The sequence below is a fragment of the Paenibacillus solisilvae genome, assembly GCF_042656405.1.
GTDB lineage: Bacteria > Bacillota > Bacilli > Paenibacillales > Paenibacillaceae > Paenibacillus_Z > Paenibacillus_Z solisilvae.
This window is the reverse complement of record NZ_JBHSOW010000018.1, coordinates 1-57,671: the sequence shown is the minus strand read 5'-3', so window position 1 is coordinate 57,671 and position 57,671 is coordinate 1. Positions and strand designations below refer to the sequence as shown.

Below are 57,671 nucleotides of genomic sequence, written 5' to 3'. Positions count from 1 at the left end.
AACAAAAAACATTTCTCATTACAAAGAAATGCTCTTATTTTAAAATGTTAAATTTAATAATATCCTTCATCGATCCCTAACATCTCACACGAGCGTTTAACAGGAGTTCTGTTTAAAAGTTGAGCAGCTAAATCAGGCAAGATATCATTTCGTTTTTGATGATATGTTGTGGTTTCTCTTCGGCTAGGCACTAAGTCTAGACTTCATTATTCACACCCAACGCTGTGATCATCTGTATTTTATCGTTGAGCTCATTACGTAAGAAAGCTTTTGCTTCGGCATTTCCCGTTAGCTGCAATAAAAATCGGTTCGTTGTCATGACTTGTACAAACCGTGAACGTTAAAAACGGACAACATCTCCGTTCAAAGCTAATCCAATCATACAATAGACGCAGCGAATCTGAATCACCAGGAAATTGATACTCAATCCCTGACTCAATTTCCACAACTCCGAGCCTTCTTTTTTCTAATTCGCCCCAAGCGTCCTTGTAATCTATACGCTCTATTTTGTTAGTAACGATCTGTTGCAGGACTTGCCGAAATTGGTGGAGGTTATCTCGTTTGGCAATGGCTTCGGGAATCCAAGCCCCTGTGGTACGGTATCGTTGGAAGCCTCATCCTAATCGCCTATGGCATCATTCCTACGCTGCAGAACTTCCCTTCATTTGGTCGCGTCTATGCAGCATACGGCGGAGTATTCATTATTCTTGCTGTGCTGTGGGGATGGCTTGTCGATAAAAAAACACCCGATATGTACGATTGGATCGGAGCCATTGTTTGTGTTGTTGGAGTATCCATTATGCTTTGAGCTCCTAGAAGTTAATACGTTATTCTGCCAGTTCGTCCAACGACGCTATCTCACACACTCGCCCCCCTGTAACGAAACAATGAGGCTGCCCCAAAAGCCATAATGGCTTAGGGGCAGCCCCGTTTTAGCACCAGATCCTTGTTACACCCCAGCCTATACTGGAATTCGTACAGTTAAAAGACTTCCTTCCGATTAAAACGGTCTCTATACTGCATTCCATGCAGCTATATCGCCCCAATGAGCCTTTTGGAGCCCAATTTGACATTTATAACTGGAAAAATCCAGTATAGCGCTTGGTTCGTACATCTACAGCCCGAAATAGCTGTAAAAATCCAGTATAGATAGATGTGCATGCGTCATGCGGGTTGACTGTCGACACATCGGCCTGCCTCGCGCCTGGAGCTGCGCACCATGCAGAATTAAACCGCGAATGCTAAGCACGCTGCAAGTTGTTCGCACAAGTGCAGTAAGGGTTTGCCACAACTAATCCCTTATGATCTTAAGACATCGGGCGTCCTCACTGCCGTCGGCAGCTGTTTGAACTCGCTCGGCGTAAGATCCGTCTCCTTCTTAAAGTTGTTGCTGAAGTAATGGATGCTGGCATATCCCAGCGATTGTGCGATCTGCTCGACAGGCTCGCCCTTGAGCAGCGCGGCCTTCGCCTGCTTGATCCGCTCCGCAATCAGATATTCCTTCGGGTTCTGCCCCACCTCCCGGCAGAACAGCCCCGTGAAATAGCTGGGGTGATAACCGCAAAGCTCCGCCAGCTCGCTGACGGACCATTTTCTGGCCGGCTGCTCGCGCATAGCTGCTAGAGCGGGTTCAATCTTGCTCAGCAGCAGCCCTTTGCTGCGGCAGGCCAGATGACGGACGAGGACGGTCAGCAGCTCCATAAGCAGCGCCCGAAGTGCATAGGGATAGGCTTCAAGCTCGTCCTGATACTCCTTGAACATTCTGGTCATAATGGAATCCAGGCCAACGATGGAGAAGTGATGCGGGATCTCGATATCCCCGCCGTTATGCACACTGATGCGGCAGGACTCCGCCTTCTTTTTCATCGCTTCGCTAGATACGTTTCTTATCCGAAACGCGGGATGAATGGGCTCAGGCGAGACCTCGTGCCAGGAAAAATGAAAGCTGAAATACTGGGTAGGGCGCGTAATGGAGAGAATATGCGGGCTGTCAGGCCCATAAAACACGCATTCGCCGGGACGGATCCGGAATCGTTCCGGGCCAAGCTGCAGCCTCGCTTCACCGGTAATGACTGAGAACAACTGCCAGTCGGGTATCGTGCGCGGACCCCAATATTCCCCGGTTTCCGCCATCGCACGGCTGGCAAAGTTCAACGTTGGCGTTACACTGAGCAGCTTCCCGATATACATAAAAAACCTCCTCGCGCGATTCTGTTAGCCTTGCCCGTGCTGAACAAGAAGAAAAGGTTGTTATCGTCCTCTGACTGCGGTTGCAATTTCCCCCCTATGAGATCTAATCGAAGAATAGGGAATCCTTAACCTTTCTTCTATTTTATATAAATCGGTTCTCTGAAGCCCGTTACGACGCATGGTAACACCCAATTATCGCCAGCCTTCCGCAAGCTCATTATTAATTTCTCAGCTTCACTGCATCTACTTCTCTTGATTGATAGGGTTCGATCTGGCCGGCAGGACCGAATTCCGATAGATCAGCTTGCACGGAAGCGATGCGAAGGCGGCTTCCTCATCCGTAAGCAGCAGACGCACGGCCTGCTGTCCCATCTCCGTGAACGGCTGGACGACACTGCTCAGCGGCACCCGAAGATAAGGCGAAGACGGCACCTCGCCCATGACGAACAGGGACAGATCCTCGGGAATGCTCACTCCGTTGTCAATGGCCCATCCCAGTACCGCCAGCCCCGACGTATAATCCGCCGCATAGATGGCCGTGCATTCAGGATGGCCCTCCAACCAATTTGCCAGCACCCCCGCCACCTCGCCCTGGCTTTCCGGACGATATACGATCCAATCGGGGTCTGGAGGCAGGCCTGCCTCCACCAGTGCATCCACATACCCCTTCACTTTCTGTTCATAGTTCGATAAATTGCGCTGTACGCCGAACATCAGAATGTGCCTGTGACCGCACTCTAACAGGTGGCCGACCGCCCTGCGGGTTCCTTCCCGGGTATCGGAGTTCACCCATCTCGCCTCCGGAAAGGTAAGCTCCGCTCCCAATACGACGAAACGGTCACCCCGATGAAGCGCCTCCTCCAATAAAGGAAAGTCGGACAGGGCGGGTGTAATGACGATCCATTGATCCAAATCCCGAAAGCGGTTGTAATCCTGCAGGTCGATAAACTGAACCGCATATCCCTCCGCTCCGGCCGCCATTCGGATTCCCTCCATCATTGCCTGTACGGAATAGTAGACACTGTCCCTTGCGTTGCACAGCAGTACCGAGATCGTACCAGGGCGAAGATCCTGTCCGGCAGGGACGGTGCTGACGAACGTGCCTTTTCCTTTGGAAGCATACAGCGTGCCTTCCAGGATCAGCTCCTGAATGGCCCGATTGACTGTCGCCCAGCTGCAGCCGAACTTCTCGGTAAGTGCCCAGCGTCCGGGAAGCAGATCGTTCGGAAGCAGCTGCTTGTTACGGATTTGCCGGGCTATCTCGCGCTTAATCGCCACATAATGCGGTACGTCCGCCATAGGTCCTCCCTCCGCTTCCCATCGGTTGTTATCGTGCCAGCTGCCTGGGAGCTGATATGGAACCGGTTTGCTGATGCCGTCCATGCATGGCAGCGCATCAAACGCATCATAATGCCGCTTCGCGGTGTTGAAACCGCCCCGGAATCAAGCAGCCTAAAGTCTGACAAGAGCCCGGAAGCCGCTTCAGGCTGACCGGCGGCTCCTTGTGTACCGGTAGAAATAGAAAAGCGTGGCGCACAGAACGGCTTCGCCCGCGATAGTCAGAACCGTTGACGCGGAGAAAGGCTCCGCCGTCAACACCATGCGCAGCGCCCTGGCGCACAGCAGCAGCAAGACCAGAACCGCATCAATGAACAGGAACCGGCTCCAGAGGGTGCCGCTTACTGCGGCTTTGTACAGCCCGTCTTGGATGAAGAATACGCTTGCCAGCCAGATCAAACCGAAGATGAGAAAGGTGAAGGTCTGAATGGCGTCCCACGACCAGGTGCTGATCCCGCTCAGGGCCAAGAAGATTTTCACCAGCGCATGCAGCGACAGCCAGAGGGCAAGACCGGCCAGCGACGGCACGATGCAGAGCAGCCATGACCAGAGCGACGCGCTGGCCTTACGCCTCTCCTTCTCGATAAAAGAATCCAAAGCGGCTATCCCCCTTTCCCGGATTTCGCCTGCTCCAGCTTGGACAGCAGCAGCTCGCGCGTGGCCTCGCTGTCGACAAGTCTTGTCCTGCGTACGTATATTGCCAATTGATTCAACCGCTTTATCGCCTTCCGGTTGTCCTGTCTGCCGCTGACCCATGCTTCCGGCACGCTGCCCGTATCCATGATATGCTCCAGGACCCGGTGCTTCTCGCCTACCGTACGGCGGATCAATGTCCGGATCAACCAGACGGAGCCCAGCATGAACGCCACCATTGCCAGCAGATACAGCAGAATTGCGGCTGCAAACGGGTTCATGAAAGCTGCGCTCCCTGAAGCGTAAGCTCCTCCGCCCGGTGGCAGGCTACAAAGTGGTCCTCGCTGACTGGCCGCCAAACCGGCTTCTCGCTCCTGCAGATCTCCTGTGCATAAGGGCAGCGGGGGTGAAAATAACAGCCGGACGGGGGATTCGCCGGGTTGGCGACTTCACCGGCAAGCACGATCCTCTCCACCTTCTTCCGTGGATCCGGCACCGGCTTCGCCGACAGCAGCGCTTCCGTATACGGATGGCGGGGCCGCATGAACAGATCCTCCGTTCTGGCGGTCTCAACCATGCGCCCGACATACATGACGCCGACGCGGTCCGAAATATGCTGAATGACGCCCAGATCATGAGAGATAAACAGGTAGCTGAGGCCGAGCTGCTTCTGCAAATCCTGAAGCAGGTTCAGAATCTGGGCCTGCACGGACACGTCCAGCGCGCTTACGGCTTCGTCGCACACGACGAAACGGGGATTGGTGGCGAGCGCCCTGGCTATGCCGATCCGCTGCCGCTGCCCGCCGCTGAATGCATGCGGATAACGGTCCATATGTCTGCTGTTCAGCCCCACCATCTCCACGAGCTGCCGGACGCGGATTCGAAGTTCTTCACCGCTCGCCAGCTTGTTGCAGATCAGCGGCTCGCCTACGATATTCTGTACGGTCATGCGCGGATTCAGGGATGAATACGGATCCTGGAAAATCAGCTGAATGTCGCGGCGAAACTTCCGCAGTTCCTTGGCGTCCAGCTTATTAAGATCTCTCATCTGCCCTTCTCTATCCCTGAACAGGGTGGCGCCTTCCGAGGGCTCGATCGCGCGCAGTACGCAGCGTCCGAGCGTCGTCTTGCCGCAGCCCGATTCACCGACCAGGCCGAACGTCTCGCCCTCGCGAATGTAGAAGTTGACGTCATCGACGGCTTTCACATACCCGTCCATCCGCTGGAAGAAGCCTTTTCTAATCGGAAAATATTTTTTGAGCGACTGCACATTAAGGATAATATCGTTCTTAATCTTGCTGACCCGGACCACGTCGAAGGCGGTCGATTCCCTCACTTGGCTCATCGGCCGTCACCCCCTGTGTATGGTTCCTCGGCAAACAGGCACCTGACATAGTGGTTATCCTTGACCTTCACAAGCGGGATATCCGCCACGTTGCAGACACCGCTCTGCGCTTTCTTACAGCGGGAATAGAAGCCGCAGCCTGCCGGCAGATTCATCGGATACGGAACGGAACCATCGATGGACTCCAACCGCTCGCTTCTCCGGGCGACGGACGGAATGGAGTGGAGCAGCGCAATCGTATACGGATGACGCGGACCGTAGAACAGCGTATCCACATCCGTATATTCCACAACTTTACCCAGATACATAACCGCAACCTCGTCGGACATTTCCGCAATGACTCCCAGGTCATGCGTAATGAAAATAACGGAGGTGTTCAGCTTCTCCTTCAGATCGTTGATCAGCTTCAGCACCTGCGCTTGAACCGTCACGTCGAGCGCCGTCGTCGGTTCGTCGGCAATCAGTATATTCGGGTGGGATGCAAGCGCCATGGCGATCATGGCCCGCTGCCGCATCCCCCCGGAGAGCTGATGCGGATATTCATTGAGCCGCTGCTCCGGATTGGACATGCCGACACTGATCAGCGTCTCCAGCGCGATGTCCCATGCTTCCTTCTTGTCAGAGGTCCGGTGCAGCAGGATGGCCTCCATAATCTGGTTGCCGATGGTATGGATCGGAGAGAACGCCTTCATCGGCTCCTGGAAGATCATGGCGATCTCACCGCCGCGGATGCTGCGGATCTCTTTGCCGACCGGATCCAGCTTAACCAGATCGACAACATCCCCCGTCCCGCTCCCGCCCGCTGCTTCGTTCTGGCGCTTCAGCAGAATCTCGCCTTCCGTCTTCCCGGGATTCGGCACGATGCGAAGCAGCGCCTGGGACGTGACGCTCTTGCCGCATCCGCTCTCCCCTACGATCCCCAGCGTCTTGCCCTTGCGAATGACGAGATCTACGCCGTCAACGGACTTCAACCTGCCTTCATCGAGGTGAAAATGAACCTTCAGGTCCTTTACCTCCAATATCACGTCATCGCCCTTCTGACCCATGGTCATGGACGGGTTCGGCATCTCAACACTCATTGGTCGCCCTCCTTATTTGTAGGGATCGGCTGCATCGCGTAGGCCGTCTCCGAGGAAATTGAACATCAGCACGGTAAGAATGATGAGCGCTGCCGGCCACAGCAGCCACGGATGGTGAGCAAGCGTCTCCAGATTCTGCGCGTCCTGGAGCAGCACGCCCCAGCTGACGACAGGCGGCGCCAGGCCGATGCCGAGAAAGCTGAGCGCCGTTTCACCCAGAATGGTGGCCGGAATCGACAAGGTGATATTGACGATGATGTAGCTGGCAAACGAAGGCAGCAGATGCTTGGTGACGATCCGCATGTCGCTTGCGCCGGCGAGCCGGGCCGCCATCGTGAAGTCTTCTTCGCGGAGCGACAAAATTTTACCCCGCACAACGCGGGCAAGTCCAGTCCATCCGATGATGGAGAAAATGATGATCATTCCGAAATAAATTTCCAAGGCCGACCAGTTTCGCGGCATTGCCGCCGACAGGGCCATCCACAGCGGAATGGTGGGAATACAGATCAGCAGGTCGATCGTACGCTGGACAACCGTATCCGTCACACCGCCCAAGTAGCCCGAAATACCGCCGAGCACGAGGCCCAGAATAAGCGTCAGAACAATGCCCATAATACCGAACGCCAGCGATATTCGTGCGCCGTACAGCATCCTAGAGAACAGGTCGCGCCCAAGATCGTCCGTCCCCGCCAGGAAGAAGGGCGCCTTCGGATCCTTCGTGCCGATGAAATGAATGTCGGCCGGAATGAAGCCCCACATTTTGTAAGGCTCGCCTTTGACGAAGAAATGCACATAAATCCGTTTGCTCTTATCCTGCTCGAACGTGCGCAGGAAGGTCTCCTTGTTCACCGACATCTTCATGTCGTAGACGAACGGCCGGAAGCTGAAGCCCGCCTCCTTGTCGTAGAAGTGGATGGTTTGCGGCGGCGTATTCTTATACGCGGTGAACCGCTCCAGCGGCACCTTCGGCGATAGAAATTCACAGAATGCAGCGGTCAAGTAGAGCAGAATCAGAATAATGGCGGCGGCCATGGCCATCTTGTGCTTCTTGAATTTCCACCACATGAGCTGCCACTGGGACGCGACCTCATAAGAATCGCTCTGCTCCATTTTCCTCGACTTGCCGAGTCTGAACCATCTCCGTTTACCGACTGTTTTCTCCAACATGGTATTCAATCGGCAACCCCCCCAAAGCGAATACGCGGATCAAGCCACGCCAGCAGAATATCGGACAGCAGTGTCCCGAGCACCGTCAAGACGCTGACGATGAGCAGGAAGCTTCCGGCGAGATACATATCCTGGAACATAAGCGCCCGCAGGAGAATCGGTCCGGTCGTCGGCAGGTTCATGACGATCGATACGATCGCCTCACCTGAGATCAGTGCCGGGAGCGTCCACCCGATCGTACTGATCAGCGGGTTGAACGCCATCCGAACCGGATACTTAAACAGCAGCTTCTTGCCTTCCACACCCTTGGCGCGTGCCGTAATTACGTACTGCTTCGACAATTCGTCCAGCAGCATGCCGCGCATGACACGGATCAGCCCCGCTGTTCCCGACATGCCGATTACGACAACGGGCAGGATCAGATGCGGCAGCATATCTATTACCTTGGCCATACTCCACGGCGCATCGACATATTCGGGCGAGAACAGCCCGCTTAGCGACACGCCCGTATTCACGAAGACGAAATACAGTACGACGAGCGCAATCAGGAAGCCGGGAACGGCAAGCCCGATAAACCCGATGAACGTGAACACATAATCAAGCGGCGAGTATTGATGCGTGGCGGAATAAATACCGATCGGAATGGCAATCGCCCAGATGAAGATCAGAGAGATGACGGAGATGACCATTGTCAGCATCAGGCGGTCGCCGAGCACTTCGGCAACCGGCTGGTTCCATTGGAACGAGCGGCCCAAATCTCCCTCGAGCAGAATGTTTTTCATCCAGATGAAGTACTGCATGATGAAAGACTGATCCAGTCCGTATTGGTGCTGCAGGCTCAGAATGGTGCCCTGATCGACCTCCGTGCCGGACATCTCAAGCTGCTGGATATACGTTTCAAGGAAATCGCCGGGCGGCAGCTGGATAATAAAAAATACGATGACGCTGATCGCCAGCAAGAGCGGAACCAGCTGCAGCACACGGTAGCCAATATAATTAAGCATGTTAGCCCTCCTTCTCCAGAATCAAGCGGCAAGGCCCAGGGCGCCGATTACAGTCGTCTGCGCCCTGGTTCCCACCGCCCTTGTTCTCTACTCGGCGTAGAAGAATTGCTCGCCGCTGAAGTTGGTTGCGATCGCGAAAGCCTGATCATTGGCGATATTATGCAGCTTGCTGTTCACGATAAGCGGCTGCTTCACGTTGCCCAGATGAATGAAATAGTAATAGTTGTCGGCCATCGTTTTCTTCATGTCCTCGAACAACGCTTTCGCGTCTTTCGGGTCGCTGGCGACTGCTGCATCGACTTTGTCGTAGAAGGCCTCGACCTCTTCCGGCGGCTTAACGCCTTTCTTGCCGCTGGACGTATGATAGACGTCCCACGACGCGCCCCAGAGACCCTGGCCCCAGTCGCCCATGTACCAAAGCGGCGTATGCGTCCATATGATGGTGGCCTTCAGCTCATTCGCCTCGCGGCGCTTGCCCCACAGCGTCGAATCGATCGTCTTCATCTGGACGTCCAGGCCCAGCTGCTTCCACATCTCGACGATCAGCTCCGTCATCGGCACGATATCGGGTGCCTGCGCGCCGATCTCGAACGGAATCGTGAACTTCTTCCCGTCGGGACCGACACGGAAGCCGTCAGAGCCTTTCTTCATGCCCATCTCATCGAGCAGCTTGTTTCCGGCATCCACGTCATACGTTTGGTCCATGAACTGCCCCGGCTCGGCGAAGCCGTAGTAGATCGAGTCGATGATCTCATCCCGGTCGATCGCCAGACTGAGCGCCTTCCGGAAGCGGACATCCTGCACGACCTTCTGCCAGTTCGGATCCTTGTTGCTCTCATTCAGGAAAATATCCGTCGGCGTCACGTGCATGTTGGCAAGCAGCGCCTTATAGCCCTTGCTCTCGTTCTCCTTGTACAGCGGCATCTTGACAAGCGCTGCGGACTCACGGGAAAAGTCGACTTCCCCAGCGATCGTCTTCAGCGTAACCATCTCGATATCCTGTACGAGCGAGCTCTGGATCTTGTCGATGTAAGGCAGCTGGTTGCCCGCCGGGTCTACCTTGAAGTAGTAGGGATTGCGTTCAAAGGTGGCTGTTGATCCCGTCTTCTTCACGAACTTCCATGGATAGAGAACGGGGAATCCCACCGCCTTGCCGTTCGTCAGCTCCGTATTCGAGATGTCCTTATCGTTGAACAGGTTGACCCACTCGCCCTTCTGGAAGCCGGCTTTCTTGATTTCAGGCTCCAGCTTGGCCAGATCGGTGTATTTCTTATGGTATTTCTTCAGGTAATGCGCCGGGCGCAGCAGTTCAGGATAACCGCGCCATCCCTGAATCGCCATCCGGATCAGCAGACCGCCGTACGGCTTGTCGAAGCTCAGCTTGAACGTATAGTCGTCAACAAGCTCGAATTTCATCGGCGTGCCGGTCGGGTCGCCCGCGGCATTCAGCCAAGCCGGGAATATCGGTGTCAGCTCCTTGTTGAACAGGACGTCCTCCACCGTAAACCGGACGTCTTCGGAGGTTACCGGTTCGCCGTCCGACCATTTCAGTCCTTTGCGCATGGTGAACGTGAACGTCTTCTCATCCGCGCTCATTTCATAGCCTTTCAGCACATTGCCGGTGATCTCATCGCCGAGAATACCGGGCGTGTTGAGCAGCGGTTCGTTCTCCATCACGAACACGTCCGCATCCCAGTCTACCACCGACGTAACCGTGCGCAGAGTGCCGCCGTATTTGCCGATTTCGTACTTGAGCATGGATTCCGGCATCTCGTTCGTGATCTTATAGTCTTCAGGCAGGCGTTCCTTAACAGGGGGGAGTGACATGGATTCCAGCATAGGGGCTTGTTTGAATTCTGTGATAGCCGCTGCCGTCGTCGTGCCGCCGCCTCCTTTGCCCGTTTCATCGGAGGGAGCCGGCTTATTGTCCGCTTTCTCGGCATTGCTGGCTTTGTCATTCGCAGGCGTATTTCCCTTATTCGCGGTATCAGAGGGTGCATTCGTTCCTCCGTCGTTTGTGCAGGCGCTTAACATGACCGTCAAGGCTAGCACCAGGACGAGAAATGCGGACATTCCTTTTATCGTTTTCTTCTTCATAGACATCCTCCAACCGGTTGAGTTTGTGAACACTCATACATGACCTTCGGTTCGTGACATTTGATGCCTGTCATATCTTGGATGCGGGGCAGTTTCGGTCTGGCATTTGAAGACGCCTTAATTCTATGCGCAAGGTATGGTTCCCTGTCGCCGGCGCCGATTGCAGAGAATCGTAAGACTTGCATTCCATTCCGGAGACCACGAACTTATATATATAGGTTCGACCGGAAGAGGGCAAAGTGATTGATCCATCTCGGAAATTCGCTGATCCTCCTCCTTCGATCCGGATATACATGCCCCCGCTTGCTGCAGTGCTGTTCAAGAGGGATATTTAGTGATTGCGCTTTCATCATACCTAAGGAACTCCCCCCTCGTATTTAGAAAAACAGTAGATGAATTTACGAAAAATCAAGATTTCCCCGAAAAGCCGCATAAGCGCGGAAGGCCATTATTTGCAGAAAATATTGAATTTGTGCAAATCTCCCTGCTTTTTTTCTAAATACGCCGCCGTTTAACACAGATATAATGAAAGCGTGAACAAACATTTCGTGAAGAGGTGAATCTATTATGTTGACCAGCGCACAGCTTGAAGAATTTGAACGCACCGGATTTCTTAAAGGCGACGTCGTCCTGAGCGACGAGGAGGTCGAGAAGCTTCGCCGCGAGCTTGACGATGTCATTGAAGGCAAGACGGTCAATAAGCCGATTCTCAATCACAACATGCTGGATGGCGGCATGTACGATAATATGAAAATGACGGTGAGTGAGCGGGTCATTCAGATCGTCAATATATGGATGGCGAGCGACGCGTTCCTGCAGCATGCCGCGAACCCCCGCATCTGTGAAGAGATCGCCCAGCTGTGCAATACCGACGAGGTCCGCATCTGGCATGATCAGATCCAATACAAACCGCCCGTCTCCGGCGGCCCTACGGGCTGGCACCAGGATCATCCGCTGTGGCCGATCATTCAGCCCGCCAATCTGGTCAGCGCCTGGGTGGCTCTCGACGACGCCGTTATCGAGAATGGCTGCATGTGGATGGTCCCCGGCAGCCACAAATGGGGCAACCAGCAGAAATATTTGGCCAGCGACAAAGACTTCATGCCTTACCACAAGCAGCCCGAGCTGCTGCCCGAAGATGCCGTAGTGGAGGCCGTTCCATTCGAAATCAAGAAAGGCCAAGTCGGCTACCATCACTGCCTCACCTGGCATGGAAGCCCGCACAATAAATCGCAGCTGAAGCGAAGAGCGATTGCCGTCCATTACATGCCGGGACATACGCGTTACGAGCCGACGGCCAATCACCCGATGCACGATTACGTGAGGGTTAAGCCTGGGGAGCTTCTGACCGGGGATCATTTTCCGCTGGTGTATACGCGGAGTTCTTCTGCGGAAACGGTGTAATTCCGGTGACTCTGAGGCACGAACGCGCACCGCGCTGCTTGGATGCTGAGTTGTCCGGCGCAGCTTAGCAATTGAATGACTTCGTAATTGAAATTGCCGGTCATACGAAAAAAGAGGAGGACGCATATGCGTCTTCCTCTTGCGCTTAACATGCTTTTGCAGAACTGTCATTTTGACTAGCATTGTTAAGAAATAATAGTCCCTATCGAAGCTGAAGGCAGCGCGATATGCCGGAATCATCCTCTCGTATCGAAAGTAGAATTCGCCAAATCTCCGAGCTTGTAGATGCCCCTAGCATTCAAATTACGCTCCCGTACCACTTTCCCCGTAACCGGAATACCGTTATGGAGCTTTAGCACCTTAAGCACGGGATCAAATAGCCAAGGCTGCTTCATATTGACGATTGTTCCACGATCCACCCGTATGAAACCCACCGTATGCAGTAGTATATGGAATCAGCTGCTATCTTCTTGAGTTACGGGATGTACGAGCAATGTCAGTCTGTTGCGGAGATGGCTATGAAGGCTATGCTCAAAGCGTATTATCTTAAGGAGAACGGTATTCTCCCCAAGTTATCGGAAAGGCCATAAGCCCCTTTGACATTAGTGAGTGGCAGGATGAGCTAAGAGCGTAATCAAGACATGTTACTGAAATTAATACAGATGCAAGACAAAGAGCGTGCCCGATTAGGGTTACCCCTATCGTCACGCTCCTTGTATTCTCTCCATTTGATGTTCTACTTTAACTTTGCATCGATATCATAACGATACTCTTTATCTAACATATCCACAAATTTGATATCCGCTGGTGCAAACTTATATTTATTCAATTCATTCCGATACACCCATCGGTAATCATCATGATCGATAAGAGTGATCTCTCCACTTACATAGGTCGCTTTGTATGCGAATAAGCGAATATACGTAGAACCATAATGATGGTCGTTTACTCCAAATGACTCGTATGGAATGATCTCGATATTCATTTCCTCTAGTAGTTCTCTTCGCAGACATTCCTGTATGTTTTCATCCTTCTCTAGCTTTCCGCCAGGGAATTCCCACATTCCTTCTTGGGCCTTACCTTCTTTACGTCTGGCTATTAAGATCCGACCTAGCTTGTCCTCAATTATGGCTGCCGCTACCTCAATCATTTGCTCTCACACCCTATACGATTACTTTATTTGCTGCCGGTACTAGTGCCGCAGGCATCTCTTCTTTTAACCGCCAAACAAAACTCATTGGTTTATTACCTTCGTGTTTAACATACTCGGCTTCTCCTAAGAAAACAAACGGAGAAGTGTAATTATGATCTTCTTTATATTCCCTTACGAACAATGCAATTCTTTTCCCCAGTAGCTTGTGATAAATATATCTTTTAGCGGTGTTGCTCTCCTCCGATGTACGACTCTGTGTCTGCCAATGAAATAATCGCTCATTTATCGCATAATCCTCATACAGCGTAGAAGGCGAGAAATCCTTATCCGATTTATTAAGAGTAATAAAGAAAATATCTGTCTCCTTATCCTCAAAATACTTCACGCCTTCACGGAAACTCGGAGCTTTATCCTCATTCCAAAACCCGAAAGCTGCAAGCACTTGATCGGTTGAATATTTACAATGTAAATCTAATGGGCATACATAGGGAAAATCATTTTTTTTGTCAACAAAATCAATATGGGTATAGTTGTATTTCAATATCTCTACAATCTCGTCTCGGAAAGGTTGGTAAGCAACAATAGACGCAATCCCTTGCTCGATATCGTTAAATCCTTGCTTTTGGGGCTCAGAACGATAGAAGGTGTAATAAAAGATATTTAACATTAGACGCTCTTCTTCTGTTTGTGCTCGCTTTCCTTCTTCCAGATAAGCAGTTATAAACTTCAGCAAGCGTCGCGAGTTTAAATTTAACAAGGAAGGGATGCGTTTGATTAAATATTCTTTATTCTCGAACTCAAAAGGCTCAATAAGATCTGCTTCAGCCATCAAACCTTTAAATGTCCGATTTCCACTTCTCCCACCATACAACTCATATAGAGTCAATCCGTGGTATTGGACAAAATTTTCAAGGGATAAATGTAACCCAGTATCTCCTTCGAAATATTTTATCTTATTGATTAAACTCTTGCGACTGTTCGTCGCTTGTTTCAAGCTTTTCAGAATATACTCTTTAGACTGTTTCTCTAACTGAATAAAACTCCCCCTTGGTAGGCTGGAGAAGCCCTGTTCGACGTAATACTGAACGGAGTGCTTGGTTTTTCCAAGTAAAGCTCGAAATTTCTCTTGAAAATTGTAGTCTTTGTGGGCCTGTCCGATAAAATCAAGAACGGTTAGACATTCTTTCCCTTCGGACAAACGTAACCCTCTACCAAGTTGCTGCAGGAAGACAGTTAAACTATCTGTAGGGCGAAGGAATAGAATAGTATTAACCTGAGGTATATCAACCCCTTCGTTATAGAGATCAACAACGAACACCATTTTAATTTCACCGCTAACTAGTCTTTGCTTTACTTGAGTTCGTTCTTCGTCACTAGATCCCCCGTGTAGCGCAATAGCAGGGATTCCTGCTTCCTGAAATACTTTTGCCATATAAAGTGCGTGATCGATACTTACACAAAATCCGAGTCCTTTAATGTCTTCCATATCTGTGACGTACTTTTTTAAACTATTCATGATTTGCGTAGCGCGAATCTTATTATTAGAATACAAATTATCCAGTTCCTGAAGATCATAGCCACGTCTGGACCATTTAACCTGAGACAAATCAACGTAATCAGTCACACCAAAATATTGAAATGGACATAGTAGTTTTCGATCAATGGCATCCGTTAAACGAATTTCTGCAGCAATTGTATCATCAAAGTAGTGAAGAATGTCCTTTCCATCCATGCGCTCCGGGGTAGCAGTTAGGCCAAGTAAAATTTGAGGTTGGAAGTAGGCAAGAAGCTTTTGATAGGACGGTGCCGCAGCATGATGAAACTCATCCACAATAATATAATCATAAAAGTCTGGCGAAGTGATTTCGACTAATTTGAGCGAATTGAAGCTTTGAATACTAATAAATAAATGGTTAATGGATTCCGCTTGATTACTTCCTACATGTAGATTACCAAAATTCAAATCTTTTAAGATAAAGCGGAATGTGTCCATACTTTGTTTTAAGATCTCTTCACGATGCGCAACAAATAGAAGTCGTGCTCTGGGGTTAATTTGGGCAAACCGTTTATAGTCAAAAGCAGAAATCACCGTTTTTCCTACGCCAGTAGCAGCAACTAGAAGGTTTTTCATTCTTCCATGAAGCATCCGCTGCGCTTCGAGTTTCTCAAGTATATCCTTCTGGTAGTCATAGGGCATAATATTGAATTGAAAAGATAAATTATTGCGATCCTTCTCCTTATTTCTTCCGAGTGCTTGTTTGAGTAGTAGCTCATGTTCGTTGTCAGAGGCCAAAAAACTCTTAAACTCTCGATCATTCCAATAGCTCTCAAAGGTTGCTTCAATTTTCTTCAGGACATCGTATGAATCTTTCTCTGTTACCTTCAAATTCCACTCTAATCCGCTAGTGAGTGCAGGATTCGAGAGATTAGACGAACCTACATAGGCTGTTGTAAATCCCGTATCCCTCTTAAACACATATGCTTTGGCGTGTAGTCGCGTTCGTTCTGTATCGTAGGAAATCTTGATCTCGGTGTTTGTCAGTTTACTTAACTCTATAATGGCCTTAAAATCAGTGGCTTCCATATACGTCGTTGTTATAACTCTTAATTTGCCACCGTTTGACGTAAATTGACCGAGTTGTTCCATTAGACAACGAAGTCCGCTCCATTTAATAAAAGAAACAAGCAGATCAATACGATCTGCAGTAACAATTTCATGTTTTAATTCACTCATCATATTGGGTTCAGAATGAGAACCCGTAAACAATGAACTCTGAGATAATGGAGTTGTTGGACGAAGAACCTTTTCTTCTTTTATCCCACGGATATGGTTTAACTTTGAGTATACATAGGTCAGTACTTCACCATGCTCATCAAGTTGCAATTCACTGTATTCCGATTGACCTAAGCTGTCCTTTAACGTGCAAATGATCTCATTACAGGCACGTATTTGTGCAAATACGGCTTCTTCGTCATTGCTATTTTGCTCCCGTACTAGTTTTAAAGCCCTACGAGTTATTACAGCTATATAGTTAGAGAGTAGCTTTCTTGCTTCTTCCGGGTCCAATGGCTCTTTGCCAATATCATATAAGGCTGGGTCTAACTCGGTTATGCGCTTCATCGTGATGTTGTTAATAAGTTGTTCGTAAAGACCTTGTTTCATGAAACACCCCGGTTTCTGCTGAGATTATCTCAGTCTTATGCGTTAGCGTAAAGAAATAGCTCTTCTATGCTCTTTTTAACACAAAAGCACCTGTTTCAACAACAGATGCTTTTCAATCTTATTTATGAATTCGTTAACAACCAGTCTACCGCCCCAGAACTCTCTAATTAACTATTCCCATTTAATCTGTACTAAAATCCCTCTGCAACAATACAACCAATTCACATGCACCGTATGCGGATTAGTTCGTGAGTCAGATAGAAACTGACAATTGCTCAAGTAGGCCGCTTATTGTAGGTTGCTGCTACACTTTATCACCAATTTCACACCAAATTATCACCAATATCTCTGCACTGGGAAAACATTATTTAGCCTCACGTGGCACTTTGCCGCACTCCGCTGGGTTCTGCTGCTCATATATTATTTAGTTATTGAGAAAATGCATCCTCAAACTCAACTTCAATCCGTCTTACTAAACAATTGTGTTGGTTCAGACTTAATATCGTCTTCAAAATATTTTTTCTTTGAAAATCATATCACCATAACAGCTTAAGTTATACATTTGGTCTGGACTTGAATAATGTCAATCAGGATTATTTGTTTTTTGGGTACGTTCTTTGTAATACTCAATAGATTCAGAAGAGAAATCCTTTTCTTTATTTGGATATTTTCGATAAAGTCTTATCAGCATGACTCAGATCAACATACCCTTATTCCATCAAAGTAATATCCAACCGTCTCGACGCGAACTGTATGCGGGATCAATCCAAAAATATAATCCATGTGAAAAGGTCTTTCTTTTCCTTTCGAAAGTAATGTGTAGCCCGAGAGGTCATCTAAATTCTGTATTACCTCGACGCTCAAAATGCGTATGCAGCCTATACATACAAATCTCTTTTGTCCAAGCGTGCAGCATTGCCATATCCTCTGGTAGAACTTCAAAGTTTAACGTAAAAAAACCATTCTCAAAAGTAATTAAGCCTTTTGAACTTCCACTCCACTTGGTCATAGGCATGGTTGCGACCAGCTTTGCCACTTTATTCTCATCATAATTCCAGAGCTTTGTACTCTCTGCATCTGAAAAATCGATGCGTTTCCGGAATTCTTTTTCTATGTAGTAATGATGGAAGAAAGGGGCGACTTCCAATGGGCTTATCGGCCTCAGCCATTCAGCAGCACTTCGTTCGAGCATATAGAGTAAGACGGTCATTTTGTAGCTTTTGCTCATGACTGTGCTCTCTACTTCCTTCAGCCAATGCTCATAACGGAGAAAAATTTCTGTTTCCTTTACGTCCAGTTCCTCTGCCCAGGACAGAAAGTTTGCATAGGAACGGAATTCTTGCCAGTACTCACGGCTTGGTTCTCTTCCTTGCAGATGCAATTCAAGGTAAGTCGGCCGTCGCCCTAATTCATGTTTCAAATTAAAGTATGCTGTGCGCAGTTTGTCTTTTCGCGGTTGTTTTTTACGAGATAGTTCCTCTAATAAATTGATTACATTTAAATCGATATGGAGTTCGCAACCTATTGGAACCTCAGGGATTATTTTGGGTTGCTTGCCCTTTTCAGCTTCAGCACTATCCATGGCAAAAAGATTGAGTTTAATGTCCGCATTCCGATAATTGCCTATAAGGTCAATTATTGTGCAATACGCCTTCCCCATATGCAATCGCAGACCACGACCGATTTGCTGTGTAAATATAGTAAGAGATTCAGTCGGACGAACAAACAGAAGCGTGTCTACCGCAGGAATGTCTACACCTTCGTTAAAGAGGTCTACTGTGAAGATAACTTCCATGCTTCCCCTTGTGAGCTTATTAATAGCCTCGCTTCGGCTCATTTCTGTGGTGCGGGAATGCAGACTTAAACACGGTATTCCTTGCTGTATAAAGTAGCTCGTTAAAAAGTTGGCCTGTCTAATGGATGAACAGAACGCAATCGTTCGCGTCTGCTTATGTTGTTTCCACGCATTGAAAATAGTTTCAGCCATCTCGTCACGCAGCTGAGCTGCAAGAAGTTCCTCCTCATCATAACGTGAACCAATCCATGAGATAGCGGTATAATCTGTTTCATCATAAACCCCATAGTAGCGAAATGGACATAACCACTGTCGCTTAATCGCTTCTAGAAAATGCAGCTGGAATGCCACGTTTCCACCGCATAAAGCAAAGACATCCTTGCCATCCATCCGGTCCGGGGTAGCTGTAATTCCAAGCAAAAATAGAGGTCGGAAATAATTTAAAATGGATTGATATGTTTTGGCCGCAGCATGGTGAAACTCATCAACAACAATGAGGTCAAAGGCATCTGGAGCAAACTGTTCCCGATGGTTTTTCATCCCAAGCGTGTAGATGGACGCAAAAACGTTATCCGCTGATACGTCTTTTTCGATTCCGTTGTATAGCCCGACATTCCGCTCAGGCATAACCGTTTGGAAACTACGCTGTGCTTGATGGAGAATCTCCTCACGATGAGCAACAAACAAAACACGTCTATACCTTTGAGCGAAAAACGCAGCTAAATATGTTTTACCAAGTCCAGTTGCCATGACGACCATTGCTTTGTCGTATTGTTCTTCTACCGTTTTATCCAATGCGTCTAAGGCTTGCTTTTGAGCAGGCCGTGGTTCAACTATATGTGCAATAGGCTGAATCTCACCATGATCATTAGCCTCTGTTTCTTTATGTGGTAACATGAGCTCTGACTCTTCTATTTCAGTAATAGTACGCACTAATACAGGACTTTTCTGTCGCTGAATCAGATATTCTTTTTCATATAGTAGGATAGTCTCCTGATGCAGGGTAACTGTACATTCATCATAGAAATTGTTCATAAATTTGTCCAATGCGACCTGGAATGTATAAGGCTCGGCTTCAGCATTCATAGCCAAGTTCCATTCGACACCCAGTCGAAAAGCAGATCGAGATAAATTGGAAGAACCAACGATGAGAAGACCCGCTCCATGATCGTAATCCATTAAATAGGCTTTGGGATGAAATGAAGCACCCCTACTATGCCAAAGCCTGGCCTCTATTCGAGTATCAATGTTAACCAACTCACGAAGTCCATCAGGTTGAGTGATAAATAAATAGTCCCCGCAAAGTATTTTGATATCAGCTCCACGTTCTGCGGCAGCTTTCAAATAGGGAGAGAGAATTTGAACGCCCGACTTCATCACAAACGACGTCATGATGTATATACCAGATGCCCGCTCAATCCCTGGGATTAATTCATCTACTAAATTTTCTGTGATAAGCTTAATATCAGGCATCTTGAACATCAATAAGGAATATTCTTTCCTTAAACCCTCCGCGTTTCTCTTCTTTATCTGCTCGAATCGATTCGAGTTGTTCCACGGTTGAGCCATGAATGGTTGTCAATGTTTGAATCAGCTCAAGGATATCGGATAATTCCTCCATAGCATCATTGTCATTGGCTGCTTCTAGGTATTCATTTAGTTCCTCGGCTAACTTTGTACGAAGTTCAGTCTTGTACTCTGTTTCATCGAGGATTCGGGTGCTGTGGTTTTTTCCACCCTGTGCAATAATTTCTGGGATTCGATCCCTGACAAGTTTGTTGTATATGGGCATGGTTTTGTGTCACCTTTCATTATCAACTATTAATTGAAGTACCCCTGATTTCATCAAGCCAACCCAATTATTCAGTTAAGATACATATTAATGAACACCTAAAATTTCCTTTAAATCCTGCTTTGTGGCCGAGTAACTCCCCAATCTTACAAATACCATCTCAATTGTTTTCTCCGTATCAATGACATTCCAAACAGGTGCAACGACCTCTTCTTGATAAGGATATACCAGTACGCATCGTATTACCTCTTTATAAGCTGTTACATATGCATACATTTGATACAGATCCGATTGTTGGTAAGCATAACGCCCATTCCAAACTGCACTCTTCCATTTCGTATCTAGAATGATTCCATCCGATGTAACAAAGTCTGGCTTCAACTGAATGTTCATACGATTTGTATTTTTATTAAGCAATAATTTCTTCTCAGTATCTTGACTACGTACTCGCCCAGCCCCCAGAACCTCCGTTAGAGCCTCCCCAACATACGCTTCAAAGAGTTTATTCATTTCGAACAGAAAAGAAAAAGAAATGTGATTATCTCCGACATGGTGAATAGATGCCTTTTCGATGATTAGCTTCGCAAACAGCGCAACATCCTGAAACCTTTCATTCTGCCGGTTCCATTCCAACTCGTTTAATACTTCTTTAGCAATAACTACATCTTCTACTTCATCCAACAACCCAATGCATCGTTCAATTTGTAGATGCATCCGATATGCGATCCGTCTCTGTGCCACCCGAAGCGCGTATTTAAGGATCCTATTTAACCGATTGTCTACGGAATGCTCATCAAATTGGCACATCACTCTGGTCGGTGCGTATGCATTCTTCCGTAAATGCTCTGTAACTAGAATCTTCCCGCGCAACACTGATCTATTCTCGACCTGCTCCATATAATTCTTGAATACCCCTCGTTGCAGTTCCTCTTGAAGACGATGCACATAAGCGGCCAACAATGCATCTAACAAATGATCGTATCCCCAACCATTTGATACCTGCTCGTAGAAAGGAACGTTTATATATCGGGCATGATGGAGCATGGAAATAAGTGCTTTCCGATCATCATTAATGGAAACTGAAATTTTCGGCAAAATTTCTATTGTCCATTCATCCAGACAGATAATCCCGACAAAGTTGATGAACCGAAGTCTATCAGAGGCACCATACTCTACCACACCGTCGTGCGGGTATTTTTCATGTATATAGTTACATAGCTTTTTATAGTAGCCCTGAGGAAGAGCATCCGCCGATATCCAGTCATACGCTTCTCTTACTGTAATGAAATTAGATTTCATAAATAGCAGCGATCTCTTGGCTTGTTATTTTGCTTTTCACTCGATATTGCTTTCTTGTTGGATAAGAGGCGTTGTGCTTGAACAGCTGCGAATAATCGAAATGTTCCTCATAGATAATAAAGGGATCGTCTTTGCTCTTTCCAATACCACCCAAGATCATTCCAATCTTCTCCCAATCATCATAGAAATACTCTTGAAGCAGAGGGATGATCTTATGCTGAACAACTTCAATGACTGATTCTTCCGTATTTGCATTCATAAGATAGGCGTGACCTATCGTATGATTCCGGTCATACAACACCTCAATCCGCTTGTTAATGACCGTAAGCAGTTCTTCTAGATCAAGGCTTCCAACGGTATCTAGGAGTTCCGGGTTTGGCATAATCTCCTCGAAGAGAAAGCGTCTGCGTAACGCTGTATCCATTAAAGCTATCGAACGATCCGCTGTATTCATCGTTCCGATAAGATGAAGATTCGGCGGTAATGTGAATCGCTCTTTCGTGTACGGAAGTTCAACAATAAGTTGATTCCTCTTAGTCAGCCTCTTGTCCTCCTCAATAAGCGTCAACATCTCTCCGAAGATTTTGGATATATTACCGCGGTTAATCTCATCGACGATGAGGACGTAAGAATCTGCATTAGAAAAATCAAATGACTCCCCTTGTTCTAACGCTTTTAGTACAATATCCTTCTTCTCCTGATACGATTGTTTCATAGCTGGATCGTCGGAAACAATCGGATCCCGTTCCTCGTTCAAATTGTCCATAATCCATTTAAATACAGACCAATAACGGGTTTCATTACTACCGCCAATAGCTTTGTTGATGAAATGAACATCATCCTGCCACTGCACTTGATGTTCGTTCACATACCTGAATATCCGAAGAAGTCGGTCTTTGGATATGGTACTTTCAGTTTGAGCCCCTTCATTCATAACTATCAGATTACCCACCGGAGAAACATTCGAGATATAACTTGTAGCTCCTGTTTTGGAAGTGAATTGAATTTGCAATTCTTTCCCTCTTCCAACCAAATAATCATAAGTTCGTTCGAAATGAACTTCATCAGAAAGCTCGCGAACGTTATTATTCAATCCAGCATACAAAGCTTCCATTGCTGCCCGTTTGAATAGTCCATCCTCTGGTACAAAGTTACCTTTGCCATCCGAGCGAAGTCCCTCAATAAAATCTTCATACGAATAGGATTGGTGGAAAGTCACAAATCTCACATTTCCAGTTCGAACGAGACGTGTATATTCATTCTGAATCGCTTCCCTCCCTTGGTTGCAGATCTCTTCGTATATCTGTGTATTCGTCGTTAACTCAAGTGCTTTACGGGAAACTTCGTATGTCTTCCCTGTTCCTGGTGGCCCATAAAGAATTAGATTACGCGTTGTTTTCACTTCAATTTGTAATAATGGTCTTAATTCTTGAAGAGGAAATGGTTTGCCTAGAAACACATAGTTAATCGTTTTGCGGTTGTCCGTTTTCGCAATTGTTTTACGATAACCTCCATACCCTATAAATTCCTTCTCTTTCAGGTCAATCCACTCTACCGGAAGTAGATGACCCCTCTGCGAATCGAACTTATAACCATCAACGGCATCCGCTGTTGCACGACCGATTGCACTGATCTTTAGAACAGATTTCGTTACTCCTCCATCCTTGCGTGTAAACGTGGATTTAAGGGCAATATAATCTCCGGTTTTGATTTGAAAGAATCCTTTAAGTGCTTGTCTCCCCTTCTGCTCCGGCTCCTTTGCTTCAATGATATCCATTAAATTATCATCCCAAAGGAATGCGGATAAATCCTCCTCACTTAGAAAATTAGTCCCCACACATTTATTTTGAATAAAATAATCCTTCTGTGATCCGATCGTTTCGTATGTATGACCTATCAGCCAATAATTGCAGCCGACGTCTAATTTATCAGTTGAATCCGTACTAGAATATGTATCCCATACAAAGCGTCCCAACTTACTGGTCGACCAATCCGAGAGCCCTTCCTGATTCTTTAGCGCTTTCAGCACCTCATGATTGAGTTCAACAAGACGATTCAGTTCAAACAAGATAGGATCAACCTTAAGAGATTCACCTAGTTTCTTTAGAATTGGGGCTGAGAATACGTTAAGAAACTTTTCTGGATTATAAATGTGCAATACTTTCAACAGCACAGTGTTAAAGATAGGCAATTTAAGTTGTTGAATTTCATCGTAGCGATCTTCGTCTGCTAAATGCAGCGCTTTTAGATAACCTTCTTTGAGCTTTTGAAACTCCTCTTGTAGAGCTTCATCAAACAACTTAACACGATTTTTGCCGAATCCTCGACTGTAATCTCCATTAGCAGAACGGAATATTCCAAACTTTGATGCATTCCCACCACCAATCCCACCAAACATGTTCTTCTGTTCTAACCAGTAAATGAAACAGTCTTTCGTTTTGGTATCGGCATATTGCTCAACCGTCATCTCTTTCAACGATTCTTTCGGAAAACGCTGCATGAAGGATACTCGTTCCGCTTCACTGCTCTTTAAGTCATTCTCATCCGTGATAAATACATGAGCCTTTTGTAACATTTCCTCTATTGTCATAACGATCATTCTCCTATACCTTTTTCTAATATTAACTCAACTACGAGTTATCACCATTCACCTCTACAAGTAGCGCCTGAAATTGTTCGTTTTTCTTCATACCAAGCTCTAGGTATAACTGCCACTTTAATTGATAGTGATCGGTAAGATGAATTGCTGCTTCACGCCCCGAAGTTGTACCATTGGATGCTCCTTCTTTCCAAGAGCATATGCCTGTAACCTTACGGCCATTGTATATATGGAAATCCCCGTCCACCGAGTTGGTTTTCTTTGGATGCTGCCAATATAGGTGATCATTCGTAATAAGCAAAGCATACCCTTTCACGCTAGGTCTACTTGAAACGACTCGCTCGACTTTCTCCAAATCTTTAAGAAAATCGTATCTCGAAACGTCCTGTGCCGCTTGATTCTTTAAATCAACCTGCTTCCCTAGGTATACCGTTTGGAGAAGTGCTGTCTTGTATCGAACCTCTATAATAATCGTTTTACTTCCCTTCTCCGCCCAGATGTCGATCTTCTCTGTCCCTAGTTCGCGATTCGTTTTTGTAATATAGCCGACTTGCCGCAAATGGCTTACAATTCTATCTCTTAGGTCCATCTGTGATATGGGAATATCTTTTTTCATGGCGAATGATTGAAACCAATCTCCAAGCTCTTCAGTTTCCGAAGATTCTAACTTTACTGCCATATCGGTATTTGCTGCTGGAGTTATGAATGATTCAGAATTATGTTGAGAATGCTTTTCGTCCTTAGAAAAGTTATCCACTGGAAGGAGAAGATAATTAAATTCACCTGGCCTCAAATCAACTCGAGTATATGAATCCCACTTTATTTTGTAATGCCCTTGTAGCGATATCGGTTCCTCTCGTCCTCGCATTGTGCCTATCCCTGTATTCTCGCTCCATGAGAGATGTCCCTCAATACTTCTGCCTTCGTGGAGTCGAAAATCCCGGTCCACTGTTTGCTGACCTTGCCGCTGTTCTGAATAGTAAGCTGGGTCATTAGTGATAAATATCAGAAAACCTTGATCAACAACTCCAGCTGTAACCATTTGTTCTAAACGTTGCAGATCCTTCAACACATCATATCGGCCGATGTCATGTGCCCCGTGATTATTTAATGAGAAGTGCTCATCTTCTATGTTGCAATTAAAAGATCGTGTCTTGTACTTTAATTCAATTGCATATTTACAATCTGCATGTTGGACCCAAATATCCAGGTATGTTTTAGTATTGGCGCCATGTACTTTCATCTCTAAACGAATTTTAGAATTTGGATACCATTCACGAATTTCCCAAGCCAGGGCATGTTGAAAATCCGCTTCATTGTGGAAAACTGGTCGCTTTTGAGATAAATTAGATATTAACATTCGAATATCCATATCCTATCCTCCTCGGAGATCATGAACGAGCAACACGGCAGTATCCATTTCTCTCCACCCGTAAACACTAGTGAAATTTATTCTATCTTCTAAGACTGCATACCTATTATTGCTTTCTTTATTCCCTTTCTTCGTAAGCTAGTCGTACTAATGGAATCAGATCATCTAACGAATGAATATTCGTTAATTGAATATCGATTTGATTCTTATCTCTATAATCGATAGGCAAGTATATACTGATATTAGATTTGAACTGATCATAAATCTCATCTCGCCTATTCACAGGTACGTGAAACAATAACCGATTACGTACGGTAGAAATAGATAGAAATTTATATCTTCTACCTGATCGCTTAAACATTATTCCGTCTGAAATGTAGTAGTAAGTGTCTTTAATTTCAGATACATAGTCAAAGATCACCCTCACTACCGACTGTAATATTAAATTTTCAAATGACACTATCACGTCTTCTGGCGTGCAGTATTTGGACTCTCCTTTTGTGAGTATGGGTTTGATAATCACTGATTTATTAGTGATTTTCGAGTCTCTATTTAATAATTCAATTTCCTTATATTCATAACCATGCTTCCCAAGTCCTTCTTTCAAGCCATGAACAAATGTTAATCCCGCTAACATGAACCGTGCTTCTGAATCATTTACTAAACCATCATATCTAAGTAACTGACCCACTGCTTTATCCTCAACTTTTAATTTTACTTCCACATACAACTTTTTGTTGTTCCGATCAAGATAGAGTAAATCACATCGATAAGAGCCAATTGGTACTTCTCTTGAGAGAAATGTAAGTCCTTCTTCAATTATATCTGAGTTCGAAATTAAAATATCGTGTAGTTGCAGTTCGTTCATAATTGTAGCCCTTTCATTCACTTATTATTTATAGATCTGGAAAAATGTTAGATTCAATGCATTCATCTAATATAAAATTAAATAATGCCCTCCCTCACATGTGTTCTGCTGTTCCATACATCCCCCGCCAACGCACCAGCTTCTCCCGCATCTCATCACGATACTTAAGCGGCTCCAGAATTTCCGCTTCTGGCCCATACGAGCTCACCCACATAAGAAATTCACGATCATCGTTAAGGGTCACCTCGAACAGCAAGCTGCCGTCCGGCTGCGGCTTCATGCGCGGCTCGACAAACCATTCTTCCTCTTGGATATATCTCGCCACAACTGAAGAAAATCGCACTTTGAATCGGATCTGTTCATGTCCCCGTTCAATAGAGAAAGTGTTCTTCATATACTGGCGAATATTGAAATTCCCTCTATCGAAGTGTTGTTCCGATTGGTCAATGCTAAGAAAGCGGCTAACCCGAAATGTACGAATATCCCCAGCTTGATGACAATATCCAATCAAGTAATACCGCCGCTCTCTTGGCACCAGAAAGTATGGATCAATGATACGCTCCGATTGCTTATTCCGACCTTGCGAATGATAGACGGCCTTAAGCGATGTTTGCGACAATATAGCTTGAATAATCGGAAATAGATAATTCGGCCCTTGATCACGGCCTACCGGTGTTCCCATCTGAATGATGTCCGCCACCTGCTGGACAACATCAGTATGACGAGCTTTCTCCTTGTGATAGGTCGCCATGATTTTCTCGTAAGCAGAGTCAAAACCAGGCGGCAGCAGTGGCTTCACCTGATCGATTACAGAAGGCAGCATCGAGAACACAAGCGCCTCCTGCTCGGTGAAATTAAGCGGATACATGGAGAAGCTCCCGACGAACGAGTACCCCTTCCCATGCCCCAAATTTGTGAAAGGGACAAATGAGCTTAACAGCTCTAAGTCCCGGTATATGGTCCTCTCCGTCGTCTCGCAGCGTTCTGCAAGCTCCCGGCCGATAATGCCCGGCTTCCCTTGAATGAGCATAATAATGCGCAATAATCGAATTAATCTCTCCGTCATATCAGCACCCCGCAGTTTGTAGTCCTTACTTACTCTTTCTAGGTCTGGGAGACTATTTCCTGCGACTGGATGAAAATGAAAAAGTTACCGTTCCGTGAATAAAAACTCAATTATTCTTCCTCTTCATCGTCCTGTATTTCTGACTGTGCAAGGCTTTACGATCCTGCGGTGTAATCGAATCCTGCCCGAAGCTTTCAAGCCGCTCATACAGCATTAGCGACTCTGCCCTGAGCTGTGCGTCATCCGTCACGACAGCCATCCTCAGTAACTCATCCGCTTGTGCCCGAAGCATCATCTTTCCCGCGTCTGTGCTGCCATTATCGAAGGCTTCTATCGCTTTCTCGATTGCAAGAGCAGTCTCTGTGATCTTCACCTGCTTCTCAACAACAGCGTCCATCGGCAAATCCAGAAGTTCCAGATGATTCGTAAACTCTGCAGAGAGTGCCATTACCACCGAATACGGTTTAATGCCGTCTGTCACATCCACATAGTCCAATTCAAGCTGAAGAATATGATGAATGCCGACTGTAAGCGGATTGATGGTCAATTCGATCAAGATTGATTTCACTTCCTGATCGTAAATATCGCCAAGATTGAATGATCGGCTCCCGTCCATGACGGTCGGCTGGTAACCGAATAGATTCGTTATAGCTACCGATTCCGAGGGCGTTAGCCTCATTCGCATGTTTTGCGCCAGAACGGACAAAACCCCTTGGAGCTCCTTCGCGAAAATATCCGGGATATCGACTGGCTTCTCGATATAATAGAAATTTCCGCCTCCGCCCTCCGCGATCGCTTCCATCAGCTCTTCGTCAAACCCGCTGCCAACGCCAAGCGTAGAGATGCCTACCCCCATGCTCCGGTATTCTTTAGCGATTCGCGCGAGCTTCCCCCTGTTTGTGATGCCCTCATTGGCATGACCGTCCGACAAGAGAAGCACACGATTAACCATTCCTTCCTGTATAGAACTCACTACAAGCTGTGCCCCTTGAACCAGCCCGCCGCTCAAGTTCGTGGTCCCACCGGCTTCAATTGCCGCGATCTTATGCTTCATCAAATCTTTATGCGTAACCTTCTCGGGCGCAAAAACCGTCTCTATCTCATCATCAAACACCACCATGCTGAGCAGGTCATTCTGTCCCATTTGTTCGGTAACATACTGGCATGCTTTCCGACTGTAGTCCAAAGGCTTCCCGGACATGGACCCGCTCCGATCCAGCACGAGTCCGATATTAACAGGAGCTCGATCCGACCTGATATCTGCTGTTCCCCTTACCTCCACCAGCAGGTATACCTTTTCCGCTCCTCCACTAGGAAAATAACGCCGACTCCAACGATGAGCGATCGTAACCGTTTCCGCCATCATTAACCACCCCTTCACATTTGTAGGGTCAGCATATCAAAGCGCTTTGACATGAGAATGTCACCAAACGTTTGTTCCTTGCTCCAAAGGCTCCAGATAATATAACTCCGTTATTTGACTCGATGCAGCAGAACAACAAAAGAACACAACAAACCCAGTACCGCTGCGCCGCTGCGGTACTGGGTAACTTTCGCGTAAATTGTATTGTTTGTTCTTGCTTTAAATCCCATCCATCTTATAGCTTCACATATTTCTGATGCTGCGTAAAAAATAAACCCGTTTCCTTCACCGTGTAACCAAATGAGCGGCTCCACTCGTTCGCATACACCTGCACTTGAGGTTTATAGAATCGCACAAAATCCGCTTCCTTTTCCAGTTCAAATACGTCTGTCTTAAAGTCAACAATGACCCAGCCGTCCTCTTCTTCAAACAGAAAGTCAATTACGCCTTTCACGTAAACACTCTCCAAAGTGAGATCCCCGGCGGCCGCAACCTCAGTGTTCCCAAGAACGGAATGAGCATCATTCGTATCATCTATTCCATCAGTTCGCTTCGTCAGATAGAGAGATACTTCATGCAGCCGTCTCTTGGCCCGCAAGCTTCTCTGCCACAGCTCACTCCCCAGAACGTTAAGTACCGTCTCTGCAGCTGCCGGCACAAATTCCGATGCTAATTCCTCCTGTCCAGCTAAGAACTGCACATAGGCTGTAAGCTCCGGCAGTTCAATTCGCCCAATTCCGAGCGCCTCCAAGCACCTATGCACGACGCTGCCGAACGCCTGCCCACGGCCTTTAGACGACCATTCAGGGGCATCGCCTACACTCTTAGTTAGCTCAGTCACAGAGACTTGTTTGTAGGACGCTCTGCTTACTTCTTCTAGCTGACTGGATAGCTCCATATGAAACTCATGAAGTCTTGGTTCGCCTGTATACGCCTGTCTTGGCGTAGGTTTCTGCTCAAGTACGCTTAGCTCCGGAACATGCTCCATACCTTCCATTAGCGAGCTCCAAGGACATTTGGCAGGCTGCTCAGGATAAAGACTCACTACCAGCAGTTGTTTGGCTCTTGTAGCCGCAACATACAGAAGACGGTCTTTCTCTGCATTCATAAACAGCCGCTCTTTCTCGCTCATGTCCGTCCATCCCGGCGGCTGTGCGATGACTTCATCGACATGCTCATACAACTTCCGTGTAATCGTGAAATATCCCTCTCCCGGCACCTTTCCCCTGTCGATGAATTGATCGGCATCGTGATCCGACTCCCCACATGGACAGGCAAGAAAGACTACCGGTGCTTCTAAGCCTTTAGCCTTATGCAGGTTCATAATACGAACCGCTCCGCTGCCTCCGGCGTATAAACTCATCGATTCAAGCCCTCTCCCTTGAGTGGCTTGGCTCAAGAACATGGTTAATGCCGGCCAACTGCTCACCGCTTCCGGTTCGCCTTGGAGGATATGAAGAAGCTTAATCATCGATCCGGCCCGGATAGCGCCTGCTTCCTGAACAGCGATATAAGAAAGAAGTCCGCAATCCTCTATAATCCGCATCAGCGCTGCCAACGCCGGTAATCGCCTCACCCAATCCGAATAAAGTCTAAGTTGTGCTAAAGCCTCCGCAATCGGTCGTGAAGTTTCCGAGCAATCTGCCACCGTAGGGCCAAGATAATAAGAGAAGCTGTGCCCTTCCCGTTTATAAGCCATCAGTGCACGGTCGCTAATCCCGAACAGCATTCCTCTAAGCACGGCCAGCAGCGCGGCATGGTCCGTGGAATCGTTCAACAGTTTGGCCAGCTCGGCCACAGCGAGCATTTCTTCATATAGAACGGCACTGCCGCTTGTATCCGCTGCTATACCGTAACGATCAAGATACTCGGCATAGAGATGAAGGAACTCTTTCGTTTTTAACAAAATAAGAAAATCACCCGGTACTGCATCACGCAGCAGCCATTCCCCATTTGCCTCAGCCTTCTCTTGTATCTGTAAGTTCCCCTTGCTGCATGCCCATGCGATATAGCTGGCGATCCGCTTCGCGTCGGTTTCAGCTATCTGGTGCTTGCCCCCAATCAGCTTGGGATACGATATCGCTTTAATGCCATGATCGACTTTGTGCTCTTTGTCCCCAGGGTTAGCCATCTGAGTCTCCATGCGAACGAATGCCGCCTGTTCCTCGGAAGCTATAGCAGGGAAACGATTGATAAACTGATAATTAACAAAGTCTCCGATGGATGGAACGGAACGAAAATTACTGGAGAGCGTGAGCACATCCCCGCAAGCAGCCACTCTTTCTTTCACTTCGTTATAAATGGAAATGTCGGCTCGTCGGAATCGGTAGATCGATTGTTTGGGATCTCCCACGATAAAGAGAGATCCTGGACGCGGATTCAATTTTCTCCAGTCTATGGAATCCGTTCCCGCCCCGCCTCCAGCCAATAAGAACATCATCTCCGCCTGGATCGGATCTGTATCCTGGAACTCATCAACGAGCAGCCGCTCGAATCTCTCCGCATAATAGGCTCGAACCTCTCCGTGTTCCCGAAGCAATCCTGTCGCTCTTTCCAGTAAATCCTGAAAGCTGATCATCCCGCTTGACCTTCGCCGCTGCTCGCAATAGCGGACAATCGGAACTACGAAGCCGATAAGCTTGGGATACAAATACACCTGCCAATCCTCCAGAAAAGGAAATAGCACTTTAATCTGCCATTCATGAAATCGGTCCAGAAATGCTTTCGCTTGTTTCTTATCGTGCCAATATTTTTGTGTAACTTTAAGCTTTCGATTAAAGCGTTTAGCAAGACGAAGGAAGGCAATTTCATCCGTATGATCTATATATTGTTCCTGCCGCTTCACTTCTCGAAGAAGCTTCTGCAGGGTATCCCATCCCTTCTCGGGCTCGTTCGATGGAATAAACGGGTAAGCTTCCTCCATAAGTGGGAACAAGGACAACCGGATGCGATCGATGTCTGGCTTTAACGCTCTAGGATCCGTGGGAATTTGAACGTCAGAAAAGATGGAAACTCGCTCATACACCCTGCGCAAGGTTACAATATCGACCTCCAATCGCAGCAGTTCGTTGAGTTCAGTCTCCGATCCGTTCTCCCGAAGCATCGCTAAATAGTCATCCCAACATTGAGACTGAAAAGCCTTTTCCCCGTCTTCATCGATCTCCACGAACAACGGATCCAACCCCGCTTCGATTGGACGCTCACGCAGCAGCATGCCGCAGAAGGAATGAATAGTACCGATAAAACACTGATCGATATGTCGAAGTGCCGCTTGCAGCCTTTCTTGTTCCACGCCATGCGTACGATTGCTCTCCCGTTCAAGCGCAAGCCGGAATCGCTCCCAAAGCTCTTCAGAAGCTTTATTCGTAAATGTAATGGCAGCTATCGCTTGAACCGACGATGCTCCTGTTCGAACCAAAGAGAGCATACGGCCGACCAGGCTGGTTGTTTTGCCCGAACCTGCACCCGCTTCCACCATGAGGGTCGTATTTAAATCGGACAAAATTCTTGATCGTGCCTCGTCATCCATTCTCTTAATCAACGCTCTCCACCTCCAACAGTGCGCCAAGAGTCTGCTGATTGGCCGCCCAGGTTCGTTTGGTTTCCATCCATTCCGCATGATGTCCGCAAACGCTGCTATAGTCACACCATTTACATACGTTTGCATCTTTGGTTGGAACATAAACGCCGTTCTTCATGGATTCCAGTAAACGACCTACGACACGCGCTAGGCGTGATCGTCTATCTTGTGGACGAATCACTTGCCCACCACGACCTCTAACCGTCGGAAAGATGTATGCCGCTTCTATAACCGAAGCCTCTTCATCGAAGCCTGTCTTCCGCATCCACTCCTCCGCGGCCACAGCATATAACGCATGCTGCAGCTGAGTGGCGGAGCTAAAATATTCGTTATCCCGATACTTATTCGGGTTGCCTGTTTTATAATCTAGAATTCGGTAGAGATGAGGGCCCACTTGGTCGATACGGTCGACGAAGCCTTTTATCCGGATTTGAAGGCCCTGTTCCAGGTAAACGAGAAGAGGTTCGCCGCCAATTGAAAGCTCCTGCTCGAACAAGATCGGCCGGTCCCTGCAGCCAAGCTCCCTTCGATAGAAAACCTCAATGTCCTCTCTAAGCTCTCGAAGCTCCTTCTCAAATACATGTGGAGTCGGTGACGGAATCATCCGCGCATATTCTGCAATGGTTTGTTCTGTCACTTCGTGAAGCTGCTCCCTGTCATGAACAACACGGCCCTCGCTGTCCCGTACCGTACCCTGCATATAACGATAAAAAACCTGATGCAGCAGATTCCCCTTCTGATCGGGCCTAAGCCATACGGAGCGGTCGAATGCTGCTCGTTCTTTTGGCCATAAGCCAAGCTCATAGCTGAAATAATACCGCATCGGACACCTGGCGTAATGCTCCAAGCGGCTTGCACTAATGATCGGCGCATGCTCTATGGGTTCAGAATCTTGAGTGGCAGATACCCATCCGTCGTACTCGCTCAAATCCAGCCTATAGCGCGCTTGTGCCGCTTGACGTCCTCCCAGCAGATTCGATTGCAATTTCTCAATGGCCGCTAGGCCATCCTTCCATGCAGCCCCGTTCACATCCGCCAATTCCCGATGCCATAGATCCGCTTGATCCAGCGGCTGATTATTGACTCCGCTCCAATACCCGACTTGCTGCCCCAATGCTTCGCGGAGTGCAGAATAGTCCGCATCCAATTTATTAGATTGCGCCCGGAACACGCGAAGCAGTTCAAACGCGGGGCTGACGGATTCTTTTTCCGCTGCGTTATAGGAAGAGAAACTGAGTGTTACGCTACTACCCCGGATCATCCCAAGCCGGCCATCACGGTCATGACGGACTTGCTGAAGACGAGCAGCCGAAGTCGATAATGCATGGCTGATTCTCACTCGCTCTTTATCCAAAAGGATAGGATCCTGTCTGCTTCCGGATGACCAGCTTCGTTCATCCATGCCGACTAAGAAGGTGTTTTCTCTTCCCGACCATCCGCCGCTGGAAAGAGAGGATATATGAAGCTTTCCGGGCTCTGGAGAAGTCGAAACCAATGTACGAATGCCTTGAATCATTTCACTGGCGTAACGGATTGCCAGCTCACGGGAAACTATAACGGGAGGTATGTCCCTCATAGATTCCGCCTCTTGTGAAATCTGCTGTAAAATCATTGCCTCCTCCGGACTGTCAGCCACCCCATAATGCTCTAAAAAAGAAGCGACAGCTTTTACAACGCCGCTTGGCGACCACTCGCTGGAAGAACGCTCGGGCACAAGTTTCCAGATAAGCTGAAATGCATCTCTTAGACCGGTTATGATTCGCTGTTGTTCATCATTAACGGTGGTTTCAGGCTTCAAAAGTGCTGTATAGCGTGATTGTCCCCAGCCAATCCCCAAATTTTCAAGTATCCTAGCCCATCCGTTTCCGGTCCCTTCAGCACCGTGTCGCTTGAAGGTGATGGAACCCTCACGAAGCAATCCGATCATGAGGTCGACGGGGAAGTCATTCTCCAGCCATTTGAGAAAACTCAACGCGGTGCGTCCCACCGCAGTCGTCTCCAGCTGCAGCCCCTCCGCAAACGTGCACGGAATCCCATGAGCTTTTCCCAAGGTATAGAAGATGCTCGCATACTTCTCATAATCGGATGCAATGATTTCCACTCGGTCCAGCCGCGTTCGATGTTTCAGAAGCCTCCTTAGCACCTCACGGACTTCCGATATGGAACCTGAAGCATGAAACATCTCGGTACTTTCAAGCGGAAACCCGGATTGCTTCGAGTAAAATGGCTCCCCGCTATCACTCGCCACTAAAATTTCGCCGGATAGCTTCTGCAGCATTTCTCGTGATATACGATTAGGCAGCGATTCTGGCAGGGCAAGGTAAAAGACATCCTCTTGTGAAGGTTTGATATAGTCGATTAAACCTGCAAAATCGACAAGTTGGTATTGAGCTAGAAAACTTTCATAACACCCAAGAAGCTGCTTGAGATAGCGGCCTTTACCTGACGCAACGAAGAACCCCACCTGAAGATCAGCTGATGAGACCATGGCCGTTCGCAGCTCTGTTATCGCAAGGTGAATATGAGCTGCTACTCCCGGTTGAATTAGCTCTAACGGGATATAGGCATCCGCTTCCTTAGACAATTCATGCATAAGAGCATGAACAATCCAGAGCGTCCTACTGCTGTTGATATACTTAATGGCTGCAAGAGATAACGAGAACTGAGTTCGTCCTAGGACAAGCGATTCCACGGTTTGCACTTCCAAGTTGGCCAGCGGTCGTTCATATTGAGTAAGCCTCTTTATCAATTGATGACCTTGCGCAAATGAACGCGCCAGCAGCACCTTCTTTTGCAGCGGCCGATCTTGAATGTTGTTCTGAATCCAATCAAGAAGATTAGTCCCCATTATCTTCGCCATCCTCCGCTCTATACTGCCTCTCCAATTCTGAATAAACCTTCAGAACATCCGGGTGGCTAAGACCTAGCTGCTCGACCACATTCCCAGCATCCAGCTGTATCGTATGAATTCCATCACAAACCATGGGATTCCTCCATCGCCGTTTCCAAATTTACCCCTATCTTAACGGATGATTCTGACAACCGGATGTCATGGAACGTACGTTTGCGAAAAGGAATAAATAAAGCTTCCCCTCAAGGAAGCTTTGAATGGCTATTTTGGATTTTCACACCCGCCCAGTAACGCTTCTTTTAAGCGTTCTACTGCTTGTTGTCGGTAAGCGGGGTTTAATCTCCAGCAGAAAGGATGCACCAATTGATTACGCCGATCCAGTGCATACACCAGCTTATGTTCATATCGTGTAGACCAGTCCCTGATCCGATTAACTTCTTCCGCGAAGACCCCGTTTAAGAAACCTATCATTATAAATGATGAAGCTTCGCATTGCTGTTGGAACGCTTCCTGGTCATATACTTCCCTTTCAAACAGGACAGATCGATCAATATCTCGCGCCTGAAGATGATCCATCACTTCTTGATGATAACCGCCAATCTTCTCGCCATCCGGTTCTACTAGAGCTGTAATATTAAAGACGGAGAGATATCCTTTCGGATATTCAGGTTCATATGCTTTCCGAACGACTTTAATCAAATTCTGCATGGTTGTGTCAGGTGGACCTATGCCTTGGATAACATCTCTATCTCCTTCTCCCGTCGAAAAGGTCTGCCATTCTGGGTGATTCCGCATTTTATACGAACCCGGGTTGGTCATAATAACAGTCCCTAGCAGTCGATCACTCGTGCTGAGCCTAATCTGGGTTTGTGTACGGAGCAGCATCACTTTATCGCCATGATTTATTCTTGTCATTTGCGCGGTAACCTGTTCGGTGTAGATCCTCTTCTTTGGCATATTCTAGCCTCCCTTATGATAGTCCAAGGAACTCTATTTGCTCATCAAGCAGCTTCGGATACTGAATGTCGATTACTCCATCCTGTTTCACCATTTAGGGACATTAGAAGATATAACGTTTACGGTTTTTTTCTGATTCAGTCGAATTAATTATTGGAGGAGACAGTACATCGTCAATCTGATCGGTTAGTTCAACGACTACAGTATCTTTCACAATGAATCGAACAATACCATATATCATATCTTCAAATGTATCGTAAATACGTCCCGCGCTTTTGCAGCCTCTTGGAACTGTATGAGGACTGTTGGCCACGTATCCGATTTTGCCCAGCGGGGTCATTTCAACTCGAATCGCTTCTTGATCATGCCGATTATCCGGGTCTTTCACGAGTCGAATAGGATAACCGATTTTGATGAAATCTGTGCCGAAATAGTGATTGGTTCCCGTTACTGCAACAAAAATGTGTTCGTTCATACGGTTTTCACCTCCGTAAAGAATTCAATTGGGATCCTTGGTGCCACGTTCTAATAGGAGGAATTGGCTTGTCTTATTGAAGAAAAAACTATTTTAAGCGTGCGTAAAACCAGATAGGCAGCCAGAATAACATTCCACCAATATAGAGGATGGTGTAAATGCCCCTTCGACCCACTATTTTATCTAAATTGTGCAGAGCATCGTATAACTCATCTCTTACCCGAACAAGCTCCTTGTCATCCTCCTGATCCAATTCTTCATCAAATATTTCAGCCATTTCCTTAGTTATAAAGCGGTATGTCAAAAAGAGACCAATACCCAGATAAACGCTTAAATTAATGACCATGATATTCGGCACGTTCATCGAAATGACCTTCCCCCTAAATATCCTTTTAAATTAAGTATTGCATATCTAAATGACAGTTCATTGTCAGCGAACATACGTTCATTTAGCTAAAGTATTCTTCGAAAAATATAAGGAGATAATCGTTAGCGTCTGGAGAGATGCAATGCCACGGGAATACAGTTCCTTAAACTACAACCGAGCAGAAGGGGGTTGGGTGCACAAAAAAAGAGCCCACGGATGTTCACAGGGCTCTTACTCTTGCTGACATTAATTATGGCCTTACGAAAACGTCTACTCCACCGTCAATATTAATCCCTGCAAAAAAGTGAGTAACCTTATATCCACCAGCAACAGGCGTAATCTCCGATGGATCAAAGGCACTTGGATAGGTGTTGAACGTAAATTCGAAGTAAATGCCCATTGATATCTTCTTATCTGGAAAATGCGAGTAAATGGCATCGCCAATACTTTTAGCCCAATAATACACTTGGTTTTGAATGGTAGGATAGTAATCAAGATAAGTTTTGTAGTCATAAGTTCCCATTTGATTAAAAATGGCTATTACTCCGTCGTTAGTGACGAAGGATTCCCACTCGCCTAATTGAAGATTTACCACGGATGTAGGTATTTGAGTAACCGTTTCATTTAAAGCCTGTGTAACAATGACTCTTGTCTGTTCCGTTGAATCACTAGGAGCAGGATGCGTAACTGGCTGTACCGCTGGCTGCGTTGGAATCAAAGAAGCTAAAGGTGTTACAGCAATATCATTGAACATCCTGCCATTGATTTTACCCAATAAAACTTGAGCATCTTTAATCGAAATTGCAAAATTCAAATCCGCATTGCTATCATCAATTCCAGCGCTGGTAATCCCAACAAGCTCGCCTTTCATATTGAACAGCCCTCCACCAGAGCTTCCATGATCTATAGGGACACTGATTTGAATGTAGTTAACTCCATCCTGTTTAGTGAAGTTGCTGACCACACCTTCGGATACCGTATTCTGTACGCCTCTGGGACTCCCAATTGCAACAACCCTGTCACCTTTTTCTAATTCATCTGGATTTCCTATTTGTACGGCTTCCCAAGCTTTTGTATAATTTTGAACCTTAACTATTGCTAAGTCTAAGGATTCATTATATGCGGCAACCCCGCCAATAAGATATGAAGTGCCATTGGTTTCAATAACATTGCCGCTTGTTTGACCATCAATGACATGATAATTCGTCAAAAATAAACCTTGACCTAAACTTACTGCACTCCCTTGCGAATCAACCATTTCAAGCATGACAACCTTTTTGTCATTAATCACAGTTACTTGCTTTGTCGTCAATTCTGTAGATGAACTGTTCGATGCAGTAGGCAAAGGCTCTGTTGTTGGTATAGGTGTCAGCTCTGCTGCTGGCACAGGCGTTGGTTCAGGTGCTGCAGTTGTTTCGCTTACTACTGGTAAATCAATGTAGATTGCATGACCAGGAGTATCAACTTCAATAATGCAGCCCATCGATTCCCCAACGAATCTAAGCGGTATATAGGTAGTGTTATTAATAGCTTCAGGAGCCACAGGTAGAGTTTTCATCTTGCCATTAAGGAATCCTCTCTTAACGCCAACGGTTAGCGTAATCGTTGTGCCTGCTTTTTTTGCTCTGACTGTTCTTGTTTTTGCGTCATACTGTATCATGAATCCCATAGCTAAAAAAACGTTCTTAAATGGAACGATCGTAGAACCGTTTTTGATAATTGCGTTTGAAGATGCTAATGCTCCATCAACATAAACTTTATACATCGTTTGTGGTGGTGCTGCTGCTGCACTAACGTTTACCCCTCCCATAAGTAAAAGGGCCAATGAAATTATAGAAATTATAAATTTACGCACTGTTAATCCTCTCCATCCATCAGTGTGTTTTTTCCAATAAGTAAAATCTAAATTCATTCAGGGTCAATGCTGAAGGTTCCTCTTACCTCCATTAACAAATTGATTTTCTCCCTTCCGTCGCAAGGAGAATAAAGACGATTCCAACTATGTGCAAAAGTAACAGGATCCTGCATGCTCGACCACTCCTTCATGATTAGTACAGTCAGCATACCAATACTCTTCGACATGAGTGTGTCACCAAATGTGTGTTCTTATAGCCGGAGCACCTGTCACATCTAATTCATCTGTACGCATCAACGAGAATTTGTTCAACCCTAATCCCACTCCGAGCAGAACGATTAACGACACGGATGCCAGCAAATTTATGCACATCTACGCTTTCCAAAGCTTATAGTTAAAGAGGCTGGGGAGGAACGGTCTAATGCTCTTCCCCTTTTTAAATGAAGAAAAGTCTGCTCGACACTTGTGTTTAACAAGCTGAGCAGACTTTTCTTCCATCAAGTCATATATCGGATATTTAATCCTTTAAGCCAAGTCGGAATACCTTGTGCTCTTCACCCGAGGGGGGCTATTTACGCCCATTCCATCAAAACTAAGCACTCCACATGCACCGTTTGCGGGTCAAAAATCGAGTATTATAGAGACTGTTACAGTTGGCTGAAGCCTTTATTTTACTGGTTTTTTGGCGTTCGCGTTATGTTCATTTAGGCTCGTTTGGTTGGTATAGGGGAGGGTTTTTCACCGATTTTACACCAACTCTGTCAGCGTTTTATCCCCAATTTCTCACCAGTTTTCAGCCATTTTTGTTTGACGTAAATACATGCACCCAATTGAATTTATCTGGGTTCATGTTAGTTAGAAGCACATGCACCCGGTAGAATAAAAAAAGGGTACATGTAATAGGGATGTACCGAATGAGAACCATATAAACTGACCCGGTAAAGCATGCGGTTCCTCATCCGTCGGCAAAGGCCGACGACAAGTTAGTCAGGAAGTTCGTCCTGACTTCTTCCTTGGAATAACGTTCCAAGTCGATTAGGAACATATCTTTGTATCCAATTAAACGTTTGTCATATAAGAGGCATATCAGCATCGCCATTGACGTCTTTTATTCGATCTTGGCCCCAAAAAGTCAAAAGATACTCGTTCACTTTAAAACGCCAATTACTTTTTCCAGGCATACCTGCTTTGGTTATTCGGTAAATGAAGAAGTATATCAGGTTCCATGATCTCCGGCATACTTCAGCTACGATTCTGATTAACCAAGGCGTTCATGCTATCTGCGAATATTTTGACCAATGAGCTAAGACATCTCGTTTCTTAGCGTCTCTGACATAAGCTCTTCTTATTTCGATTCATTTTTCAAATATTCAATTTAAATTCATTCTCGCCCGCTTCAAGCTTTTTCACGACCTCGCCGCCCGGCAGTCTTACTGCAAATGTGGCTTTCACCGTTGCGGGAATTCGCGCTCGAATTACGATGCCGCTGGGGCCGCTCCGCTCCCAGCCGGCATAGATCTCGCCGTGTATCGTCGGCACCGCCGCTTCTGCAAATGCGAGCCCATCTGGCATATACGGACGGACGAGCGTTTCCGAAAATCCCGGAGCAGTTGCGCGGATTCCGACAACATACTCCTGCAGCAGCCGGGCCGGATAGCCGTTCCACGCGTGGCAATGGCTCTCGATATCGTCCCAGCCTTCCCACATCGTTCGTGCGCCCTGCCCGATCATATGCCCCCAGCCGGGATAATCCTCTTTGCTGAGCAACGCATAAGCTTCCGCTTCCCGGCCGTTCTCGAACAGCATGCGGAGCAGTGGCAGCGACAGCACGGTTTTGCTCTCCCATTTCTTCACAGCCGCGTTAGCTATCGCATCCGCCCGATCCTCTTCCGGCACAAGACCGGCATACAGCGCGATGCCATTGACACCTTGATGCGTTTCCGCCGAATCCGAGCTGTCGCGAAACCTTTTGTTGACCGGATCGTACAGATGGCGGAGTGCCGCTGCCGTCAACCGCTCGGCAAATCCGCAGTATGCCCGGCTGTCATCAACTTCGCCGATGATCGCTGCTGCCTCGCTGACGATCCGTAAAGTCTGCACCATTTTCACTTGTTGGACAGTCAGAAATTCGCCTTTGTGCTCAACAGTCGGATAAGGCCAGTCGCTGATATGCCAGCCCTTATCCAGCGAAACCAGCCCCTTGTTGGGATCGATCAGGCTCAAGTAATAATCGGTCATCCGGCGCAATGGCCGGTAATAGCGCTGAAGCAGCCCCGCGTCGCCGGAGTGCCAATAAAGCTTCCAAAGCAGCGTCGAATAATGCAAATCCCACTCAGGAATCTGGATCTTGAATTCGGGATTGTCATAATTGGACGGCGCGTTAAAAGGAAATGTACCGTCCTCCAGCTGCGAATCCGCAAAATCGCTCAACGTTTTTTCAATCATGGACAAGCTTTCGAAATTATACAGCAGCGTTTCCGCCTGCAAATCCGTATCGGAGATATATTGCGCCTGCTCCCGGTGCGGACAATCGACGAATTGCCCCAGCGCATTGTTCTTCTGAGTCTGAATGCTAACGTCATATAGGGCATTCAGGAGCCCGTCGGAGGAGCGGAAGCTCCCCTTATAAGGAAGATCTGTATGCGCCGAACAAATGACGATTCCGCTTCCTGGCTCGATTCGTCGAGGATAACCCGTAATCTCCACATAACGGAAAGCCTTATAGGAAAAGTCCGGCTGCCACTCTTCAAGCCCGTCTCCGCGCATCGTATATTGATCGTAATAACGATCGGAGAACTCATTGGCGACGTTATGCTTCACCCGAACTTGCCCGTCCCGTTCCTCCACATCCTCCGAGTACCGCAACCGAAGAACGGCTCCTGGAATTCCCTCCAGACTGATTTGGGGCCAACCGGACACGATTTTCCCAGCATCGAATACTTGGGCATCCACTGAAGAACCCATCATGCCGGCGTTGGAACCAATACGCAAAGGGACAACCACCTCTTCAACCGCGCCTTCCGGTATAGGCTGAAGCGCCATTGGCCATTGCCGCTTGCCGATCTTGGCAAGCTTCGCTTTAATTGAGGGCATTTCCGTCCATCCCGCGCAACGCCAGCGCTCGTCCCATTTTCCGGCGTCATAGTCCTCGATTGCGCTGATCCTCCGATTCTGCTGATAAGGAGTTCCGGACCGCAGCGGCATCTCCTTCAGCACATCCCAAGTGGTGTCGGACTTAACGATTTTTTCCGATCCGTCCGCATACTCAATGTGCAGCTGCAGCCGGAATCCAGGCAGGCCATCGACATAGTTCTGCCCGCCTCCACCCAAGTAATGTGCATCTGCAGTCAAGCAGTTCATTCCAACGGCCAAAAAATCGCTCACTTCATAGGACAAATAATATTTCCGTTTCCATGGCGTTGTCGGCGCGGGCGATCCATAACCGCCGATTCTGTGCCCGTTCAAGTACACCTTCGCCGAATGGTTGGCCGACATGAACAGCTTGGCCGAAGCCGCTGGAGCTTTAACCAGCCATTCCTTACGAAAAAAAGCAAAATCGTTCACCCGGACACGCCGGGAACGCCAAATCCAATCCGCCTGCCAATGCTCCACGCTTATCCCTCCTGCCCTAATTCGCACACGGGCCCCTTACTCGACCTCTTTTCTCCAGTCCAGCACGATTCCAAGAAAAAATTCACTTTTGTCCATGATAATTTGCCAGGCCTCGGAAGCTTGATTTGCCGGCAGGATGTGCGTAATGAGCGAGGAAGTGTCGAGCCAGCCTTCATGGATGCCCGTCAGCGTCTCATCCATCCGCTTCTTCGTCCAACCGGACGGACAGTGAAGGGTAATCTCCTGCTCACGCAGGTCTTGGATATCGACCAAACCCGTCGTCCCAAGGAAACCTGCCGATACCAGGTGGCTGTTATGCTTCATTGCCGGCTTCAGCTGCCGGAACGTATCCATCGCGCCTACCGTATCCACAACGACGGCGATGTTATTCCGGCTGCCTAGCCAGATTTCCAGCGCTTGCTCTTTCAGATTGACAGTCTCTATGGATGAGGGCAGCAATTCCATTCTCCGGTTATGGCGTCCGAGCACCGTCACGTTCGCTCCGCGGTGGGCCAACGTTTGGGCGGCCCATTGGCCGACCATTCCGTCTCCGATGACAACGGCAACATCACCCTTGCCGACTGTCGGACGGAGTCCGCAATTATAGCCGACTTGTACCAATACAAGCGAACTATAGTCCAGCGAATCCACGCCATCCGGGAGTTTCCAAACCTGGCTGTAATGCGTAATAGCGGGATTCACATGGCCTCCCGTGTCGAATTTCATGCCCTCTACCCGGCTGACGGATGCGAATACCCGGTCTCCCGGCTGCAAATCCCTGACAAGCTCGCCCACGCTGCGGACGATCCCGACCTTCTGATACCCGGCAACCTGGGGATAAGGAAGCGCGACTCCCGGTCTGGTCACCTGCTCGCCGCTGATTCTCTCGCCGTACAGGAATGAAGATTCCGTTCCATTACTGATCCATGAATATTCAACATCGACGCAGACATCCTCCGGACCCGGCTCGGGCACGGAAACCTCCATGAATCGAACTTGTCTGACATCGGTAAATACGACCGCTTCTGCTCTCATGGTTACCTCCAATAATTAAGATTTGAAGTCCGTTCCCGGATACGCATACGCCTTGATGGCTTACTGGTTTCTCAGCACCGCCACGGTGTCTGCCTAGCAGAAGTCCCGACACGACGAGCCCAGAAGTCTAAGACGTAACAGGAAGCTCCCGCCTCATTCGCGCTATGATATCCGCCTCAATCGATCCCTCGAGCGGCAGATCGACCCGCGCATGATCCATTGCGCTCGAGCAGATCGCATACAAAATCTCATACCCATGCTCGCTGACATCGAAGTTACACGGATGCGTCGCGCGCTCGTCATCCAGCCAGTCGGCCAGATCGCGGGTATACGCAGACTGAATGAGATCCTGGGCAAGCGGGGCCCAGAACAAATCCTGACCTTGCAGCAGCTCTCCGTTGGAACTGCGGGTAAAAGCCGCCCAACGGCCATCGGTCTCGGCCCAGGCATATCCGTGCGTGCCATAGACGGTCAATCGGTTGTCGGGCCAGAACTTGTCGTCCGTCAAATAAGCGGGACTCAAATAGCCGCATTCGATCGTGCCCCGGACGCCGCCGGCGAAAAGCATTTCCGCCAAGGCATACTCCGGTGAAGGATGGCTGTCGTCCAGCTTTTCCTTGCCGTGTACATGGCCGACGACCCAATCAGCTCTGGCGCCTCCGTTGATCCACAGCATGTAATCGACGAAATGCGTCCCCGAGTTGTACAGCCATCCCCGCGTTTTCGCGTGAATGTGGACGATATCGCCGATATCTCCTGAACGGACGACAGCCTGCAACTTGTCGAACGAAGACAAATACTTCTGCTGGTGGCACACGATAGCGCGAATGCCGCGTTCCCGGCACAGCTGTCCGATCGCCCGCGCCTCCTGTAAGGAATTGGCGATCGGCTTCTCCATCGCGATTGCTCTGACTCCGTGCTTGGCAGCCAGCTCGATAAGCGGCAGCCGAACGGTCGGCGGAGTCGCGAAGCAGAACACATCCGGTTTGACCTCCGCCAGCATCGTCTCCGCGTCGGTATAGACGCGCGGCACGCCGTACCGCCCCTTCAAATCTTGCAGTTTCTGTTCGCTGGAGCTGCATACAGCGCTTATCTCAAACCGGTCCGCATTCGCCAGAAACCCCTTCAGGTGGATCATGCCCCGATTTCCTAATCCTAGCAGCGCTACTTTATATTTAGGCATCTCCGTTCGTTCCTCCTCCCAATGTCGCAAACCAAGAGTCCGCATCTTCGGCAATCAGCGAGGCTGCGGCTTCATAATCGAGATAGACGTCGGCTGCAAGCAGACTGTCCAACAAGTGCTCTTTCTTCTTGCAGCCGACAATCGGGAATACCGGGAACGGGTGCGCGATCAAGTAGGCAAGGGCAATCTGCGTAGAGGTGACGCCCATCTCACGAGCCATACGCTCGGCCCGCTCCAGCCGGTCGAAGTTCATATCGCTGTAATAAATTCGAGAGACGTCGATGCCGGAAGACGGCTGCTGCTCCGCCGCCCTGCGATGTCGCCCGCTGAAAAATCCGTTCGCCTGGGAGCTGTAAGGAACCGCCGTCATCCCTGTACGCCGGTGCCAGTCGACGATGCCGTGATCGCTGATCACCATCGTCGGATCCTGGATCGCCCCCGGGTTCACCTCGCCCAGGTTCCACAGATTCTGGACGGCGACGAACCCATTATAACCCTTGCTCCGGGCATATCGATTCGCTTCCTCGATACGGGGGATCGTCCAGTTCGAACAGGCGTAGTAGCGGATATATCCCTTGCGCACGTAATATTCCAACGTCTCGATAATCAATTCGACAGACTTTTCCGGATCGTCCCTGTGCAGATAGTACAGATCGATGTAGTCCGTATGCAGTCTTCTCAGACTTCCTTCCAAATCGATGCCGATGTCTTCGGGAGTTACTCGCCGAATATCGGGAGTATCCAGTCGGGGATGGCCTCCTTTGGTAGCCAGAATGAGCCGGTCCCGGTTGCCGCGCGACTTGATCCACTGGCCCAGAAACCGTTCGCTGCTGCTCGGCTCGATCGGCAGCCAATTCGCGTACACTTCTGCGGAGTCTATGAAATTGCCGCCGCGTTCCGCATAGACGTCCATCAGCTCATTGGATTGCTCCACCGCGATGGAGCCTCCGAGATCGGAAGTTCCCATGCAGATGACGGATGCGACAAGATCGGTTCGGGCGATCGTATTGTACTTCAACCTTATTCAGCTCCTTTTCAACGACCCTGAATCAATGGACCGTCTTGTTTGTTTTGAATTCCCTCGGAGAAAGTTCTTCTTGAAGAGGACGCTGAACGATTGCGGACTCGGGTACCCGACACGCCGCCCCGTTCGTACGTCTTCAGATCATCTCCCGCAGCAGCTCCATCGCCTTCTTCATCCGCGTCTCCAGCAGGAAATCGCTGAAATTCATCTGACGTTCCTGCTTGAACAACACGCTGAAGTATAGTTCAGGTAGATATTAGTTGTGCCTAGCTTGCTAGGCACGCTATGTTATAAAGATGACTCCGGCAAAACCAGAGTCATCGTTGAATACCTATTTGTTATTTACTCAACTTTCGCAGAGCGAAAATCAGCATTACGCCACGTGGAGCAATAGTTTGTTTGCTCCTAATAAGGGCTGCTCGAAGAAGAACGAGTGGCTAGCCATTCTCTCGACCGACCTAACGTTCTCCGTACAGGACATCTTCCGGATTTACCGGATGCGCTGGGACATTGAGGTGTTTTTCAAGTGCGCCAATGCTGCGAAAGTTGAGTTATTCAGCTCAACGCCACGCGGCCGCCGATGCCCCATTTGACGAAGTGCCAATGGGCTCCCAGCGTCCGTTCCGGAGCGTCGGGCCGGTCGGCGAAATTCTTAGTTCCCGCATATTGAGCCGGACTCGTTAAGTACCGGTCGCCGTCGACGTGGCGATGCGGACCGAATTTATTGTAAGTGCTCGGATACAATTCTACGGTCAATTCAAACTCGCCGGCTTCGATGCCTACGGGCAATTCCACTCGCCAGTCAGGTCCCCAGCACCAGCCGAGCTCGCTGCCGTTAAACCGGACGAAAGCTGCATCGGCATATACGTCGGTAAGCAACAATGCCTGAAGTCCCGTTTCATCGTCCGACAGGCGGATGCGCTTGGACGCCGTCATAGGCCGATCGGAGAACGGATAGCCGGACGCGATCAGATCCGCGGCATCGGGTTGGCCGTGACGGCTCGGCGACATGAGCACGAACGCGCCTTCGGTACGCCATTGATGCGCGTCCTTCTCCGTTAACAGCGAATCGCTCTTTACGACGAACGGGCCGCGCAGGAAAGCGAACGGGTTCGACTCGCCGCCCGGCAGCGGAATCGCTTCGATGCGAAGGCTTGAGCTTTCGGCGACAATCGCAGCCGGTATGCGAGCGACGGTCAAATCACCCTCAGCGACTAGCGGCAAGACCGTGCCGTTCGCTCGCAATTCGGCAATCGGATCATGCAGAACGAATGTCCACTCACCATGCCCTTTTTCGATCGGTTTCTCCAAACGCCATTCGACCGCGAGGTTACCGTTTGCTTGCGGGTCGAACTCGGCAAAGAGCAAGTTAATGTCCGGTGCTCGTAATACGGTCCATTCCGTTTGCCAAGGAATGACCGGACTATCGGCTACTCCCGCTGAAATTTCAACTCGGGCGTTCCTAAGAGCCGCTCCAGCGATCTCTTCCGCATCGCTCGCCGGAGAAATCTCCACACCGAACGCTTGCCTCCAGTCCCCTTCGCCAAGCACGCGAACGCCCGCTTCCCGAAGCCGGTTGACGATGCCATCGTCTCTCCAAACGCAACCCTCCGCGATCAGGATGGCCGCATATTCCCTCCGCCCAATTCGCAGTTTGCCGTTTGCGGCGACGCCGTCTTCTTCGATTACGCGTTCCTCGGACAGCTCGTAGTGCAACTTTGCTTTATGGAAATGGTCCACTAGAGCGAGAAACTTCTTGCTAATGAGTCCCGCTTTATTATTCGGAACGTTCGAGCCATCATGCTCGTTCATCTGCATGGCTTCCTGCGGTAAGAACGCCGCCATGACGCCGCGGGTCGGCGTCACAAGTAGAACGTCTGGCTCGCCCTTCAAATCGGGAATCTTCCGGGACTGTTCCTTAAGCGATGCCAGAAGCGCCGGGAAACCGTCCCTCCAGGAAACATGGCTTGGCATTGAAGGAGGCCAATCGCGTATCGCTTGCGACTTCAGCTTCATTTGGTTCAAATGAAGCGTGAACGTCCTAATCCCATGGCCCACAAGCCACAGGACGTAATTCGTGAACGACTCCGGTGACACTCCCCAGCCGCTTCCTCCCATCGCTTCCACGAGACAACCTTCGCGGCCCTGCTGCATCGCGACGGAGTGAGCGATTCGCGGATAGAAGTGGTTACTCGGGTAACGCTCCAGCGCATCCACCGCCGGCGTTTCGATGCCCTTCAGCACCTGGAACGCAGAGCCGCTGTAGGAAAGCTGGAAGAACGGGTTCTCCTCTGCCTTCAGATGCCCGGTGAACTTCTTGCCGTTAGCCGCGCACCAATCCTGCACCGGATTATAGAAGCCAGCGACCAACAAGTCCGTCGCCAACTCCCAATAGCGGACCCGCACGCATTCACTACCGTCACCGTCCTTGAACAGCAGCGGAAGTAACAGCTCCAGCTTCTCGCCGTAACGCTCCTCATACATGGCCGGCATTCGAGAATCCCAAGGGAGTCCTCCTTTGTTGACCGTGATGCCGTGCCCATCGAGAAAAGCCACTTCGTCGGTGAAGAATCCGGTCACGTAGTCGAATGCTTCCGGCGCAAGCCCCTTGCGGTAGCCTTCATGCGTAATGTCGATAAACAGCCTCGTCGCTTCATCATCGAACGACGAGACCGCATGATGATAATGATAAGCGATTCCGTTCTGTCCGTTCGCTCCGCGTTCCCAAGCGATCCATTCACAGCGCAAGTCAGGGCGGCGCGCCATCACTTGCCCTCCCGCAGTTCCGGAAGGCCAGCCGTCCTCGTCGTAAATCCAAAACGACATGCCGATGCTTTTCGAATATAGAATGATTTCGGAAACAATAGCCAAATAATCTTCACTCATATAAACCGGCTCATTCGGGTAGAACCGCGGATGGAAAATAACGCCGTCCAGCCCTGCAGCCTTCAAGTCCTCCAACTGCGAGCGCAACCGCGCCGGCTCCAGAGCATCATTAATCGCCCAAAAGCCGAGAAAAGTCAATTCATCGCCCATCATGCATCCATCCTTCTTTTTCTTAATGCCGATCCGACTAGGCTTTCCCGGGTCCGATAGCTTTAACCTTTCACCGCGCCAGCGGTAATGCCGCTGATGATGAATCGCTGTGCGAACAGGTATATGACGAGCATCGGGACGACGATCATGCACACCCCGGCGAAAATAAGCGACCAATCGTTGTTGTACATCCCTTGAAACGAAGACAACTGCACAGTTATCGTCGTCTTGCGATTATCGGACAGATAGAGCATCGGCATCAGGAAGTCATTCCACACGTTAAACAAGTTCAACACCGTTACCGTCGTGACGGCAGGCTTCAGGAGCGGCAGCACGATTCGGAAGAAGGTTTTGTACGTGCCGGATCCGTCTACCAGAGCAGCTTCCTCCAATTCCTTCGGCACGCCTTTGACGAATCCGCTCAAGATGAAGACTGAGAACGGCGCCAGCATGCCCAGATAGATGAAAATGACGCCTGGATACGTGTTGATCAAATTGAAGGTTTGCAGCACTTTGTATAATGGGATCATCGCCATCTGGAACGGTACGATCATGCCGGCCAGAAAGACAATGTAAATGACACGGTAGAACCTGTTGTCCCGACGAGAGATCACGTACGCGGCCATGGCGGCCATCAGTACGACGCCCGCCACCGAAATGGCAGCGATACCGATCGTATTAATCAACGATCGGACGTAATTCATCGTTTCGAAAGCCTTCGTGAACGAATCAAAGGTCCATTTCTCCGGCCAACCGAACGGATGAAGCGCCAGATCGCTCTTGGTCTTGACGGCTGTTAGCAGCACGAGCAAGATCGGATAGACGTACAGCAAGATGACGACCCATAATAGTCCCATGCCAACAGGCTTGCCGATTCGAGAGAATGTTCGGCTCATTACATCTCCACCTCCCTCTTGCGCAAGAATGTAACCAAGACAGAGGTAATCAACAGAATGCAGACGAATAGCGTCACCGAGAGCGCCGACCCGTATCCCCAGCGTATACTGCTTCCGAAGCCGAGCTGGTAGATCATCGTGGCGACCGATTCAGTCGCGTAGCCCGGACCTCCACCCGTCAGAGCGTAGATTTGGTTAAACAGCTGCAGATTCCCGATCAAGCAAAGCACGATATTGATCGTGAACGCCGGCGCGACGAGCGGGAACGTAATATGAACGAACCTGCGCCAGCCGATCGCCCCGTCAAGATCTCCGCTCTCGTATAGGTCCTTCGGGATACCTTGCAATCCCGCTATATAGATAACCATCGAATAACCCATACATTGCCAGATCGTGACGAGCACGATCATCCAGCGTGCCGATCCGGGATCGCTAAGCCAACCCATCTTCCAGGCGTCTAGTCCGATGGCATCCAATACATTGTTAACGACGCCGATGTTCGGTTCGAGGATAAACCCCCACACATAACCGATCAGCAGCGTGGAAAAAATATAAGGCATGAAAAGCAACGTCCGCATAGCGTTCACGCCCCGAAACTTGCGAACGAGCAGCATCGCGAAGAGCAGTCCGATGAGGTTCTGCAGCACTGTAATACAAACCGTGTACATGACTGTATTCCGAAAGGAAGTGATGATCATACGATCGTGTAACATTTCCTTGTAATTTGCCAAACCGATGAACTTGCTTGTAATACCATCCCATTCAGTGAACGAATAATACGCGGAGCCTAAGGTAGGCACCAAATAGAATCCTAAGTAAAACACGAGGGCCGGCAGCAGGAACGTCAGCCATTTCAACTCCGTTGTCCATCTCGATCTCGATATCATTCAACTACCTCCTTTACGCAAAACGGGAATCGGCCGGCATCCGCTAAAGGCAAACGCCGACCGACCCTCCTTCTTTGTTGCGTTACCTTTTTCGACAGCGGTGCTGGTTTAAACCGTTGCCATCCGATTGCCTTTTTATTTATTCAGCACTTTGGCGTTAGCGGCGTCATAGTCGGCGATAAATTGATCCGGCGTCGTTCCCTTTGCGACGAGGTTTTGTTGTGATTTCTCCATGAGGAACGACGTGCCGGACGGTTGATAGAGGCCGTCCGTTCCCCACCAAGTCGCAATGACAGAGGTTTGACCCATCACTTGCTGCACTTCTTTGGTGAAAGGATTGTCCACTTGCACTTTCGTGTTGGTCGGGATGCCGTTCAAATCTTTCATGATGCGAGCCTGATTCTCCGGGCTCAAGTAGAAGTCCATCGCTTGTTTCGCGGCATCTAGATTTTCGGTCTTGGCATTGATCAGAAGACCTTCGTTCGCGTTGGTCGGAAGCGCCGTCTTCTCGCCCGGGGCATTCAGCGGAAGGGCAAAGAAGCCGATCTCCGCGTCCGGGTTCGCGCTCTGAATCGCGCTGAGCTGCCACGTCCCCGTTACCATCATAGCCGCTTTGCCGGTAGCGACCAATTGACTGGCGACGCTCGCGTCTGTTCCTAGGAAATTGTCCGTGAAGTACCCCTTGTCGGCCCAATCCAACTGAACGTTCAGCACCTTTGTCATGTCATCCTTGATGTCGGCGTATTTGAGCTCGCCTGTCGCGAGCTTTTCTTTGATCGTAGGGTCTTTCGCGTCGATGTATTGACCGAACGCGATGAAAGGAATGATCTGCGTCGTCCAAGGATCCTTGAAGCCAGCGGCCATCGGCGCGATTCCCCCCGCCTTCAGCTTTTCGAAAGAAGCCGCGAGTTCGTCGATGTTCGTCGGTATAGTGATGCCGTTATCCGCGAACACTTTCTTGTTGTAGAGAACGCCGAGCGCGTTGGTCGAGACCGGCAAATAGAACAGCTTGCCTTCCTTGTTCGCCTTGCGGCTCTCGATGACGGAAGGAATGAAATCCTGAACGGACTTCAGGCCGGATAAATCGACTAATTGTCCCGGCTGGATTTTAAACTTTTCTACGGTGTTCATTTCGTTATCAATGCCATGGGTCAAGAACAGATCGGGCAAATCGTCCGACGCGAGCTTCGTCTTCAACAACGTCGCGTATTGATCGGGAGGCACGTTCTGCATGTCGATCGTAATATTGTACTTGTCCTTCATATCTTGGATCCAGGCGTCGGTCGATGCCGTACGGTCGGAATACGTCCAAGTCATGTAACTCAGCGTCGCCGAAGCGGAACTTGGTGAGCTGGAGGAACCGCTATCCGTTGCACCTGCATTTCCGCTACTGTTATTGCCGTTCGAACCGCAAGCCGCTAGCATCAATGTTGTTAACGCGAGCGTGACCCCTAGCGTGGCAGCCTTTTTCTTAATTTTCATGCCGATCCCTCCCATTTGTCTTTGCCTCTTTATTATAGGAAATGGCCAAGCCGGGCACACTCCACTCATTCTACCGTTTATCCTATATTTTTTTGACTTTTGGCTTGTTTTAAACGGTAAAAAAAAACCGATCCCTCGCCGCATTTGACGACGAAGATCGGATCGGCCGGATCGGTTAGTTGAGATGAGTATGATTCTTGCGGTATTCGGACGGAGTACAGCCGTAGAAGTCTTTGAATTTCTTCAGAAAATAGTTCGGGTTCTCATATCCGACTAGCGGCGCGATGTCCACGACCTTCAGTTGCTCATTCTTAAGAAGCCTAACGGCCGCCTCTAGCCGGATCCGGCTCAAACGATCGTTGAACGTCTCCCCGGTCTCGGTTTTGAACAATCTGGACAAGTACGCGGGATTGAGATGGAACCGCTCGGACACCGCATGAAGCGATATTTCTTCGCCGTAATGCAGGCTCAGGTATTGAACGATTTCCTCTACCGCTTTCTTTGCCCCGACTTTACGGCCGGATGCCAGGAAAGCAACCGCGCCATCGACGGCTCGTTCGAGCCAGCGGCGCATGTCTTCGAACGAACGGTATTCCGAGCCGTCCTTCTCCGCAAGTCCAAGTTCAGCCAAAACCGTTTCCGCAATGCCGTGCTTCCTCAGAAGCTTGCGGATGCCGACTCTCATCTCGTCGAGCGTACCGCGCATGCTGTCGGGTCGAATCGTCTCGCTCTCCTTCCATACGCGGAACAACTCGTCGATCATTCCTACGGCCTGCTGCCCGTATCCGTTCTCCATGTAATGGAGCAAGGCCTTCTCGTTATTGTCCGGGTAGACATAGTATTCGTTACGTCCCTTGACTTCATCCGCGTGCACGATGGTTCCATGGTGCACGACTCCCGCATTGCGGACCGCTTCCGAGGCTTCGGTGTAAGAATGGGCCGCATCCAACAACGAATCGAATTCGCCTCCTACACCGACGTGGAGACGGAAACCTGTCAACTCCTCCAGCCTAGCCACCGCCCGCTCCAAGCTTCCGTAAAAATCGTCGAAAGGCCGTTCCTTGCCCGTCTCATCCTCCGCGAACGGAAAATCCTTTAGCCAGATGAATTCGTTCTGCTGCCCGTACTTCCGGAACAGAACGCCGTCGGCGAGTGGTTGAGTCAATTCTTCCAACACGTTCAGGAGAACAAAGCTCGCTAGACCAACATCGTTGCCATATTTGTTCGCTGCGACTTTCTCGAAATTGTCCGATTCGAAAACGAGAACGACTCTTCTGCTGTCTTTCATCCGCTCATCAGGATAACCAGCCTTCCTTAACGCCTGTCGAAGCATAGCGATGCCGACGATAGGGTCCGTAACGAGCCGCGTCAATGCCCGTTCCTTCGTAAGCGGACCGCTCTCGTTGAGCTGGATGTTCATCCGAATCAGCTTGTCCGTCCGGGAGTCCTCGTCGTTGAGGCGGATCGCCGCTCTTCTAAGCGTCTGATCGAGTTGATCTTCGTCGATCGGCTTCAGGATGTAATCGATCACGCCGTAAACGATTGCCTTCTTCGCGTATTCGAACTCCGAATAACCGCTGAGCACGATAGAAATGATTTCGGGATACTCTCGATGAACGAGTTCCAGTAGCGCCATGCCGTCCATGACGGGCATACGGATGTCGGTAATCAGAATGTCGGGAGGATCGCTGCGGATCAAGTCCAACGCCGCTCGCCCGTTCCGTGCTTCTCCCGCGATTGTCAATCCGAGTGAAGCCCAGTCTATCTGCTCCCGGATGCTGATCCGCGCCCATTCCTCGTCGTCCACGATCAATACTTTTCTCATCGTTGCGTTCCCTCGCTCTCTCTTATGGGTAATCGAATGATGACGCGAGTCCATTCATTCTTACGGCTATCGAGCTCAAGACCGTACGGCGCTCCGTACATGAGCCGGATCCGCGCGTGGATATTGCGAAGCCCGATCGAATGGCCGCTGCGCGACAGTCTTGCGACTTCCCGGTCGGGATCATAGACCGAGGTCAGAACTCGTTCTATCTCCTCCGGTGTCATGCCGATTCCATTGTCGTAAACTTCCAAACGGAGCTCACCGTTATCGACTCGGCCCGATAGGCGCACCCGTCCCCCGTTCTCCTTCTCTTCCAGTCCATGCGTTATCGAATTTTCGACGATCGGCTGGAGAATCAGCTTCACGACGCTATACGAATAGATTTGCTCGTCGATGTCCAGATCGTAGTCAAAGTAGCCACGGAACCGAAGCTTCTGGATGCCCATGTAACAGACTACGTTCTCGATCTCGTCCCGCACCGGGACGGTGCTTTGCTGCATGTTAATGCCATAGCGAAGCATCTTCGCGAGACTCTTAGTGACGGTCCCGATTTCGGGAACCTTGTGGACGGCAGCCATTCCGCTCACGATCTGCAGCGTGTTATAAATAAAATGCGGGTTTATTTGCGATTGCAAGTATTTGAATTCCGCGTTTTTGCGGGCAAACTGTTCCTCATAATTTTCCGCAATGAGTCTCTTGATCGTATCGACCATCCCGTTGAAGCTGAAGACGAGTTGGCCGAGCTCGTCCTGCGTAGTAGGTTCGAGCATCACATTGAAGTTGCCCTGCTTGACCTGTACGATACCTTTCTTTAAATGTTGGATGGGAAGAAATATTTTCTTGGAGAGCAAATACGCCATCAGTACCGCCAGAGCGAGCGCGGCGACGGCGAGCAGCAAATAAACGGCAAGCATACTTTTGCCTGACTTGTTCAACTCCGAATACGGCGTCAGCGTCACCGACTTCCAACCGGTTACCTCGAGCGTACTATAGGATAATAAGTAGCGATTACCGGCGATTTCGACATCGAACGAACCGTTAGGAGCCCGGCTCATCTGGCGAAGCAGCGACGGCTGGAGCTCGTCTATGTGCGGCGATGCCTTGCCGGCGAACATCATCCGGCCCTCCTCGTTAAGCAACAGCACTCCGGTCGTTTCGCTCAGCTTCGCTTTTTTCACGATATTTTCCAGCGACTCCATAGAAAGATCGATCAGGATGACCCCGTTATCCCGGTCATTGTCGGAGAAGCCTTTGAGAACGCGGGAGAAGGAGATGACGTCTTTGTCGTAAATCAGTTGAAAAGGCTTATGTGGAGCTGAGATGACCGTTCTTCCATCCGCTTCCACCGACTTGCGATACCACTCTTCCCCCGTAGGATCGTATTGCGCTTTCGTCATCCCGTAGATGACGTACGAGTATTGCTTGACAGGTGTCACGTAAATGTAAACACTATTAAAATCGCTTCGCAGATTGATCATCCGCTCGAAAAACGCCTGCAAACTCTGATTTGCCGAATATTGCTCAGTTAATGAACCGTAAGGCTCCGGTGACAGCGCTTCCCGCATACTGGTCTTGGAGTTGTTGCTCTCCGCGTCCGCGTACATCGACATAATGATGCGGTCTACCTGGTCCAGATTATCCTCGAAGCCCGTGTTGATGTTGTCGACTAACCGGGATGCGGCGTCAGCCGCCTGCTGTTCGAAGATGTTGCGCGTATACAAGTAGGAGGTCGCGCTGGAAAACAAAAGAATGGCCATAGCGATCGCAATGATGCCGTAAAAAAACTTGTAGAACAAACTTATCTGGGAAACCGCGCGCCTCCAACCCCCAGACATTCGATACCCGCTCCCCATTAATTTGCGCTCCCTTCCAGCGAAAAATCACATTCGACGAATCACTTTATTGTACCAGACAAGTGTGGTACGAAAGCAAGTAGGACAAGCAGTAGCTGCTTGTCCTAAGCAGCTGTTTTTGTTGTGGCCATTTGCTGGAATTCGATCCTTAATGATTTCGCTGGTCATGGATATATAATCCATAAGTGCTTATTCCTAATATGATGAGTTCTCTACATGTTTAAAAGTGGTAGCCATAAGTTGAACTCATCATCTCCGAATTTGTCTACGTATTCCTGTATGGTATGGCTTATTGGAAATATTAAATGTCAGGCTAGAAATAAGCTAGGGTAATAAGCTGTGGAAGCAACAACTGTTGCTATGACTATTGCTGGTGGAACTGACGAAATGATGCTAAATATTGTAGCAAAATCTAATACATTTTAGGAGAGTGTTAATCATGAATCCTGTTCAATACTCTAACGAAAATAATTTTGATGCACAGAAGTACGATAGTCAAATAGCATATGTTTCAAATTATGGAAAAGCAGTTATTGATGTATTGCAGCATCTGCTGGAGAGCACATAATAGACTTGGGATGCGGTACTGGGGATTTGGCTATTGAGATTCAAAAACATGGGGCTTATGTTATGGGGATCGATAATTCTAATGAGATGCTTGAGCAAGCCAGAAAAAAGTACCCTGAGCTTCAAACTCAACTAGTAGATGCTCTGAAAACTTCAATTATGATAATCGTTTTGATGCAATATTTTCCAATGCAGCTTTACATTGGATGACTCATTGAAAGAAGATGGGCGTTTTGTTGCTGAAATGGGTGGAAAAGGCAATGTACAAACAATCGATGCTATTTACGAAACTTTAGATGAAAAAGGCTTTGATCTAAAAAAAATTAATAATCCTTGGTATTTTCCAAGTATAAGTGAATATTCATATATCTTAGAAAGAAATGGTTTTAAAGTTGACTACATGGTACATTTTGATCGACCTACTCTGCTAGACGATTTGTGAAAACGGAGTCGAGACTTGGATTCAAATGTCTGCAAGTGACTTTTTCTTAACTGTTCCAATTGAAAAAAGGCAGCTGATGATGAAATTGGCAGCTGAAAAAACGAGGTCCAAGTTATATAGAGATGGCAATTGGTATGCCGATTATAAACGATTGCGTTTCAAAGCCACTAAAGTGGGCCATTAAGCCTTTCTCAGATAAGTTGTTCTGGAGTTAGACTAAACATGGCTGCCCTAGTTTAAGCATGACAGCGGCCAAAGACAGATGCTGAACTATTCGTTAATCCAAGATCATCGCTTCAAACTCCGCGTCGCAAAGATGTGCACCGTATTTAATGTCTCCCGAAGTGGCAACTTCGGATGGACTCGAGTGGGGCAGTACCATAGGTGGGGGAAAATTGACATCAAGTACGCGACTTTTTCCATACATTCAAACCAAAATAGTTTTTGACATATCTAAATAAGAGACTTTCAAGTGCTTTTCTTGACAGATGCCCTAATCCTTTCATACTTTAAGGTTCCCCGGCATGCCATATGCCGGGCCTGCCTTACGGCGAGTAACGGGTGCAGGGAGTGTACTCCCTGCGTTTCCCCATTAGCGGACGGAAGGGGAATCATTCTTTTGCTCGGAGGCAAAAACAATTCGCTTTCTGGTTGGCAATCTGATATTCGTGGATTCACATATATTCTACCTACGTCTGAAGAGCATACCGCTAACTATTTTCGGACGTTCGCCACTAAAGCTACAAAAAAGTCCTACGCGGATTTTCTCTTCAGCTAACCTTTTACATCACTTTTACATCAAAAATATTTCTATGGTACTGTATTACAACTTCCAGAACCCTGTATCACTTATCACTTAGAGAAACTCAATAAGGACAAGTGAACTCAGCCACTGTTCTATCCCTCACCATAAGAGCGACGCACTCCACATGTGTCGAGACGCTAAAAGGTGGTCATACCCCTGTCAAGTAGACATTAGAAAAAAGCTATGCTGCCAGCGCGCACCGGTATTCAATC

42 protein-coding genes and 1 pseudogene are annotated in these 57,671 nt (G+C 48.6%); 6 read left to right on the top strand and 37 right to left on the bottom strand.

Annotated elements, in window-relative coordinates; genetic code table 11:
* Positions 1 to 523: 523 nt before the first annotated feature.
* Positions 524 to 808: pseudogene (locus ACFPYJ_RS05690) on the top strand (YnfA family protein); the annotation flags it as partial.
* A gap of 491 nt (positions 809 to 1,299) precedes the next feature.
* Here ACFPYJ_RS05690 and ACFPYJ_RS05685 read toward each other — a convergent pair.
* The 9 genes from ACFPYJ_RS05685 to ACFPYJ_RS05645 all read right to left on the bottom strand — a co-directional run bounded on the left by ACFPYJ_RS05685 (position 1,300) and on the right by ACFPYJ_RS05645 (position 10,853).
* Positions 1,300 to 2,190 carry a helix-turn-helix transcriptional regulator gene (locus ACFPYJ_RS05685; protein ID WP_379187090.1) on the bottom strand — a complete coding sequence of 297 codons (891 nt, stop codon included), beginning with the start codon at positions 2,188 to 2,190 and terminating at the stop codon, positions 1,300 to 1,302.
* 243 nt (positions 2,191 to 2,433) lie between these two features.
* Entirely contained in the window at positions 2,434 to 3,489 is a 1,056-nt protein-coding gene (locus tag ACFPYJ_RS05680; protein WP_379187089.1) for a substrate-binding domain-containing protein, read from the bottom strand.
* 183 nt (positions 3,490 to 3,672) lie between these two features.
* A complete protein-coding gene (locus ACFPYJ_RS05675; protein ID WP_379187088.1) occupies positions 3,673 to 4,125 on the bottom strand; it encodes a hypothetical protein in 453 nt (150 codons plus the stop codon).
* Between the two features lie 5 nt (positions 4,126 to 4,130).
* Positions 4,131 to 4,442: a hypothetical protein gene (locus tag ACFPYJ_RS05670; protein WP_379187087.1), complete on the bottom strand. Its 312-nt coding sequence runs from the start codon at positions 4,440 to 4,442 to the stop codon at positions 4,131 to 4,133.
* Positions 4,439 to 5,506 (bottom strand): ABC transporter ATP-binding protein, encoded by a 1,068-nt coding sequence (locus ACFPYJ_RS05665; RefSeq protein WP_379187086.1) that lies wholly within the window; start codon positions 5,504 to 5,506, stop codon positions 4,439 to 4,441. The genes ACFPYJ_RS05670 and ACFPYJ_RS05665 overlap by 4 nt, the downstream gene beginning before the upstream one ends.
* Entirely contained in the window at positions 5,503 to 6,585 is a 1,083-nt protein-coding gene (locus ACFPYJ_RS05660; RefSeq protein WP_379187085.1) for an ABC transporter ATP-binding protein, read from the bottom strand. The genes ACFPYJ_RS05665 and ACFPYJ_RS05660 overlap by 4 nt, the downstream gene beginning before the upstream one ends.
* 12 nt (positions 6,586 to 6,597) lie before the next feature.
* Positions 6,598 to 7,752, bottom strand: coding sequence for an ABC transporter permease (locus ACFPYJ_RS05655; RefSeq protein ID WP_379187139.1), 1,155 nt, complete (start codon positions 7,750 to 7,752; stop codon positions 6,598 to 6,600).
* A gap of 5 nt (positions 7,753 to 7,757) precedes the next feature.
* Positions 7,758 to 8,756, bottom strand: a complete 999-nt coding sequence (locus tag ACFPYJ_RS05650; protein WP_379187084.1) for an ABC transporter permease — start codon at positions 8,754 to 8,756, stop codon at positions 7,758 to 7,760.
* Between the two features lie 87 nt (positions 8,757 to 8,843).
* A complete protein-coding gene (locus ACFPYJ_RS05645; RefSeq protein WP_379187083.1) occupies positions 8,844 to 10,853 on the bottom strand; it encodes an ABC transporter substrate-binding protein in 2,010 nt (669 codons plus the stop codon).
* Positions 10,854 to 11,420: 567 nt separating this feature from the next.
* Between ACFPYJ_RS05645 and ACFPYJ_RS05640 the strand changes: the two genes are divergently transcribed.
* A complete protein-coding gene (locus ACFPYJ_RS05640; protein ID WP_379187082.1) occupies positions 11,421 to 12,257 on the top strand; it encodes a phytanoyl-CoA dioxygenase family protein in 837 nt (278 codons plus the stop codon).
* A 236-nt stretch (positions 12,258 to 12,493) separates the two neighbouring features.
* Here ACFPYJ_RS05640 and ACFPYJ_RS05635 read toward each other — a convergent pair whose 3' ends face one another.
* From ACFPYJ_RS05635 to ACFPYJ_RS05530, 22 genes are all read right to left on the bottom strand, one after another.
* Positions 12,494 to 12,676, bottom strand: coding sequence for a hypothetical protein (locus ACFPYJ_RS05635; protein WP_379187081.1), 183 nt, complete (start codon positions 12,674 to 12,676; stop codon positions 12,494 to 12,496).
* A gap of 317 nt (positions 12,677 to 12,993) precedes the next feature.
* On the bottom strand, positions 12,994 to 13,407 hold the full coding sequence (locus ACFPYJ_RS05630; protein WP_379187080.1) for a (deoxy)nucleoside triphosphate pyrophosphohydrolase: 414 nt from the start codon (positions 13,405 to 13,407) through the stop codon (positions 12,994 to 12,996).
* A gap of 13 nt (positions 13,408 to 13,420) precedes the next feature.
* Positions 13,421 to 16,573 (bottom strand): DEAD/DEAH box helicase, encoded by a 3,153-nt coding sequence (locus ACFPYJ_RS05625; protein WP_379187079.1) that lies wholly within the window; start codon positions 16,571 to 16,573, stop codon positions 13,421 to 13,423.
* 832 nt (positions 16,574 to 17,405) lie between these two features.
* A complete protein-coding gene (locus ACFPYJ_RS05620; protein ID WP_379187138.1) occupies positions 17,406 to 19,841 on the bottom strand; it encodes a DEAD/DEAH box helicase family protein in 2,436 nt (811 codons plus the stop codon).
* Positions 19,834 to 20,160, bottom strand: coding sequence for a phosphoribosyl-ATP pyrophosphohydrolase (locus ACFPYJ_RS05615; RefSeq protein ID WP_379187078.1), 327 nt, complete (start codon positions 20,158 to 20,160; stop codon positions 19,834 to 19,836). Before ACFPYJ_RS05615 ends, ACFPYJ_RS05620 begins: the two co-directional genes overlap by 8 nt.
* An 87-nt stretch (positions 20,161 to 20,247) precedes the next feature.
* A complete protein-coding gene (locus tag ACFPYJ_RS05610) occupies positions 20,248 to 21,459 on the bottom strand; it encodes an McrC family protein (protein ID WP_379187077.1) in 1,212 nt (403 codons plus the stop codon).
* Positions 21,449 to 24,049, bottom strand: a complete 2,601-nt coding sequence (locus tag ACFPYJ_RS05605) for an McrB family protein (RefSeq protein WP_379187076.1) — start codon at positions 24,047 to 24,049, stop codon at positions 21,449 to 21,451. The genes ACFPYJ_RS05610 and ACFPYJ_RS05605 overlap by 11 nt, the downstream gene beginning before the upstream one ends.
* A 40-nt stretch (positions 24,050 to 24,089) precedes the next feature.
* A complete protein-coding gene (locus tag ACFPYJ_RS05600) occupies positions 24,090 to 25,430 on the bottom strand; it encodes a hypothetical protein (RefSeq protein WP_379187075.1) in 1,341 nt (446 codons plus the stop codon).
* A 118-nt stretch (positions 25,431 to 25,548) separates the two neighbouring features.
* Positions 25,549 to 26,298, bottom strand: coding sequence for an endonuclease NucS domain-containing protein (locus tag ACFPYJ_RS05595; RefSeq protein ID WP_379187074.1), 750 nt, complete (start codon positions 26,296 to 26,298; stop codon positions 25,549 to 25,551).
* Positions 26,299 to 26,392: 94 nt separating this feature from the next.
* Positions 26,393 to 27,364 (bottom strand): helix-turn-helix transcriptional regulator, encoded by a 972-nt coding sequence (locus ACFPYJ_RS05590; RefSeq protein ID WP_379187073.1) that lies wholly within the window; start codon positions 27,362 to 27,364, stop codon positions 26,393 to 26,395.
* 106 nt (positions 27,365 to 27,470) lie between these two features.
* Entirely contained in the window at positions 27,471 to 28,727 is a 1,257-nt protein-coding gene (locus tag ACFPYJ_RS05585) for a vWA domain-containing protein (protein WP_379187072.1), read from the bottom strand.
* Positions 28,728 to 28,962: 235 nt separating this feature from the next.
* On the bottom strand, positions 28,963 to 32,268 hold the full coding sequence (locus tag ACFPYJ_RS05580) for a UvrD-helicase domain-containing protein (protein ID WP_379187071.1): 3,306 nt from the start codon (positions 32,266 to 32,268) through the stop codon (positions 28,963 to 28,965).
* A complete protein-coding gene (locus ACFPYJ_RS05575; RefSeq protein ID WP_379187070.1) occupies positions 32,261 to 35,155 on the bottom strand; it encodes a PD-(D/E)XK nuclease family protein in 2,895 nt (964 codons plus the stop codon). Before ACFPYJ_RS05575 ends, ACFPYJ_RS05580 begins: the two co-directional genes overlap by 8 nt.
* Complete coding sequence (locus ACFPYJ_RS05570) at positions 35,145 to 35,291, bottom strand: hypothetical protein (RefSeq protein WP_379187069.1); 147 nt, start codon at positions 35,289 to 35,291, stop codon at positions 35,145 to 35,147. Before ACFPYJ_RS05570 ends, ACFPYJ_RS05575 begins: the two co-directional genes overlap by 11 nt.
* A 128-nt stretch (positions 35,292 to 35,419) precedes the next feature.
* A complete protein-coding gene (locus tag ACFPYJ_RS05565; RefSeq protein ID WP_379187068.1) occupies positions 35,420 to 36,115 on the bottom strand; it encodes a hypothetical protein in 696 nt (231 codons plus the stop codon).
* 103 nt (positions 36,116 to 36,218) lie between these two features.
* Entirely contained in the window at positions 36,219 to 36,590 is a 372-nt protein-coding gene (locus ACFPYJ_RS05560) for an HIRAN domain-containing protein (protein ID WP_379187067.1), read from the bottom strand.
* A gap of 88 nt (positions 36,591 to 36,678) precedes the next feature.
* The gene (locus ACFPYJ_RS05555) at positions 36,679 to 36,954 is read right to left on the bottom strand and encodes a hypothetical protein (protein WP_379187066.1); all 276 of its coding nucleotides are present in this window, start codon (positions 36,952 to 36,954) and stop codon (positions 36,679 to 36,681) included.
* Between the two features lie 253 nt (positions 36,955 to 37,207).
* Complete coding sequence (locus ACFPYJ_RS05550; protein ID WP_379187065.1) at positions 37,208 to 38,869, bottom strand: trypsin-like peptidase domain-containing protein; 1,662 nt, start codon at positions 38,867 to 38,869, stop codon at positions 37,208 to 37,210.
* 1,305 nt (positions 38,870 to 40,174) lie between these two features.
* The gene (locus tag ACFPYJ_RS05545) at positions 40,175 to 42,424 is read right to left on the bottom strand and encodes a family 78 glycoside hydrolase catalytic domain (RefSeq protein WP_379187064.1); all 2,250 of its coding nucleotides are present in this window, start codon (positions 42,422 to 42,424) and stop codon (positions 40,175 to 40,177) included.
* A 36-nt stretch (positions 42,425 to 42,460) separates the two neighbouring features.
* Positions 42,461 to 43,459 carry an alcohol dehydrogenase catalytic domain-containing protein gene (locus ACFPYJ_RS05540; RefSeq protein ID WP_379187063.1) on the bottom strand — a complete coding sequence of 333 codons (999 nt, stop codon included), beginning with the start codon at positions 43,457 to 43,459 and terminating at the stop codon, positions 42,461 to 42,463.
* A 127-nt stretch (positions 43,460 to 43,586) separates the two neighbouring features.
* Positions 43,587 to 44,642: a Gfo/Idh/MocA family protein gene (locus ACFPYJ_RS05535; protein ID WP_379187062.1), complete on the bottom strand. Its 1,056-nt coding sequence runs from the start codon at positions 44,640 to 44,642 to the stop codon at positions 43,587 to 43,589.
* Complete coding sequence (locus tag ACFPYJ_RS05530) at positions 44,635 to 45,660, bottom strand: aldo/keto reductase (RefSeq protein WP_379187061.1); 1,026 nt, start codon at positions 45,658 to 45,660, stop codon at positions 44,635 to 44,637. The genes ACFPYJ_RS05535 and ACFPYJ_RS05530 overlap by 8 nt, the downstream gene beginning before the upstream one ends.
* A 79-nt stretch (positions 45,661 to 45,739) precedes the next feature.
* On the opposite strand from ACFPYJ_RS05530, the gene ACFPYJ_RS05525 reads away from it, so the two are divergent.
* Complete coding sequence (locus tag ACFPYJ_RS05525; RefSeq protein ID WP_379187060.1) at positions 45,740 to 45,910, top strand: hypothetical protein; 171 nt, start codon at positions 45,740 to 45,742, stop codon at positions 45,908 to 45,910.
* 311 nt (positions 45,911 to 46,221) lie between these two features.
* Here ACFPYJ_RS05525 and ACFPYJ_RS05520 read toward each other — a convergent pair whose 3' ends face one another.
* The 6 genes from ACFPYJ_RS05520 to ACFPYJ_RS05495 form a co-directional block, all read right to left on the bottom strand.
* Complete coding sequence (locus ACFPYJ_RS05520) at positions 46,222 to 48,705, bottom strand: hypothetical protein (protein ID WP_379187059.1); 2,484 nt, start codon at positions 48,703 to 48,705, stop codon at positions 46,222 to 46,224.
* 59 nt (positions 48,706 to 48,764) lie between these two features.
* Entirely contained in the window at positions 48,765 to 49,598 is an 834-nt protein-coding gene (locus ACFPYJ_RS05515) for a carbohydrate ABC transporter permease (RefSeq protein ID WP_379187058.1), read from the bottom strand.
* The gene (locus ACFPYJ_RS05510; RefSeq protein ID WP_379187056.1) at positions 49,598 to 50,485 is read right to left on the bottom strand and encodes a carbohydrate ABC transporter permease; all 888 of its coding nucleotides are present in this window, start codon (positions 50,483 to 50,485) and stop codon (positions 49,598 to 49,600) included. The genes ACFPYJ_RS05515 and ACFPYJ_RS05510 overlap by 1 nt, the downstream gene beginning before the upstream one ends.
* 135 nt (positions 50,486 to 50,620) lie before the next feature.
* Positions 50,621 to 51,967, bottom strand: a complete 1,347-nt coding sequence (locus ACFPYJ_RS05505; RefSeq protein ID WP_379187055.1) for an ABC transporter substrate-binding protein — start codon at positions 51,965 to 51,967, stop codon at positions 50,621 to 50,623.
* 175 nt (positions 51,968 to 52,142) lie between these two features.
* On the bottom strand, positions 52,143 to 53,792 hold the full coding sequence (locus ACFPYJ_RS05500) for a response regulator (RefSeq protein WP_379187054.1): 1,650 nt from the start codon (positions 53,790 to 53,792) through the stop codon (positions 52,143 to 52,145).
* Positions 53,789 to 55,627, bottom strand: a complete 1,839-nt coding sequence (locus ACFPYJ_RS05495) for a cache domain-containing sensor histidine kinase (RefSeq protein WP_379187053.1) — start codon at positions 55,625 to 55,627, stop codon at positions 53,789 to 53,791. The genes ACFPYJ_RS05500 and ACFPYJ_RS05495 overlap by 4 nt, the downstream gene beginning before the upstream one ends.
* A 457-nt stretch (positions 55,628 to 56,084) precedes the next feature.
* Here ACFPYJ_RS05495 and ACFPYJ_RS05490 point away from each other — a divergent pair, with 457 nt between their 5' ends.
* Genes ACFPYJ_RS05490 through ACFPYJ_RS05480 form a run of 3 tightly spaced genes read left to right on the top strand, consistent with a single transcriptional unit; the run spans position 56,085 to position 56,654 of the window.
* A complete protein-coding gene (locus ACFPYJ_RS05490) occupies positions 56,085 to 56,213 on the top strand; it encodes a hypothetical protein (protein ID WP_379187052.1) in 129 nt (42 codons plus the stop codon).
* Between the two features lie 26 nt (positions 56,214 to 56,239).
* Positions 56,240 to 56,422: a class I SAM-dependent methyltransferase gene (locus ACFPYJ_RS05485; protein WP_379187051.1), complete on the top strand. Its 183-nt coding sequence runs from the start codon at positions 56,240 to 56,242 to the stop codon at positions 56,420 to 56,422.
* Between the two features lie 4 nt (positions 56,423 to 56,426).
* Positions 56,427 to 56,654, top strand: coding sequence for a hypothetical protein (locus ACFPYJ_RS05480; protein ID WP_379187050.1), 228 nt, complete (start codon positions 56,427 to 56,429; stop codon positions 56,652 to 56,654).
* Positions 56,655 to 57,671 lie beyond the last annotated feature (1,017 nt).

Coding starts and splice junctions, on each gene's coding strand:
- ACFPYJ_RS05655 (WP_379187139.1), bottom strand. CDS start 7,752: ATGTTGGAGAAAACAGTCGGTAAACGGAGATGGTTCAGACTCGGCAAG.
- ACFPYJ_RS05680 (WP_379187089.1), bottom strand. CDS start 3,489: ATGGCGGACGTACCGCATTATGTGGCGATTAAGCGCGAGATAGCCCGG.
- ACFPYJ_RS05495 (WP_379187053.1), bottom strand. CDS start 55,627: ATGTCTGGGGGTTGGAGGCGCGCGGTTTCCCAGATAAGTTTGTTCTAC.
- ACFPYJ_RS05550 (WP_379187065.1), bottom strand. CDS start 38,869: ATGAATTTAGATTTTACTTATTGGAAAAAACACACTGATGGATGGAGA.
- ACFPYJ_RS05650 (WP_379187084.1), bottom strand. CDS start 8,756: ATGCTTAATTATATTGGCTACCGTGTGCTGCAGCTGGTTCCGCTCTTG.
- ACFPYJ_RS05500 (WP_379187054.1), bottom strand. CDS start 53,792: ATGAGAAAAGTATTGATCGTGGACGACGAGGAATGGGCGCGGATCAGC.
- ACFPYJ_RS05595 (WP_379187074.1), bottom strand. CDS start 26,298: ATGAACGAACTGCAACTACACGATATTTTAATTTCGAACTCAGATATA.
- ACFPYJ_RS05615 (WP_379187078.1), bottom strand. CDS start 20,160: ATGCCCATATACAACAAACTTGTCAGGGATCGAATCCCAGAAATTATT.
- ACFPYJ_RS05585 (WP_379187072.1), bottom strand. CDS start 28,727: ATGGCGGAAACGGTTACGATCGCTCATCGTTGGAGTCGGCGTTATTTT.
- ACFPYJ_RS05630 (WP_379187080.1), bottom strand. CDS start 13,407: ATGATTGAGGTAGCGGCAGCCATAATTGAGGACAAGCTAGGTCGGATC.
- ACFPYJ_RS05520 (WP_379187059.1), bottom strand. CDS start 48,705: ATGATGGGCGATGAATTGACTTTTCTCGGCTTTTGGGCGATTAATGAT.
- ACFPYJ_RS05560 (WP_379187067.1), bottom strand. CDS start 36,590: ATGAACGAACACATTTTTGTTGCAGTAACGGGAACCAATCACTATTTC.
- ACFPYJ_RS05665 (WP_379187086.1), bottom strand. CDS start 5,506: ATGAGCCAAGTGAGGGAATCGACCGCCTTCGACGTGGTCCGGGTCAGC.
- ACFPYJ_RS05640 (WP_379187082.1), top strand. CDS start 11,421: ATGTTGACCAGCGCACAGCTTGAAGAATTTGAACGCACCGGATTTCTT.
- ACFPYJ_RS05575 (WP_379187070.1), bottom strand. CDS start 35,155: ATGGGGACTAATCTTCTTGATTGGATTCAGAACAACATTCAAGATCGG.
- ACFPYJ_RS05505 (WP_379187055.1), bottom strand. CDS start 51,967: ATGAAAATTAAGAAAAAGGCTGCCACGCTAGGGGTCACGCTCGCGTTA.
- ACFPYJ_RS05620 (WP_379187138.1), bottom strand. CDS start 19,841: ATGCCTGATATTAAGCTTATCACAGAAAATTTAGTAGATGAATTAATC.
- ACFPYJ_RS05510 (WP_379187056.1), bottom strand. CDS start 50,485: ATGATATCGAGATCGAGATGGACAACGGAGTTGAAATGGCTGACGTTC.
- ACFPYJ_RS05515 (WP_379187058.1), bottom strand. CDS start 49,598: ATGAGCCGAACATTCTCTCGAATCGGCAAGCCTGTTGGCATGGGACTA.
- ACFPYJ_RS05645 (WP_379187083.1), bottom strand. CDS start 10,853: ATGAAGAAGAAAACGATAAAAGGAATGTCCGCATTTCTCGTCCTGGTG.
- ACFPYJ_RS05605 (WP_379187076.1), bottom strand. CDS start 24,049: ATGACAATAGAGGAAATGTTACAAAAGGCTCATGTATTTATCACGGAT.
- ACFPYJ_RS05555 (WP_379187066.1), bottom strand. CDS start 36,954: ATGAACGTGCCGAATATCATGGTCATTAATTTAAGCGTTTATCTGGGT.
- ACFPYJ_RS05610 (WP_379187077.1), bottom strand. CDS start 21,459: ATGAAATCTAATTTCATTACAGTAAGAGAAGCGTATGACTGGATATCG.
- ACFPYJ_RS05590 (WP_379187073.1), bottom strand. CDS start 27,364: ATGACGGAGAGATTAATTCGATTATTGCGCATTATTATGCTCATTCAA.
- ACFPYJ_RS05490 (WP_379187052.1), top strand. CDS start 56,085: ATGAATCCTGTTCAATACTCTAACGAAAATAATTTTGATGCACAGAAG.
- ACFPYJ_RS05660 (WP_379187085.1), bottom strand. CDS start 6,585: ATGAGTGTTGAGATGCCGAACCCGTCCATGACCATGGGTCAGAAGGGC.
- ACFPYJ_RS05565 (WP_379187068.1), bottom strand. CDS start 36,115: ATGCCAAAGAAGAGGATCTACACCGAACAGGTTACCGCGCAAATGACA.
- ACFPYJ_RS05685 (WP_379187090.1), bottom strand. CDS start 2,190: ATGTATATCGGGAAGCTGCTCAGTGTAACGCCAACGTTGAACTTTGCC.
- ACFPYJ_RS05540 (WP_379187063.1), bottom strand. CDS start 43,459: ATGAGAGCAGAAGCGGTCGTATTTACCGATGTCAGACAAGTTCGATTC.
- ACFPYJ_RS05625 (WP_379187079.1), bottom strand. CDS start 16,573: ATGAAACAAGGTCTTTACGAACAACTTATTAACAACATCACGATGAAG.
- ACFPYJ_RS05670 (WP_379187087.1), bottom strand. CDS start 4,442: ATGAACCCGTTTGCAGCCGCAATTCTGCTGTATCTGCTGGCAATGGTG.
- ACFPYJ_RS05570 (WP_379187069.1), bottom strand. CDS start 35,291: ATGGTTTGTGATGGAATTCATACGATACAGCTGGATGCTGGGAATGTG.
- ACFPYJ_RS05600 (WP_379187075.1), bottom strand. CDS start 25,430: ATGGATATTCGAATGTTAATATCTAATTTATCTCAAAAGCGACCAGTT.
- ACFPYJ_RS05535 (WP_379187062.1), bottom strand. CDS start 44,642: ATGCCTAAATATAAAGTAGCGCTGCTAGGATTAGGAAATCGGGGCATG.